Source organism: Streptomyces sp. NPDC051822 (assembly GCF_044452745.1).
Classification (GTDB): Bacteria; Actinomycetota; Actinomycetes; order Streptomycetales; family Streptomycetaceae; genus Streptomyces.
In genome coordinates this window covers 227,915-284,632 of the sequence record NZ_JBITBZ010000011.1, presented here as the reverse complement: position 1 = coordinate 284,632, position 56,718 = coordinate 227,915, and the positions used below count along the sequence as shown (strand labels likewise).

The following is a 56,718-nucleotide window of genomic DNA, read 5'->3' as shown; positions in this document are numbered from 1 at the left end:
CCGCCGACGGGACCGTGCACCCGGCGGAGGATCCGCTGGGTCTGGCCGAGCTGTTCACCGGCGGCGGAGAGCCGTGGCTGCCGTTGCTGCGTCCGGTGATCGAGGCGCGGCCGGGCGCCGCCGACTTCATCGGCCCGAAGCGCAGCCCCGAGGTGGTGCCGGTCCGGGAGCTGACGTTCCAGGCACTGAAGCCGCATCCGCCGCAGAAGTGGAAGGTGGTCGTCTTCGGACAGAACCCGTATCCGCGGGCGGAGAGCGCGACCGGCATCGCGATGTTCGACAACACCTTCAACGACTGGAAGGACAGCCAGTTCGGCCGGGTGGTCAGCATGCGCTGCATCATCAAGGCGGCCGCGATGTGGAAGTACGGCATCGTCAAGAAGACGCCGATCGCGGACGTCCGGAGCCTGCTGAAGAAGGAGGACACGGTCCAGCCGCCGGAGTGGTTCCAGGCGATGCTCACCCAGGGCGTACTGCTGCTGAACGCGTCCCTCACGGCCAGTACGGACGGGGCGATGCCGACCGACCTGCACACGTCGTTCTGGCGGCCCGTCGCGGAGCAGATCGTCGAGGAGATCCTCCGGGCCAAGCAGGACGGGGAGGAGGAGGACCGGGGTGTGGTCTTCGCCTGGTGGGGTGCGCACGCGCGCAGCCTGAAGAGGGTCGTCCAGCGGCTGGAGAAGAAGTACCCGGGTGTCGAGGTCCGGCACCTGGACCGCCCGAACCCGGCGGCGCAGGGCGACATCTTCTGCGAGGGCGACCACTTCGCCCAGGTGAACGACGCCCTGGCGTCGGTGGGCGCCGAGCCGATCGACTGGTTGCCCCGGAAGGGCTGGGACCAGGCGACGACGGGCGGCGGCGGTCCGGAGGGCGGTGGCGTCGCGGAGCGGATGGGGGCGTTCATCGCGTCGACGATGGAGCTGCACCAGCTGTATCTGGAGCGGCTCACGAGCGTCAAGGACGAGGGTCTCGTCCTGCCGCCGATCACCGGCGTGTTCGACACGCCGCTGATGGAGTTCCGGAAGGCCGTCGAGCCGGTGTCGCGGGTACTCGTCAACCTGGACCGGCACATCGACAGGTCGAGCCTGTTCGGGGAGACCAAGGCCGCGGCGCAGGCCGAGGCCACGGACGGGCTGTCCGCCGACGCGATCTCGGCGCTGTACCTGTACACGTGCGAGTCGGCGTTCTACCGCGAGATCAACGCCGTGCTGCGTTCCTCGGACCGGGAGCGGCTGGTGCCGTACCTGCCGTACCTCCGGCTGCTGTTCTCGGCGGTGGCGGCGCTGCCGGCGCGGACCCAGCCCCTGTGGCGGGGTGTGGCGCTGGACCTGCGGTCCCAGTACCCGACGGGCCGCACGGTGACGTGGTGGGGCGTGTCGTCGTGCACGTCAGAACTGGGCGTGGCCCGGGGGTTCCTCGGAAGCCGTGGCAAGCGGACCCTGTTCGAGGTGACACCGGCGCGGGCCGTGGGGATCCGGCGGTTCTCCGCCTTCACGGGCGAGGAGGAGTACATCCTCGCGCCGGGCACCCAGCTGAAGGTGACGGACGTGAAGGCCGAGCGCGGCGGACTGTGCACCGTGAAGCTGACGGAGCTGGAGGGCCAGGGACTGGTGTCCTAACCGACGCGACCAGTCCCGTCCCGAGCTGACCTGACCTGACCTGACCTGACCCGACCTGACCTGACCCGACCCGCCCCGACTTGACTTGACCTGACCCGTCCACGGCCGTTCGGCCTACAGAGGCGGATGCGCGGGTGCGGGGCCCAGGGTGGTGGTGCCGGCCGTGCGGTGGCCGAGGCCCGTGCGGTACGCGTCGAGCGCGGCCTCCGTCCGGCCGGTGCGGCGCAGCAGGTCGCCGAGGAGCCGGCACAGGTCCGCGAGGTCCCCTGCGGCGCCCGCGCGTTCCAGGAGGCTCAGCGCGCGGACGTAGTGCTCCTCGGCCGCCTCTGCGTCGCGGGCGTCCTCGGCGATGATGCCGAGCAGCCGGTGCGCGGCGGCCGCGTGGACCGCGCCGCGTTCCGGCGACAGCCCCCCGAGCACGCCGCGCAGCAGCTCCGAGGCCTCCTCGGAGCTGCCGCGCCTGTGCAGCACGTCGGCGAGTTCGACGGCGACCTGGCTGCTGTAGAGGGCGGCGTGATGGGAGGCGAGCATGGCCTGCGCGGCCCGCAGCTCCTCCTCTGCCCGCGCGAGGTCGCCGTTCTGGGCGTACACATAGCCGCGCATCCAGCGGCAGTTGGCGAGCTCGGTCCGGATCTTCAGCTGGCGGTACATCTCGGCGGCCTTGGCCAGCGAGGCGTCGGCCTCGGCGATCCGGCCCTCGGCCAGGAGGGTGCGGGCGACCGAGCGGTGCATCCGGGCGATCAGCGCGGGATCCCCGACCTGCGGGGCGAGGGCGAGTGCCAGCTCGGCCGCCTGGGCGGCGCGGGCCTGCGCGCCCAGGTCCATGTAGGGGCCGATCGAGGCGGTGTAGAGCAGGAGCAGTGCGTCGGGGTCGTGCAGCCCGCCGAGGTTGAGCTCGTCGAGCGTGGACTCCAGGAGGTAGACGGCGTAGCGGAGTTCACCGGCCAGGTAGTGGGCGACGGCGCGGCCCCGCCGGGCCGGCACGCGGGCGGGCAGCGAGGCGTCCGAGAGGGTCTGCTCGGCGCGCTCGAAGTGTTCGCGGGCGGCCGTGAGGTCGCCGGTCTCGAGGTGGCATTCGCCGAGTCCCAGCTGCGCGGTGGCCTGTTCGTCGACGAGTTCGTGCGCCGCGGCCTCCCCGAGCAGACCGGTGTACTGGACGGCCGCCTGTTCGGCCTCGCCGAGGGCGAGGATGCGCTGGGCCTCGGTGAGCCGGAGGCGCAGGTCCGTGGCGAGGTGGGCGGGCCGTCCGGTGGCGAGCTCCTCGAAGGCGACGCCGAGCCGGCCGGCGAGATGGTGCAGCGCCTCGTCGGAGGGGCGTACGCGACCGGCCTCCAGGGTGGAGACGTACGCGGACGTGTAGGCGGGCTCGGCCAGTTGCCGCTGTGTCAGCCCCCGCTCGCGCCGCAGTCGCTGGACCCTGCGGCCGATGGTCCCGGGGTCGTCCCGCTTCGCCATGCGTTCCATCATGCCAGTGCCTCCCCTGTCGCCCGCCCCGCACGCGACAACCGTGATCGCCGTCCCGCGTCCCGTCGTACCCGCTCCCGCCGAAGCCTTGTGTCCCCGGCGGTCGAGCCCCTAGCTTAAGCGGCTACTTAAGCCCAATTACCCAACCGCTTTAGAGAGGTTGTCGTGCCCGGACACGGACGCACCCGTACACGCTGGATCACCTCCGTCGCCGCCGCCGTCACCGCCGCGGCCCTGCTCGCCGGCGCGCACACGGCCGGAGCCGCCCCGGACCCCGCCACCGGCTCCGACCCGGTGGCCACCCACGAGGTCGAGTACTTCGAAGGCCCCGCGGCCACGCCCCGGCACAAGAAGGTCCCGGCGCAGCCGCCCGCGAGGATCGCCCGCCACCAGTCCTCCACCCCGGCCGCCGCGACGGCGGTCACGGCCGTCCAGGAGACCGGACCCGTCTCCGGACGGCTCGACCTGGTGGTCATGGGCGACGGGTACACCGCGGCCCAGCAGGCCGACTTCCGCGCGGACGCGCAGGCCACCCTCGACGCGGTCTTCGCCATCGAGCCGTACGCCAGCTACCGGGGCCTGTTCAACATCTGGCTGGTGGACACCGCCTCCGCCGAGTCCGGTGTCTCCGGCGACCCGACCGCGGACGTCGTGCGGGACACGGCCCTCAGCTCCTACTTCTTCTGCGACGACACCGAGCGGCTGCTCTGCGTCGACACCTCGAAGGTCACCGCGTACGCCAACCAGGCGCCCGCCTCGGACATCGTCTTCGTGATCTCCAACTCCGCCAAGTACGGCGGCGCCGGCTACTCCTTCGCCAACCCGCCGGCCGGGGCGTCCTACCACGGCGTCGCGACCATGTCCTCGGACAACCCGAAGTCGTACCTCATAGGCGCCCACGAACTCGGACACTCCATAGGCGACCTGGCCGACGAGTACCAGTACGCCGGCTACGGCGCCTACCCCTACCCCTCGTCCGTCAGCGCCAACATCTCCGTCACCGCAGAACTCGACACCCGCAAGTGGTACCGCTGGCTCGGCGAACAGGACCCGACCGGCTCGGTCGTCGGCACCTACGAGGGCGGCGACTACTACGAGACCGGCGTCTACCGCCCGACCAGCACCTCCCTCATGCGGACCCTGACCTCCACGGAGTTCAACCACGTCGGCCGCGAGACGATGATCAAGGGCTTCTACACCTACGCGGACGCCCTGACCTCGACCGTGCCGACCGGCACGCGGGTCGGCTCCACCCAGCCCCTGAGCGTGCGGCTCGCCCCGCTGACCGGCCTCGCGGGCCTCAGCCTGACCTGGTACGTCGACGGCCGGCTGGTCACCTCCGCCACCGGCGACCTGTCGGTGACGCCCGCCGAACTCGGCGCCACCCGCGGCGGCCAGCGCGTGACGGCCACCGTCACCGACACCACGGCGTCCGTACGCGACCCGGCGGTCCGCGCGGCGACGGCCAACTCTCTGAGCTGGCGAGTGCGCTGACGCGCGACGGACGGGGCCGTGCCGCCCGCGGCCGGCGGTCCGCCCGGTCCCGTTCCGTTCGCGTGCGCCGACGATCCGGGTGAAGCTCGTAGGGCCGGGCTGCAGGGCTCGCGCCCAGGGCCCGTCCGGCCCTGATCCGCCGGACAGGCCCTCGCCGCCCGCGGCCGGTCCGGTCCGAGGACCGCGTTCCCCGACGTGCGGGAGGCACGAGTGAGCTCCGACCCCGAGGAGTCCCGGAAGCCCCACCCCACGGACCCCTGGGACGAGGCCGTCCTGGAGGCGGTGTTCGCCCAGTCGGACATCGGCCTCCACGTCCTCGACACGGACCTGCGCGTGGTGCGGGTGAACGACGTCGCCGGCGGCATCCGCGGCATCTCGGCCGACCGGATCATCGGGCGGCCGGCGAGGGTGGCGTACGCCCCGGCCGGAGTGAGCGTCGACGAGGACCTGCTGAGAAAGGTGCTCGCCACCGGCCACCCGGCGCTCGACCGCCTCATCACGGGCCGACCGCCCACCGATCCGCACACCCAGCATGTGTTCTCGGTCTCCGCCCACCGGCTCCAGGACACCCGGGGAACCGTCCTGGGAGTGGTCCTCACCAGCACGGACGTCACCGAACGCGAACGCGCCCACGCGCGGCTCCGGCTCCTGCACGACGTCCACGAACGCATCGGCACCAGCCTGGACGTCGAGCGCACCGCGCGGGAACTCGTCGACGTGACGGTGCCGGACTTCGCCGACTGGGTGGTCGTCGCCCTCACCGACGCCGTACTCAGAGGACGGGCACCCGGTCTCCTGTCCCGGGACCCGGCCCCCCTGCTGAGGTGCGCGGCGACAGGACGGACCGGGGCGGCGCCCCCGGTGCCGGAGGCCGGCGCCGTACTCCTGCCCGGGATCTTCGGCGCCACCCTGCCCTCCTCGGCGACTCTGCTGCCGCCGGACGGGCACGGCGGCCCCCACGACGCCCGGCTCGTCACTCCTCTGGCGGTACGGGGCCAGATCTTCGGCGCCGTCGCCTTCCGGCGCGGATGCGGAGGCGAGTCGTACGGGGAGGAGGACCTCGCACTGGCCGAGGGCATCGCGAGTCGCACGGCGACCTGTCTGGAGAACGCCCTGCGGTTCACGCGCGAGCACATCGTCATGACGGCGCTGCAGAGCTGGCCGCTGCGCCAGGAGCAGGCCACCCAGAGCGCCGTCGACGTGGCCCTGCGGCACCGGCCCGGCGGCAGCGCCGCGGGCTCGTGGTTCGACGTCATCCCGCTCCCCGGGGCCCGCGTGGCACTCGTCGTCGGCCAGGTCGAGCACGCCGGCCTGAGCGCCGTCGCCACCATGAGCCGGCTGCGGACCGCCGTACACAGCCTCAGCACGCTCGACCTCGACCCCCACGAACTCCTCGCCCGCCTCCACGCCACCACGCTGCGGCTCAGCGCCGAACAGGACTCCTCCCCGAGCACCGGCAGCGCGCCGGACGGCCAGGGTCCGGCCGAGGGCGGCGACCATCCCACGGCGAGCTGCACGATCGCCGTGCACGACCCGGTCGACGGGCGACTGGACATCGCCCGGGCCGGCTCCTCGCTGTTCGCCGTCGTCCGCCCCGACGGATCGGTCGACACGAAGCCCGTCGACGACGGACCCCTGCTGGGCGCCGAGGGCCCGCCGTTCGCGTGCTCCACGTTCCACCTGCCCGAAGGCAGCACCCTCTGCCTGGCCTCCACGGCCGGGTCCGACGACGGGGGCCCGCGCATGGCGGAGGTCGTCAACGCCCTCGCGCACCCGGACCACACCCCGGAGGCGATGGCGGACGCCGTGGAACGGCTCCTGGCCCCCGACCGCGTCCTGCTGATCGCCCGCACGCGGCACCTGCCCCCGAGCGAGCTGGGACGATGGGCCGTCCCCTTCGACTTCTCGGCCGTCGGCGCGGCACGGGCGCATGTCGAGGAGCGGCTCGGGCAGTGGAAGCACCCCGTCGACCCGTTCACAGCCACGCTCGTCGCCAGCGAACTCGTCACCAACGCCGTCCGTTACGGCGCCGCGCCGATCGTCCTGCGACTGATCACGGACGGCGACACGCTGACGTGCGAGGTCAGCGACGCGGGCCAGGCCGCACCGCACCTGCGCCATGCCAAAGCCGTGGACGAGGGCGGCCGCGGTCTGCTGATCTGCGCCACCCTCGCGGAGAACTGGGGCGTACGCCACACCGACGAGGGCAAGACCGTGTGGGCCGAACTCCGACCGGAGGGCGAGGGGACGCCTCCGTAGGCCCTCTCGGGCGATACTGGGCCTGTGGTCCGTTCACCGTCGTGCGTCGGCGCCCTGCGGGAGCGAGCCGGTGAGTCCCTGCTCCACCGGGTCGCGGGCCCCGAGGCGCACCGGAAGCGTGCCCGCATCCACGGCACACCCGGCCCGCGCTGGTTCGGCCCCGACCGTCCCGTACGGACCGTGCACGGGGACGCGTCGATGTACATCGGCGGCCTCGCCGCCCTCCTGCTCCAGTCCCTGCACCCGACGGCGATGGCCGCGGTCGCCGCTCACTCCGGTTTCCAGGGGGACCCCTGGGGGCGGCTCCAGCGGACCAGTACGTTCCTGGCGGTGACCACCTTCGGCACCAGTCAGGACGCGGAGGACGCGGTGGCCCGGGTACGGGGGGTGCACGGCCGGATCAGCGGGACGACCTCCGAGGGCGTGCCGTACCGCGCCTCGGATCCGCATCTCCTCTGCTGGGTGCACATCGCGGAGACGGAGTGCTTCCTCAGGGCGCACCAGCGCTACGGGCGGGCTCCGCTGGACCCGGCCGGAGAGGACGGGTACGTGGCCGACATGGCCGAGGTGGCGCGACGCCTCGGCGCGGAGCGTCCGCCCGGCACCCGCGCCGGGCTCACGGCCCGCCTGGCCGAGTACCGCTCCGAGCTGCGCGCCACACCGGAGTCACGGGCGGCCGCCCGCTATCTGCTGTCCGAGCCGCCGCTGCCGGCGCTCGCCAGGCTGCCCTACGCGTTCCTCGCCGCGGCGGCGGTCGATCTCCTGCCGGCGTGGGCCAGGACCGCCCTCGACCTGCCGGCCGCCACACGGCTCCTGCGGCCGCTGGCCCGTCCCGGAGGACACGCGATCACCGCCGCCCTCCGCTGGGTGATCACCGCCACTCCGCCCCCCGAGGCATGACGCGGCGGGCCTCACCGCATGGGGCGGGCGGTCCGTGACCTCCGGCAGGTCACGTAAAGTTGTTGAAGGTGAGAGGACGGCGTGGCGCCGGCTCCCCGTCGCCGTGCCGGGGCCGATGGCGCCCCTGGCGAAGATCCGGTTCCCCGCGGATGCCGTACGGCCGCTCCGCGCCCCCGCCGCACGCTCGACCCGCCGCGTACGGGCGTGCCCGAGCACGACAGGTCTCCCTTCCCTTGTCCTCTTCCGCTCCCTCCGTGTCCCCGGCCTCGTATCTGCGTGGCCTGAAGCCCGACTGGCTGCGTGACCCGAAGGTCTGGCGTACGGAGGTCCTGGCCGGTCTGGTCGTCGCTCTGGCGCTGATCCCCGAGGCGATCTCGTTCTCGATCATCGCCGGCGTCGATCCGGCCGTCGGCCTGTTCGCCTCCTTCACGATGGCCGTCGTCATCTCCGTCGTCGGCGGACGGCGCGCGATGATCTCCGCCGCCACCGGCGCGGTCGCGCTGGTGATCGCCCCGCTGAACCGCGAGCACGGCTTCGGCTACCTGGTGGCCGCCGTGATCCTGGCGGGCGTCTTCCAGGTGGTCCTCGGGGCGCTCGGAGTGGCGAAACTGCTGAGGTTCATCCCGCGCAGCGTGATGGTCGGCTTCGTGAACTCCCTCGCGATCCTCGTCTTCATGGCGCAGGTTCCCGAGATGCGCGACGTGCCGTGGGCCGTGTACCCGCTCGTGGTCGGCGGTCTCGCGCTCATGGTGTTCTTCCCGAAGGTCACGACCGTGGTCCCGGCCCCGCTGGTGTCCATCGTCATCCTCACGGTGATCACGGTCGGCGCCGCCATCGCCGTTCCCACAGTCGGCGACAAGGGCGACCTGCCGTCCGCGCTGCCGGTGCCGGGCCTGCCCGACGTGCCCTTCACGCTCGACACGCTCACGACGATCGCCCCGTACGCCTTCGCGATGGCGCTTGTCGGTCTGATGGAGTCGCTGATGACGGCCAAACTGGTCGACGACATCACGGACACCCGCTCGGACAAGACCCGCGAGTCCGTCGGCCAGGGCGTCGCGAACATCGTCACCGGCTTCTTCGGCGGCATGGGCGGCTGCGCGATGATCGGCCAGACGATGATCAACGTGAAGGTCTCCGGCGCCCGCACCCGGCTCTCCACGTTCCTCGCGGGCGCGTTCCTGATGGTGCTGTGCATCGTCTTCGGCCCGGTCGTCTCCGACATCCCGATGGCCGCCCTCGTCGCCGTCATGATCATGGTGTGTTTCGCGACGTTCGACTGGCATTCGATCGCACCGAAGACCCTGCGGCGGTTGCCGGCCGGCGAGATCGCGGTCATGGTGATCACCGTCGTGGCCGTGGTGGCCAGCCACAACCTCGCCGTCGGCGTCGTCATCGGCTCGGTCACCGCCATGGTCATCTTCGCCAAGCGCGTCGCCCACCTCGCCGAGGTCACCGCAGTCACCGATCCCGGCGGCACGAGCGTCGTCTACCGGGTCACCGGCGAGCTGTTCTTCGCCTCCTCCAACGACCTCGTCGGACAGTTCGACTACGCGGGCGACCCCGGCCGGGTCGTGATCGACCTCTCCGCCGCCCACATCTGGGACGCCTCCACCGTCGCCGCCCTCGACGCCATCGAGACCAAGTACGCCCAGCGCGGCAAGACCGTCGAGATCACCGGCCTCAACACCCCAAGCGCCGACCTCCACGCCCGGCTCACCGGCGAACTCAGCGGCCACTGACGGTCCGCCCCCCCAGCGGGCGCCGAGTGGTCGTGCCGACGGTGAAGGGGGACGCTGGAGGAAGGACGTCCGGGTGTCGAGGGCGTGCCGAACGGAGCGCCTGCCCGGTCGGAAAGGCCGTGCCATGCGCATGCTGATGAAGGTTCAGATGGACACCCCGGCCTCCAACGAGGCCATCAGGCAGGGCACCCTCCAGAAGCTGCTGGAGGACGCGATGAGCCGGCTCCGTCCCGAAGCCGCCTACTTCGGCGCCGAGGACGGCTGTCGGACGGCGTACCTGTTCGTCGACCTGGAGGACCCGTCGCAGTTGCCGAGGTTCTCGGAGCCCTTCTTCCTGCAACTCGGCGCCAAGATCTCCTACACGCCCGTCATGGACGCCGAGGACCTGCGCAAGGGCCTCGGCGCCCTGTCGGCCGGCGCCTGACCGGCCGCCTCGCCGTCCGGGTGGTCATCCTGGGGGACGGCCGGCGCAGTGATGGCGCCGGCCGGGGCGCGTGAACACGGTGAGTACGCATGGGTCACTTCCGTACCCGTTTCCCCGCCGCCGCCCACCCCTGACCACGGGAAACACAGGTGAACTCCAGGTCGGAGCCCTGATATATTCATCTTGTCGCCGCGAGTGATCATCACTCGGAGCGACGCACACCTTGTCCGGGTGGCGGAATGGCAGACGCGCTAGCTTGAGGTGCTAGTGCCCTTTATCGGGCGTGGGGGTTCAAGTCCCCCCTCGGACACGACAGCTTGTCGTCGACGTGGTGGTCGGGATCGCTCCCGGCCACCACGTCGTCGTTTCCGGGCGCGCCGTCCCGGCGCGGCGTCACATGAGCAGCGCGCCCGGGTCCCGTACCAGGGGCGCCGTGCCCACCGAGTTGCTCACGTTGAAGGTGACGCTGCCCGCCCGGTAGCGGTCCTCCGTCCACTCGATGGGCCGTCCGTCCGGGTTGCTCGTGAGGTGGCGCTGGCGCAGGAGCGGGCTTCCCCTGCGGACGCGCAGGAGCCGGGCGTCGTCGCTTCCGGCGGGGACGGCGTCGATGAGGTGCTCGCCGTAGTGGGCGACGATTCCGGCGTCCTCCGCCATGCTGTCCATGATCGAGGCGCAGTCGACGGGAAGCGCCTCGACGGTGGGGGCGACCCAGTCCGCGTACGCGGTGCGCTCCACCATCACCGGTTCCCCGTCCAGGAGCCGCAGCCGCAGGACGTCCAGGACGTCGGCCCGTTCCGGCAGGGCGAGCCGGCGCGCCTCCTCGGGGGTGGCGCCGCGGCGTTCGCGGCGGAGGAAACGGCTCGTCGCCTGGTAGCCCATGGCGCGAGCCCACTGGGCGAAACTGTGGAGTTCGGCGAAGCTGTGCCTGCGCTCCCTGCGGAGCACGATGCGGCGGGCGCCCTGGCGCGAACCGATGAGGCCTTCCGAGGTGAGCAGGGCGACGGCCTGGCGGACCGTGCCGCGCGAGGCGGACCAGTGGTCGGCGAGGTCGCTCTCGGAGGGCAGCCGGGCGCCGACGGCGTACTCGCCGCTGAGGATCGATCGGCGGAGTCCCTCCGCGATCTCCACGTAGAGCGCCGTCACGGCATCCCCCTTCTCGCGCGTGGCTGTGCGCACCCGGTCACGGCGTGTGCTGTTCCGCTGCCCACCCTAACCCGTGACCCGGCGGGGGAGGGGGTCCCGGGCTCCTGCTCAAGTCGCCGTGGCGGGCGGGGTGTTCCGTGCCCCCGGCTCTTCCGGGAGCCGTGTGGAATCAGCCATGTCCCGTTCATTTTCCGGACAGGATGTAAGGGCGAACTAAGGGCGGCTTGTTCAGACAAGTTCCGTCACTCGCCCCTGGGAGAACCCGTGCGCAGAACCCCCGTCCGCGGTGCCGCCGTACTGCTCGGCGCCGCCGTCCTGACCACCGTCACCGCCTGCGGCGCCGCGCCCGAGGGCGCGGCCGGCGCCACGGGCGACGGCGCGAAGGCGGCCACCGCCGTCTCGGCGAAGGACCTCGGCGGCCTGGACGCCCTCGTGAAGGCGGCCAAGCAGGAGGGCGCGCTCCACGTCATCGCGCTGCCGCCGGACTGGGCCAACTACGGCGAACTGATCAAGACGTTCGAGACGAAGTACGGGATCAAGGTCGAGAGCGAGAACCCGGACGCCGCGAGCGCCGACGAGATCGCCGCCGTCAAGTCCCGCAAGGGCCAGAAGCGCGCCCCCGACGTCCTCGACCTCGGCATCGCCTTCGCCCGCAGCGGTGCGGAGGAGGGCCTCTTCGCCCCGTACAAGGTCGAGGCCTGGGACAAGATCCCGGCCGCGCAGAAGGACGAGGCCGGCCGCTGGTACAACGACTACGGCGGCTACGTCTCCATCGGCTGCGACGCCAAGCGGATCCCGAACTGCCCGAAGACCTTCGCCGACCTCCTCAAGCCCGAGTACAAGGGCAAGGTCGCCCTCAACGGCAACCCCACCAAGTCCGGTTCCGCCTTCGGCGGCGTGTACGCGGCGGCCCTCGCCAACAAGGGCTCCTTCGCCGACATCCAGCCCGGCATCGACTTCTTCGGCAAGCTGAAGAAGAGCGGCAACCTCATCCCCGTCGAGTCCACCCCGGCCACGGTCGAGAAGGGCGAGACGCCCATCAGCATCGACTGGGACTACCTCAACGCCGGCTATGCCGACCAGTTCAAGGACAAGGGCGTCGACTGGCAGGTCGCCGTGCCCACCGACGGCGTCTACGCCCAGTTCTACTCCCAGGCCATCAACAAGGACGCCCCGCACCCCGCGGCCGCCCGCCTCTGGATGGAGTACCTCTACAGCGCCGAGGGCCAGAACCTCTGGCTCAAGGGGTACGCCCGCCCCGTCCTGCTGCCCGCCATGACCGCCGACGGCACCGCCGACAAGACGTTCGTGGCCAAGCTGCCCGCCGTCGCCGGCACCCCCGCCTTCCCGGCCTCCGCCGAGCTCGACAAGGCCAAGGCCACCCTCGCCGAGAAGTGGGACAAGGCCGTCTCCTGATGTCCTCCGCCTCCTCCACCCCCACCGAGGGAACCGCCGTCGGCGCGGGAAGCACCACGGCACCCGCCGGCGGCACCCGCCGCCGGCGGCGCGGCCCGCGCACCTGGCTCGCCGCGCTCCCCCTGATCGCCTTCACCGGACTGTGCTTCGGACTTCCGCTCGGCGCCCTGCTGTACGGCGCCGTGACCCGCACCGACCCGGCCACCGGCGCCACCGCCCTCACCGGAGAGCACCTGAGCCGCTCGCTCCAGGGCCCCTACCTGGGATCCCTCGCCGGCAGCGTGCAGCTCTCCGCCCTCACCGCGCTCATCGGCTCCGTCCTCGGCGTCCTCATCGCCCAGGCCGTGGTGACCTCCCGCTCCCGGGCCCTGCGCGACGCCGTCCTGACCGCCTCCGGGGTCCTCGCCAACTTCGGCGGCGTCCCGCTCGCGTTCGCGTTCATCGCGACCGTCGGCATCTCCGGCGTCGTCACCCAGCTCGCCGACCTGGGCGCCCTCGGCTGGAACCTGTACTCGTTCACCGGCCTCGCCGTCGTCTACCTGTACTTCCTGATCCCGCTCATGGTCCTGGTGATACTCCCCGCCCTCGACGGCCTGCGGCCCCAGTGGCGGGAGGCCGCGCAGAACGCGGGCGCAGGCGGCCTGCGGTACTGGCGCCACGTCGGCATCCCCGTCCTCGCGCCCGCCCTGCTCGGCGGGTTCGTGCTGCTCTTCGGCAGCGCGTTCGCCGCACACGCCACCGCGGCGGCGCTCGTCGGCGGCTCCGTCCCCCTGGTCACCCTCAAGATCGCGGACGCGCTCTCCGGGAACGTCCTCGTCGGCCAGGAGAACGTGGCCCTCGCCCTCGGCCTCGACATGATCCTGATCGCCGGTCTCGTCATGGCCGTCTACCTCCCCCTCCAGCGCAGGAGCGCACGATGGCTGCGATGACCCCCACCGCCCGGGAGGCCGCCCCGGAGGCCGACGCGGCCTCACGGGCCCGCCCCGTACGGAAGCGGCGCAGGCCCCGCCTGTGGCGCGGCGCCGTCCTCGGCCTCGGCGGCGCCTACTTCCTGGTCCCGCTGATCGCCTCGTTCGTGTTCACCGTGCACACCCCGGGCCAGGGCGTCTCCTTCGAGGCGTACACCGCGCTCCTGGCCGCCGACGGATTCACCGAGAGCCTGCTGCTCTCCCTCGGACTCGCCGCCGCGACCATCCTCCTCGCCCTGCTGCTCGCCGTGCCCGCCCTGGTGGCCGTACGGATCGGCTCGCCCCGGCTGCGGCCGGTCATCGAGGTCATGTGCATGCTGCCGCTCGTGGTGCCGCCGATCGCGCTCGTCACCGGCATCACCACCGTGCTGCGCTGGGGACCCGAGCACCTCTCGCGCACCCCTCTCTACCGGACCTTCCTGGCGGTCCAGAACGAGGACTTCCCCGTGGTCCTGGTCCTCGCGTACACGGTCATGGCCCTGCCGTTCGTGTACCGCTCCCTCGACGCGGGACTGCGCGCCGTCGACGTCCCGACCCTCGTCGAGGCCGCCCGCAACTGCGGGGCGAGCCGCCCGTACGTCATGTTCCGCGTCATCCTGCCCAATCTGCGGGCCTCGCTCGCGGGCGCCGCCTTCCTCACCCTCGCCCTCGTCCTCGGCGAGTTCACCATCGCCTCGCTGCTCGGCTTCCGGCCGTTCGCGGTGTGGATCGTCTCCATCTCCGGGGCCCATGCCCGCATGTCGGTGGCCGTCTCCCTCCTCAGCCTCGTCATCACCTGGCTCCTGCTGCTGCTCCTCTCCCGGGCGGGAACGGCGCAGACAACCCCTTCCCGCGCCTCCCGCGCCTCCCGCAAGGAGTCCTGACCATGTCCTCAGCAACAGCGGAACGGACCGCGCCCGCCGCGGTCGGCGGGGCGCGCGTCGAATTCCGGGGCCTGCGCCGCGCGTTCGGCGCCACCACCGCCCTCGACGGACTCGACCTGACCGTCGAACCCGGCGAACTGCTCGCCCTCCTCGGCCCGTCGGGCTGCGGCAAGACCACCGCGCTCCGGGTCCTCGCCGGGTTCGAACAGCCCGACGCCGGAGAGGTCCTCGTCGACGGCACCGACGTCACCCACGTGCCGGCCAACCGGCGCGACGCCGGCATGGTCTTCCAGTCGTACAGCCTCTTCCCCCACCTGACCGCCGCCGACAACGTCGCCTTCGGCCTGCGCGTACGCAAGGTCAGGGCGGCCGAGCGGCGCGAGCGGGCCGCCGAGCTCCTCGACCTCGTCGGCCTGCCCCAGCACGCCGACCGTTACCCGCACCAGATGTCGGGCGGCCAGCAGCAGCGGGTGGCGCTCGCCCGCGCGCTCGCCCTGCGGCCCCGCGTCCTGCTCCTCGACGAACCGCTGTCGGCCCTCGACGCCAAGGTCCGCCTCAGCCTGCGGGAGGAGATCCGGCGGCTCCAGCTCTCCCTCGGCATCACCACGGTCTTCGTCACCCACGACCAGGAGGAGGCGCTGTCCATGGCGGACCGCGTCGCCGTCCTCAACGCCGGGAGGCTGGAGCAGTGCGCCGCTCCCGCCGAGCTCTACCGGCGGCCCGCGACCCCCTTCGTCGCCGAGTTCGTCGGCACCATGAACCGGCTCCCCGGGCTCCTGACCGACTCCGGCCTCGTCGAGGTGGCCGGCGTCAGGCTGCCCGTCGACGGCGAGGCGCCGCAGAACCGAGAGGTGGACGTCCTGGTCCGCCCCGAGAACGTCACGGTGAGCGCCGCCCCCGACGGCGACGCGACGGTCGTCTCCACCTCCTTCCTCGGCTCGGTCACCCGCGTCCACGTCGACCACGCCGGTACGCGGGTCAAGGCCGACCTGTCCTCACGCGAGGCGACGGCGCTCGCCCCGGGTGCCCGGGTCGCCCTGGGCCTCGCCCCGCATCCCGTACTCGTGGCGCCGAGGACGCAGCGGTGACCGAACTCGCCGCCGTCCTCTTCGACATGGACGGCACGCTCGTCGACACCGAGGTCCTGTGGTGGGACGCCACGGAGGAGGTCGCAGCACGGCTCGGCCACCGGCTGACCCAGGCCGACGCGCCCGAGGTCGTCGGCCGCGCCGTCGAGGACACCGCCGCCCATCTCGTACGCGTCACGGGCACGCGGGACACCGGCGAGGCGGGCGTCGCGAGCGCGCTGACCGCCGCCTTCGAGGAACGCGTCGACAAGGGCGCCCCCCTGCGGCCCGGCGCGGGGCGCCTGCTCGCCGAACTGGAGGCCGAGGGCGTGCCGTTCGCCCTGGTGAGTGCCTCGCCGCGGTCGGTGGTCGACTCGGTGACCGGGGGAGCGCTCGCCGGGGTCCCCTTCGCCTTCACCCTCTCCGCCGACGACACCGTACGGACGAAGCCGCACCCCGACCCGTACCGGGAGGCCGCCCGGCGTCTCGGTGTGCCGTACGCGGCCTGCGTCGCCGTCGAGGACTCGCCCGACGGAGCCGCCTCGGCCGACGCCGCGGGCTGCGTCGTCCTGGTCGTGCCCTCGATGCTGCCCGTGCCGGCGGGCCCGGGGCGGGTCTTCGCGGAGAGCCTGGAGGGGGTGTCCCTCGCGAGCCTGCGGCGGAGCGTCCTCGCCGAGGCACCCTCGCGTGTTACTCGTTGGTAGTGCATTCTTGCGGGCAACGATCCACACGGCCGGGGGTTGACGCAGCGATGACGACATTCGAGGAACGCGCCACGGTGCACGCCTTCCGGGACGACTCCCTGGGCGAGCACGACGCCGTCGGGCTCGCCCGGGCGATCCGGCGGGGCGAGGTCGGCGCCGCCGAGGCGGCGCGGGATGCGGCCGAGCGGGTACGGGCGGTCGAGGCACGGCTCCACGCCGTCCAGGTGCACGTCGACGACGCCCCGGGGTACGCCACCGGAGCGGGCGGCGGCGCGTTCGCGGGGGTGCCGACCTTCGTCAAGGACAACACCGACCACCAGGGTCTGCCCACGGGTCACGGCAGCGCGGCCTTCACCCCCGCAGTCGCGCGGCGGGACGCTCCGTTCACGCGGCAGTTCCTGAGCAGCGGTGTCACCGTCCTGGGCAAGACCCGGCTGCCCGAGTTCGGATTCAGCCCCACCACGGAGTACGAGACCGCCGAGCCGGTCCGCAACCCCTGGAACACGGAGCATTCGGCGGGCGGTTCGTCGGGTGGCAGCGCCGCGCTCGTCGCCGCCGGGGCGGTGCCTATCGCCCACGCCAACGACGGCGGCGGCTCGATCCGCATCCCGGCCGCCTGCTGCGGGCTCGTCGGGCTCAAGCCGACCCGCGGCCGGGTCGTGCCCAACGACCAGAGCCGCCGACTGCCCCTCGACCTCGTCTCCGACGGCATCGTGAGCCGTTCCGTACGGGACACCGCCGCGTTCCTCGCCGCCGCCGAGACGCACTGGCGCAACCCGAAGCTGCCGCCCCTGGGCCTCGTCGAAGGCCCCTCCGGGCGCCGGCTGCGCATCGGGTTCCTCCTCGACTCGCCGAACGGGGTCCCCGCCGACACCACCACCCGCACGGCCGTCACGGAGACGGCGGCCACCCTGGAACGGCTCGGCCACACCGTGGAACCGGTGGCACCGGCCCTCGACCCCCACTTCACCCAGGACTTCCTCACCTACTGGGGGATGCTGTCGTTCCTCCTCGGCACCACCGGCCGGACCCTCGGCCCGGACTTCGACCGGCGCGGCATGGACGGCCTCAGCAGGGGACTGCGGGAGGAGTACCTGAAGAACTGGCGGCGCACCCCGGGCGTACTACGGCGGCTCAAGCGCACGAAAGTGGCGTACGCGGCGGCCTTCCGCGGCTTCGACCTGATCCTGACGCCCGTACTGGCCCAGACCGCGCCACGGATCGGGCACCTCGCACCCACCGTCCCCTATCCGGTCCTGATCGAACGGATCCTCGCGTACGTGGCCTTCACGCCGGTCGACAACGTCGTCGGCACGCCCTCGATCTCGGTGCCGGCCGCGCGCACCACGGAGGACGGGCTGCCCGTCGGGGTGATGTTCTCGGGCCGCCCCGGCAGCGAACGGACCCTCCTCGACATCGCGTACGCACTGGAGGCGGACCGCCCGTTCCGGCGTATCCAGGACGCCTGACCGGGCGGCCCGCGGGGCTTCATCCGCCGCCCAGGGCGCGCTCGAGCTGTGCCTTGTTCATCTTCGAGCGGCCGTCGATGTCGCGGCGCTTGGCCTCTTCGTAGAGCTGGTCGTACGTGCGCCCCTCGGAGCCGCTCCCGGAGCGCCGGCCCCCGCGCTCGCCGGACGACATGTCCTGCGTGGACTGCCTGCTCGACGTCTTGGACTCGCCCTGCCGGGCCCGTTCCTTGTTCACGGTGCGGGCGGCGATCTCCTTGGCCCGCTTCGTGCTCTCGCCGCGGTCCTCCGCGCTCTCCTTGATGTGCTCGTACTGACGCTCCCGCTTCTGGCTGGATCCGCGAGGCATGATGTGTCTCCTTCCCGCACGCTTCCGAGAGTTCGCCGTGCGGCTACCCGTGGCGCCGCCCGTCACTCGTCAGTCGTCACTGTTCGAGGTGTAACGGCTCCGGGCCCACAGGGGGAGGGCGAACCAGCACAGGACGTACCAGGCGAGGACGGGCGCGACGAGCCAGGGCACGAGCTCGTTGTCGGTGGCCACCCGCAGGATGAGGAAGAGTGCGGTGGAGAGGGTCGCGACGAGCAGCACGATGCCGGTCACGATCAGCCGGGAGGCCCAGACGACCGCCTGGGGTTTGATCCGGCGCCCCGACACCAGACGGTGGAAGGACACCGGGCCGATCAGCGCGCCGGTGGCCAGCGACCCCAGGATCACCGTCAGGATGTACGTCGTCTTCTCCACCGAACCGAGACTCACGTAGCGCGGGGTGAAGACCACCGTCAGCAGGAACCCGAGCAGGATCTGCACACCCGTCTGGGCCACCCGGATCTCCTGGAGGAGGTCCTGCCACTGCCGGTCGGCCCGCTCGTCCGCGGTCTCCTCACGGCCCCGCGCGTTCTCCCGATCGATCATGCCCCGCACCTTCCGGTCCCACGGCCCGCGCACGTGACGGCGGCGGCCGTACGCCGCGTCTGCCCGGTTCGACCCGCCGCATCCGCCGCAGGAGGCCTCTTCGTGCCATCACATGAGAACGCGGATGAGAACGACACACGGGAACGGCCGGTCGCGCGGGTGAAAGGGGGAATGCGGTGCGATCGTCGGGGAAGGCGCCCGGTGGAACGCCGGGGAAGAGGCCGGTGACGACGAGTGAGACAGGTGGCCGGGCCAGTGACCACAGGGCATCGCACGCCGGACGGAAACCGGCCGTGGCTTCCGCGCGACGGTGGCGAAGCGCGCGTCATGCGGGAGGGGCAGCGCCCCTGGCTGCCCCGTGACGCGGCCGAGGCGCGCGCCAGGGTGGCGGAGGCCCTGGACGTGGCCGAGGCCACGACGGGGGACAGGCCCTCGGCCCAGGCCCGAGGCGACGCCCTGCTCGTCGCCTCCGAGCTGGTGACCAACGCGATGCGGCACGGCGGCGGCCTCACCGGCTTCGGCGTGGAGATCCACCGGGGCGTGGTGACGATCATCGTCGCGGATCCGAGCGGTGAACTGCCGCACCTCACCGACGCGCAGGGGCGCAAGCGCGCCTTCGGGCCGGCGGAGGGAGGATTCGGCTGGCCATTGATCAGACTCCTCGCGCGGGAGATCAGGCTGTGCCTGCTGCCGCAGGGCGGCAAGACCATCGAGGTACGGCTGCCCCTTCACTGATCGGCCGTGTGGGCTGTGTGGTCTGTGTGACCAGGGTCACGTGCGTGATGCGTGATGTCTCGAGTGCGGATTCCGCTTCATCAGCTGGCGACCGACGCCGCTTCTAAGGAGAACGGGGATCACGCATGGACCGCGAAAGCCCGAACCTGTCCGCAGCCGACATGCCCTGTCACGCAGCCGCGTTCGTGGAGCGCGCCACCCTGCGGGCCCGGCTCCCGCTCGACTACACCGCGCCCAGCCTCAGCATCGTCGACCGACTCATCGACGGGCTGCGTCAGGGCGGCGCGGGGCGGGAGGACGTGGCGGGCCCGCTGCTCGGCCTCGGCGCCTATGTCGGCGAGGTCCTGGTGCGCGAGGCCGGGGCGGTCTGGGTGGACATTCCTCCGGACCACCTGCTCCGGACCGTGTTCGCCCGCTCCGTCGGACTGCGGATGCCGGACGGCCGGGTCTGGAACCCGCTCGGCCGGACCGTGAACCGCTTCGAGATCGGACCGCAGGAGTCCCTGCGGACGTACTTCCTCACCCTCCACGGGCGACGGCCGCCCCGCACCCGCAGACGGTGGGTCCACGCCCCCGACGGCCTGTCGGCAAGCAGATGTTGACCATCTGACAGGATGATCGCGATCCGGTGCGCGCGGCGACCGGAGGTTTCGCGAACAAACCGGCTGTGAAGAGGATCGTGTGGACGAGGGGACGGGGCACGCGCCCTCCACGACACACGACGCGGACCTGGGCTCGGCCGTCGAACGGGCGCGGGCGGGCGACGAGGAGGCGTTCGGGCGGGTCTACCGGATGGTGGCCCCCCGGCTGCTCGGATATCTCCGGGGCATCGTCGGCGAGGACGCCGAGGACGTCGCCTCCGAGGCATGGCTGGAGATCGCCCGGGACCTCGGCCGGTTCCGCGGCGACGGGGCCGGCTTCCGCGGCTGGACCGCGACCATAGCCCGGCACCGGGCCCTCGACCACCTGCGCAGGGCGCGGGTCCGGCCCCGCCCCACCCGGCTCGAACAGGACGTGATCGACCTGCCCGCCGCCGTGGACACGGCGGGGGAGGCACTGGAGACCTTCTCGACGCAGCAGGCGCTCGCGCTGGTCATGGGCCTGCCACGGGAGCAGGCGGAGGCCGTCCTGCTCCGGGTCGTCGTCGGCCTGGACGGCCCGACGGCAGCCCGGGTTCTGGGCAAACGCCCCGGTGCGGTACGGTCCGCGGCGCACCGTGGCCTACGGCGACTGGCGCGGGAACTCAAGGGAAGAGGGAGGTGACGGGATGCCCACGGACGAACGGGACGGCGAACGGGCCGAACGGGGCGAACGGGACGACGACCCGGGGGCGGCTCCGCGAGCCGTGCCGCGCGCCGACGGAGACGCCGTGAGCACGGCCGCCGGGGACGCGGCGCGCCAGGAGGCCCCGGCAACCACCGGCCGGGACGCCGAGGCAAGCGCTCTCGCCGCCTTCCGGGCCGCGCGCGACGCGGGCCTGCACGCGTCCCGCCGAACGCGCCGCCGCGACGACTGGACGCCGGCAGCACCGCCGCGCCGCGGACGGCGCTCGCTGCGGACCGTCGCCGCCGCGATGCTCGCGAGCGTGACGCTGGGCGGCGTGGCCATCGCCGCCGCGGAACTCCCCGGCCGGTTCCTGGACGACCCGGCACCGGCGAACCCCGTCCCGGAGCCGCTCCGTGACACCCCGCCCGCCACGGTGAAGCCGACTCCGGAAGAGCACGCGACCCTGCCCGCTCCGCCGTCCACATCCGCGCCGGAACCGCCGACGGAGGGCCCTGAGTCGCGCCCCGCCGAGAACGGGAAGGCGCACTGCCACGGGCACGAGGCGGGCAGGAAGGCGAAGCAGAACCAGGGCTGTGGCCGGAGCACCGGCCCGGGCAACGGCGACGGCAACGGCCCGGGCACGGGCCCGGGCACGGCGCACGACCCGAGGAGCGACCCGAAGAGCGGCCCGAAAGGTGCCCCCAGGACCGACCCGAGAAGCGAACCCGGGCCCGGCCCGTGGAACACCCAGTGGAACACGCCCTTGAACGGCCCGCAGAGCCGGCTGAAGGGCGGCGCCGACCACCTCAAGGTCGTCCTGCCGTCCCTCGGCATCGGCCCCGCGCACCCCGAGCCGGGCAGCCCCTGAGACCCACCTCCCGGCAGGACGCGGCCCTCAGCCGAAGTCCGGGATCGGCTGGTCAGGGGCGAGGGCGGCGGCGATGCGCTGGGCGATCACATGGGCGCTGTGACCGTCGGGAGCGGAAGGTCCCTCGGTGGTGGAGACCGCGATGGCGAGGCGCTTGGACGGGAGGTAGTCCTGGGAGGCGCTGTAGCCGAAGAACAGCGGGTGCTGCGACACCCAGCCACCCAGGACCAGCAGGCCCATCCCGTAGTGGGTGGCCCGGGTGTTCGGGAGGCAGACCGTCGCCGGGCAGGTCTTGGTCGCCCGGCCAAGGCCCACCGTGCCCGGATTCAGCAGCTCCTTGTACGCGGCGGGGGAGAGGAGCCGGCCCGAGCCGATCCCGGAGGCCGAGCGCGCCAGGTCGCAGATGTTCGTGGTCTGCACAGCGCCGGGCGCGGTGGTCCACGACGGGTTCCAGAAGGTGGACTCCTCGTACGTCCCGCGTTCGGCGGTGAAGGCGTGCAGAACCGGAGCCGGGATGTCGGGCGTGAAGCTGTTGCGGGTCTCGCGCAGGCCCAGCGGGCCCATGACCTTCTCCTGGAGCAGGACGTCGAGGCGGGTCCCTGTGATCTTCTCCAGGGCGGCCCCGAGCAGCACGAAGTTGGCGTGCGAGTAGTTCCAGTTGGTCCCCGGCTCGTACCACCGATTCCGGCTCGTCGAGATCCCCACCAGTTCCTCGGCCGTCCACTGCCGGAAGGGGTCCTTGGAGACGCTCTCGGCGAAACCGGGGGCCTTGACGTAGTCGACGAGACCGGTGGTGGAGGCGGCGAGCATCCGCAAGGTGATCCGGTTGCCGTCCCGGAGGTCGGGCAGCCAGCGCCCGACGGGGTCGTCGAGGCCGACCCTGCCCTCGTCGACCAGCCGGAGCAGCGCCGTGCCCATGTAGCTGATCGCCACGTTGCCGTTGCGGAAGTGCATGGCGGGGTCCGCCGGGACACCGGTCATCGACTCGCCGAGCGCGGCCGTGACGACCTCGCGCCCCTCGACGGTGACCCGCAGGATCACGGACTCGAGGTCCATCTCCGCCTTGGCCCGCTCGGCGATCCGCAGGACGTCACGTGCCGGACCGCTGTCAGGCGGCGGGGAGGTGACACAGGGGCGGCGGTGGCCGCCGTCCCCGGTCGCAGCGACCGCGGCCGAGGCCGGGACGTCGAGGGAGAGCAGGGCGATGAGCGGCGGTGACGGCGGCGAGGCGCGGCCGTGACGCCGGGCGGGCGGGTCTCATGCGCGCAGTATCGGCAGGGGCGCGCCCGGCCGCCCGCCCGGGGCCCGTCGACGCGCGCGAACATCACCCGTCAGGCCCGCGCCCGCCCCGGACCGATCCGCGACCTCTCAGCCGCCCCGGACCGATCCGCGACCTCTCAGCCGCCGCGGCGGATCCGGGCGGCCTGGCGGGCCTCGGCCGTCTTGCGGGCCTCTGCGGCCCGCCTGGACTCGTTCTTGGCGCGGCCCGGGCGACCCGGGACGGTGCCGATGCCACGGAAGGCCGCTCCGCCGCGCTTGACGCCCTCCTGGCTCGGCGCGCTGCCGTCGACGGGTACGCCGGAGGGCTTGCGGGCGCCGGTGATGCGGCTCAGTTCGGCTTCGCCCGAGCGGACCCGGGTGACCTGGGCGTGGAGGCCCGCGTCCGCCATCAGACGGGCCACGTCACGGCGTTCGTCCTGGGTGACCAGGGTGACCACGAGGCCCTCCTCGCCGGCCCGCGCGGTCCGGCCGCCGCGGTGCAGGTAGTCCTTGTGGTCGGCGGGCGGGTCGACGTTGACGACGAGGTCGATCGCGTCGACGTGGATGCCGCGGGCCGCCACGTTGGTGGCGACCAGGACGGGGACCTCGCCACTCCTGAAGCGCTCCAGGGTGCGGGTCCGCAGCGGCTGGGACTTGCCGCTGTGCAGTGCCGCGGCCAGTACGCCGCTGCCGAGCAGGTGCTGGGTGAAGCGGTCCACTGCGGCCTTGGTGCGCAGGAACATGATCACCCGCCCGTCACGGGCGGCGATCTCCGTTGCGGTGGCGAACTTGTCGGCGACGTGCACGTGCAGCACGTGGTGCTCCATCGTGGAGACGGTGGCGGCCGACGGGTCCACGGAGTGGACGACCGGGTCCTTGAGGTAGCGCTCCACGACGAGGTCGACGTTGCGGTCGAGGGTGGCGGAGAACAGCATCCGCTGGCCGTCGGCGTTCACCCGGTCGAGTAGATCGGTGACCTGGGGGATGAACCCCATGTCGGCCATCTGGTCGGCCTCGTCCAGGACGACGACGGTCACCCGCTCCAGCCGGCAGTCCTTGCGCTCGACGAGGTCCATGAGCCGGCCGGGCGTGGCGATCAGGACCTCGACCCCGTCGCGCAGCGCGGTGGCCTGGCGGCCGATCGACATGCCGCCGACGACGGTGGCGAGGCGCAGTTTCAGGGCGCGGGCGAAGGGATCGAGCGCCTCCGAGACCTGCTGGGCCAGCTCGCGCGTGGGGACCAGGATCAGGGCGAGCGGCTTGCGTGCCTCGGCGCGCCGCCCGGCGGTGCGGACGAGGAGCGGCAGCCCGAAGGCGAGGGTCTTGCCGGAGCCGGTGCGTCCGCGTCCCAGCACGTCGCGCCCGGCGAGGGCGTCCGGGAGGGTCGCGGCCTGGATCGGGAAGGGCGTCTCGACCCGTTCGCGGGCCAGTACGTCGAGGATCTCGGCCGGCAGGTCGAGCTCGGCGAAGGTGGCGGCGGGGGGCAGGGCCGGGGTGCCGGCGGCCGGCGCCGTGAACTCTTCCTTCGCCGCGGCGGCGCGTCGTGCCTTTTCGGCACGGGGTGTGCTGTGTGTGTTGTCCATGGGGAGCCTTCCTCGAAACCGGTGCACTTCGAGGAATTCGCGACGGGCCGCGGCCCGAAGAATTACAGGAACGCCTGGGAAATGCCTGAAAGTGCCTGGAAAATGCAACGAGCCGGGGCCCTCACCACACGGGTGAGGACCCCAGCTGCGTCGGACGAGTCAACGTCAGGCGGGGAGAATGTTCTCCGCCTGGGGGCCCTTCTGGCCCTGCGTGACGTCGAAGGTCACCTTCTGGCCTTCCTGGAGCTCACGGAAGCCAGAGGTGGCGATGTTGGAGTAGTGGGCGAAGACGTCCGGGCCGCCACCCTCCTGCTCGATGAAGCCGAAGCCCTTTTCAGCGTTGAACCACTTCACGGTGCCGTTAGCCATGTCAAATCTCCTTCGGGGCGTAGCCCAGGGGTCCGCACTGTGCGAAACCCGGAGTCGCCGTGATGATTGCCCCGTCCGGAAAACTGCACCGAAAACACAGAAAGTGCCTGACGATGTCGAATCGTCAAAGGCACTTGTAAGTTTCTTTGGGAACCACGACTGCAACTACTGTCGACTGTAGCACGCCAGCCGCATGCACGCACGGAATCACCCACCGTCACGCCTGGCTGGTCGGGGACGTGTCGCGGCCCCGCGGGACGGTGGCGGTTCTCGCCCCGTGCGCCGTGAGGACGAAGGTCACCGTGATGAGCAGAGCCCACGCCCCGAACTTGGCGAGGGACACCGGCTGCCAGCCGTCCAGCTGGTCCGGGTAGCTCCAGGCGCCGACGTACGTGGCCACGTTCTCCGCGATCCACAGGAAGAAGCCGATCAGGGCGAACGACAGGGCCAGCGGCATCCGGTGGTCCCGTTCGCCCACCCGGAACCGCACCCAGGTGCCGGCCGTGGCGGCGACGAGCAGGGCGGCCAGCGCCCAGCGGGCGTCGGGCAGCCAGTGGTGGGTGAAGAAGTTCACGTACACGGCGCCGGCGAGGAGCGCCGTCACGCGCGGCCGGTAGCCGGTGACCCGCAGGTCGAGCAGGCGCCAGGCCCGGCAGACGTAACTGCCCAGGGCCGCGTAGAGGAAGCCGCCGTACAGCGGGACCCCGCCGAACTTCGTCAGCGCCTCCTCCGGGTAGCTCCACGACCCCATCCGTACCTTGACCAACTCGAAGAGGAGCCCGATGACATGGCAGCCGGCGATGACGGCGACGTCCCGCCCGGTGTCCCAGCCCACCTTCCACGCGAGGACGGTGAGCCCGATCCCGTAGAGGAGCAGGAGGTCGTAGCGGGCGATCGGGAGTTCGGGCAGCAGGGTGGAGACCGCGATGCCGCCGATGAGCGCGAAGGCGAAGGCGCAGCAGCGCGCCTCGAGGACGGCGAAGCGCAGGAGCTGGCGTACGCCGTGCGTGAACGTCTTCGTGAACGTCTTCGTGAACGTCTTCATGGGGGGAGGGACGCCGGGGCCGCGGTGATCGGTTCGCGCCGTACACGCCCCGCGACGGCGAAGCGCCGCACCTCCCGGAGGAAGTGCGGCGCTTCGCCGTGCCGTTGTGCGGGGTGGGGATCAGACCGCCGGGGCCGGGAAGGTCGGGTACTCCACGCCGGAGACGTGCTGGACGACTCGGATGACCTGGCACGAGTAGCCGAACTCGTTGTCGTACCAGAGGTAGAGGATCGCGTTGTCGCCGTCGACCTTGGTCGCGCCGGCGTCGACGATCGACGCGTGCCGCGAGCCGACGAAGTCCATGGAGACGGCGTCGGGGGCGGTGGTGAAGTCGATCTGACGCTTCAGCGGCGAGTGCAGCGAGACGTCACGCAGGTACTCGAGGACCTCGTCGCGGGTGGTCTCGCGGCCCAGGCGCAGGCTGAGGATCGCGATCGAGACGTCCGGGACGGGGACGCGGATCGAGCTGCCGGTGATCGGGGCCTTGAGGTCCGGAAGGGCCTTGGCGACGGCCGAGGCGGCACCGGTCTCGGTGATCACCATGTTGAGCGGCGCGGAACGGCCGCGGCGGTCGGCCTTGTGGTAGTTGTCCAGGAGGTTCTGGTCGTTCGTGAACGAGTGGACCGTCTCCACGTGACCGCGCAGCACGCCGTACTCGTCGTCCATCGCCTTCAGCGGCGGGACGATCGCGTTGGTGGTGCAGGAGGCGCAGGACAGCACCTTCTCGTCCGGCTTGATCGTGTCGTGGTTGACGCCGTGCACGATGTTCGGCACGTCACCCTTGCCGGGCGCGGTCAGGACGACCTTGTCGATGCCGGGGCGCAGGTGCTTCGACAGGCCCTCGCGGTCGCGCCACTTGCCGGTGTTGTCGATGAGGATGGCGTTCTCGATGCCGTACGCCGTGTAGTCGACCTCGGAGGGGTCGTTGGCGTAGATCACCTTGATCGTGTTGCCGTTGGCGACGATCGTGCTGTTCGCCTCGTCGACCGTGATCGTGCCCTGGAACTGGCCGTGGATCGAGTCGCGGCGCAGCAGCGAGGCGCGCTTCACCAGATCCTGCTCGCCACCGCCGCGGACGACGATCGCGCGCAGGCGCAGACCGTTGCCGGAACCGGCCTTCTCGATGAGGAGGCGGGCGACCAGGCGACCGATGCGGCCGAAGCCGTAGAGGACGACGTCGCGTCCGTCGCGGCGCTCGATCTTGTTCTCGCCCGTGGCGCCGGCGACGGCCTCGGCGGTGAACGCCTCCACCGTGAGACCGCGGTTGTCGGTCTTGTACTCGGCGGCCAGCATGCCGATGTCGATCTGGGACGGGCCGAGATCGAGGGTGGTGAGCGTCCGGAGGAACGGAAGCGTCTCGGTGACCGACAGCTCCTCGCCGGCGATCTGCCGTGCGAAGCGGTGGGTCTTGAGGATGCTGACCACCGACTTGTTCACCAGGGAGCGGCTGTGGACCAGGACGGTGACGTCCTGCTCCCGGTGCAGCTTCCCGATGATCGGGATCATCGACTCCGCGATCTCCTCGCGGTTCTTCCAGCTGGTGAACGAGTCGTCATTGACAGTCACAAGTTTATCTTTCGAGCTAGGCGGCGCTCATATGGTAACCCCCGGCCTCTCCGCTCCATCAAGGGGTGTCGAACGGATGTGTGTCACACCTCTGACCGGCGGAAGGTCACGGGAAGGCGAGGCGCCGGAAGACGTCCCTGACCCGGGCCAGCGGACCCGGGTCGCGGGTGAGCCGGAGCCGGTTGGTGAGGAGGACCGCCCAGCGGTCCCGGCCCGGCGACACCCATAAGCCGGTGCCCGTGAACCCGAAGTGCGACCAGACGCCGTCCGCCGGTTCCGTGCCGGGCGCCGGATGCCAGAACAGGCCGCGCGGCGGGGTCAGCCCTCCGGTGTGCACGCGGAGCGACGCGGCCGTCCACTCGGCGGAGAAGGTGCCGGGGACCGGGACGAGGAGGTGGCGCAGGAAGCGGCCGATGTCGGCGGCGGTCGTGAAGACGCCCGCGATCCCGCAGGCGCCGCCGAGCAGCCGGGCCGAGAAGTCGTGGACGGTCCCCTTGAGGTACGTGCCGGTCACGTCGTCGTACTCCGTGGGCGCGCACCGCCTCCCGGCCGCGGCGGGCAGCGGACCGTACCGGGTCTCGGACATGGCCAGCGGGGCCCAGACCCGGTCCTCGGCGAGCCGGGCGAGCGGGGTCCTGGTGAGGTGCTCGGCCAGATATCCGAGGATCAGCGCCGCCCGGTCCGTGTACGCGACGGCCGCCCCGGGCCGGTGCCGGAGCGGCTCCGCGAGGACCCCGTCCCGGACGTCCTGCGGGTCGGAGCCGTACAGGTGCCGCAGGTTGGCGCGGAGCGGCAGCCCCGCGGTGTGCGTGAGGAGGTGGTGCGCCGTGGCCCCGGCGAGGGGCCGCCCCGCCGTCTCGGGCCAGAAGGAGCCGAGCGGCACCGTCAGATCGAGCTTCCCCGCGTCGACGAGGGTGCCGGTCACGGCCCACACGGAGAGGATCTTGGTGAGGCTGGCGACGTCGAAGAGCGTGTCGGGTCGCATGGGGTCACCGGGCCGCGCCGGGTCGAGGAGCCCGACGGCCCCCGCCGACACGGTCGTTCGGGCGTCACCCACGGCCCAGACGGCGCCGGGGAAGACGCCCTCGTCCGCCGCGTCGCCGAGGAGCCGCTCGAAGGGGTCGCTGCGCTGCGCCAAGGCGTGCCTCCGACGAGGTGAGGGGCGGCCCTGGCCCAAGAGGCGTCCGGCGGATCAGAGCCGGATACCCCCTGGTGGGCCGTGCTCCGGAGTCATGCCCCCGCCATAGGGGAAGACACCCTTCCGTCAGTGCGGGTGCGCGCCGGTCCCGCCGGATCGAGCGCGGGTCACTCGCAGGTCACCTCGTCGCGCGGGGTGTAGTGGGTCTTGAAGGTCTCGCGCTTGACCTCGGCGCCGCCGTCCTTGAACACCCGGTCCACCGAGATGTCGAAGCCCTCCAGGGGCGGCTGCGGCACACAGGCCTCGCCGGTGCCCTCGCGCTTCGCGGGTTCCTTGAGGTTCGTGCGCGGACCGGCGACCGCCTCGACGGAGTCGTACTTCTTCGTCCCGAGGAAGCTCACCGTGACCGAGGAGTCCGTGGCGCTCGCCTTGATGTAGATCGGCTTGCCGGAGTCGTTGCGGAACTTCAGGTCGAGCGAACCCCACGCCACGGTCGCCTCGCGGCCGGCCGGGTAGCGCTCGATGTAGAAGGAGTGGGCGCCGTACTCGACTGGCTTCACCCCGGCGAAGAACATGGCGTTGAAGACGGTGGTGGCCATGGCCGAGACGCCGCCGCCGGGCGCCGACCGGTACTGGCCGTCGAGGATCATCGTGCCGTCGACGAAGCCGTTGTCCGGGGTGCGCTCGCCGACCGTCCTGTTGAAGCTCCACACCTCGCCGGGCTGCACGATCGAGCCGTTGATGAGCTCGGCGGCCCGGCCGATGTTCGTCGTCCGGTACGGCGCCGACGGGAAGTCCACCGTGAACGTCGACATCTCCTCGGTGATGCCGAGGCGGGCGAGGGAGTCGGCGGTCAGCTCGGGCTGGATGACCGTCGTGGCCACCGGAGCCGTACGGGCCGCCTCACCGGTCCTGGTGAGCAGCGGGCGCACGGCGTCGCCGAGGGCCTTCGCGGTCACCTCGTGCCCCGGCCGGCCCTCCGACTCCACCACGACCCTGCCGTCCCGGACCCCGAGGCCCGCCTCCACGGGCGCGCCCGTCAGCGAGGCGAGCGGCCGGGCCACGTCCGGGTCGCGCAGCAGCGCCTCGGCGTCGAGGGCGGCGTCGAGCCGGCCGTTCTCGGCCTTCACGGTGAGGTGGTCGCCGAGCGTGGCGGGGGCGATCCGCAGCCGCTCGGAGCCCGCCGTGAGCGTCACGGGGCCGGAGAGGGCGGGTTCGGCGTACGAGTCGAGGAAGCGGTCCACCTCCGCGGCGGGCAGCTTCGGTTCGGTCATGCCGACGGGCAGGACCACGGGCGCGGAGCCCGTGGCCGGGTAGGCCGCGCGCAGGGTCTCGGCGGCCCGCCCGGTGTCCAGCTTCTGGCCCGTCACCGGCCGGGTGGCGACGGCCTTGCCCTCGCGGAAGGCGACGGAACCCTCGCGCACCGCGCGGTCGTTCTTCTTGGCGAGACCGGCGACGGCCGCCCGCGTCTTCTCCGCGTCGTACGCGAATACCGGCCTGATCTCCCGCTCGCCGGACGAGAAGAGCCGGCCTATGACGGTGAAGGGGTCGCGGGAGGGGTCGGCCGCCAGGTCGGCGGTCTTCGCCAGGTCCACCGTCAGACCGGCGGCGGCCGGATCCACGGTCGTGGCGCGGTCGCCGACCTTCACCGGTATCGGGGCGCTCCACGCGGCCGGTGCCTGCGCCGCCAGCCTGGCCTCGGCCTGGGCACGGCTCATCCCGCCTATGTCCACGCCTGCCACCCGGGTGCCGGCGGATATGTCCTCGCCGGCCGTGAGCAGGCCCGCCACGTACAGGCCGCCCGCGGCGACGGCGACCACACCCGCCGCGATGGCCGCCGTCCGCAGACGCGGACGGCGCCCCTCGCGGGGCGTCGGGGCATGGTCGGTCCTGGAGCGAGGCACACGCTCTCCCGTGGCGTCGAGGGTCGGGGATCCACTCGACGGTACGCCGAAAGAGTGTCTTATGCACATAAAGACCCTTTGACCTGCGGGGATACGGAGGGCTGCGGAGCGCGTACGGAGCGTCCGCGGACGCCTGGGGCCATGCCCCGGTCACACCGGCCCTAAGCTGGAACGATGCCTGCCCACCCGAGCCCCGGGCCCCAGTCCGTCGACCGCGCCCTCGCCGTCCTCGACGCCGTCGCCGACTCCGACCGGCCCCTCAATGCCAAGGCCCTGGCCCGGCGGCTCGGCTGCGCCCTCTCGACCGTCTACCACGTCACCGGCCCGCTGCTCGCGCGCGGCTACCTCGTCCGCACCACCGACGGGTACGCCCCCGGGCCCCGCGTCCCCGCCCTGCACCGCTCCCACCAGCGGCACCACGGCCTCGGCGCGGGAACGGGTGAACTCCTCGGCCGGCTGCGAAGGGTCACCGGCGCGGAGGCGTACCACACCGCCTACCGCGACGGCCTGATCACCGTCGTCGACACCACCGCACCCGTCACCGACACCGCCCACCCCTTCACCCCGGGCCCCGAGGGCCGCGCCCACGCGACCGCCCACGGGAAGGCGCTGCTCGCCGCGCTGCCGCGCCCGCTGCGCCGCCGCTACCTGACCGAGCACGGCATGGCCCGCTTCACCGAGCGGACGATCACCGGCGCCGAACGCTTCGAGGCCGAGGTCGACCGGGTCCGCGGCCAGGGCTACGCCGTGTCGGTGGGCGAGGCCGACCTCGCGTACACCTGTCTCGCCGTGGCGCTGCCCGAGCGCGGCGACGGCATCGTGCACGCCCTGTCCGTGTCCCTGCCCACCGCCGGCTTCGCACGGCGCCAGGGTGAGATCCGGGCCGCGCTCACCCGCGCCGTGCCCGACTTTCCGGCCCTGCCGGAATCCTGACCCGGCCGACTGGCCACGCCGCCGCGGCGCCCCGCACGCTGACCGCATGATCTTCATCGCCGTCCGCTTCACCGCCCGCCCCGACCTCGCCGACCGCTGGCTCGATCTGGTCGCCGACTTCACCCGCGCCACCCGCGAGGAGCCCGGCAACCTGTTCTTCGACTGGTCCCGCAGTGTCGACGACCCGAACGTCTTCGTCCTCCTGGAGGCCTTCGCCGACGCCGAGGCCGGCGCCACCCACGTCGCCTCCCCGCACTTCGCCGCCGGGCTCGCGGCCATGGCCGGCGCCATCGCCACCACCCCCGAGATCATCAACGTCGAGGTGCCGCAGCAGGGCTGGGGCGCCATGGCCGAGCTCGCCCCGACCGGCGCCTGAGTCGATCCCCCGGGGGCGCGCCACCCGCCTGATAGGTTCGCGTCCACACGCAGGCGGGGCGGCGGGCCCGAGGGGAGAAGCGGCATGGCGGTGAGCGGGCGGCAGACCGGCAGGCCCACCCTGGAGGAGGTCGCGGCGCGAGCCGGAGTCGGCCGCGGCACGGTCTCCCGGGTCATCAACGGCTCCCCCCGGGTGAGCGAACAGGCCAAGGCCGCCGTCGAACAGGCCGTCGCCGAACTCGGCTACGTCCCCAACAGGGCCGCCCGCGCCCTGGCGGGCAGCCGCACCGACGCCGTCGCCCTCGTCATCCCCGAGACCGAGGCACGACTCTTCGCGGAGCCGTACTTCCTCGACATCATCCGCGGCGTCAGCAGCGAACTCGCCGACGCGGACAAGCAGTTGCTGCTCACCCTGATCCGCAGCGAACAGGAACGGCAGCGCTTCGAGCAGTACCTCGCCGCCCAGCGCGTCGACGGAGTCCTCCTCGTCTCCGTGCACGGCGCCGACCCGCTGCCCGACCAGGTCCGCGCCCTCGGCCTGCCCGCCGTCCTCAACGGCCGCCGCACCGAGGACGAACGCGTCGCCTTCGTCGACTCCGACAACACCGGCGCCGGCCGGACCGCCGTCGCCCACCTCGCCGCGCGCGGCCGGCAGGGCATCGCCACCATCACGGGCCCCCTCGACATGTACGTCGCCCGCTGCCGCCTCGACGGCTACCGCCAGGGCCTGGCCGAGTCCGGCCTCGCGGCCGACGAGGCGCTCGTCGCCACCGGCGACTTCACCGAGGAGGGCGGCCGCCGCGCCATGCGGGAACTCCTGGACCGCAGGCCCGGCCTGGACGCCGTCTTCGCCGCCTCCGACGTCATGGCCGCCGGCGCGCGGGGCGTCCTGCGCGAGGCGGGCCGCCGCGTCCCCGAGGACGTCGCCCTCGTCGGCGTCGACGACTCGGCCGTGGCCCGGCACATGGACCCCCCGCTGACCAGCGTCCGCCAGCCCATCGAGGAGATGGGCCGCACCATGGCCCGGCTGCTCCTCCAGGAGATCGCGGCCCCCAGCGACCCGGACGAGCAGCCCCGCCGGATGCTCCCGACGGAACTCGTGGTCCGCGCCTCCTCCTGACCCGCGGCTCCGGCCGCGCCCCAGGCGCTCCGTCATAGGGCGCTGACGTCCACGGCGTTCACGCTGTACGGATCGCGCCGGCACGACCGTACGCCGTCCCGTCATCTCGCTGTGGCATGATCGCGCCGCGTTCCGGCAGAAAGCCGGGAGGACAGGGGGCTCACCGTGGACTGGTACGTCGTCATACCCGGCACACTTGCCCTGCTCTTCGCGCTCTCCGGTGTGGCGGCGCTGCGCACCGGCTGGATCGTGGCGTGGCAGCGGCGGCGCGTGTACCGGACGGCGCCGCACGGCTGGGGCCAGCTGGCGCTCGCGACGGCTTTCGCGTTCCAGGCGGCCGGACAACTCGCCGACGGCCGGGCCGTGAGCGCCGGCCTGGGTGTCGTCATCGTCCTGGCGCTCGTCTGCGGCCTCGTCCTCCTGGTCCTCGCCCAGCGCCCACGCCAGGACCGCTGACTCCCGGCGTGTCGTTCGGGTGCGTCCAGCGGGCGGGTCCGCCCCGTGTGGGTTCGAATCGGGGCATGGCTTCCTACGACAGGTACCGTGCGGGCGGCTCGCCGAGGCCGCTGGAGACCGGTGACACCTGGTGGTACGCCGCCGTGGCGGGTGAGGCGGCCGGCTCGTTCCGCACCCGCGTCCGCACCCGCACCCGGCGTGCCTGCCTCGGGGCCGTCCTCGTCCTCACGGTCGTCTACGCGGGCCTCGTGCTCACCGCCACCGGCCGCCGCTGGGGCGACGCCGCCGCGACCGGCCGGCGCGCCGACACGGCCGCCACCACCCTGCTCCGCGAGTACCCCTCCCTCGCCGGACTCACCACCGTCTCCCTGGTCGCCGGCTGCGTCCTGCTGCTCGCCGTCGGCCTCATACGCAGGCGGTACGCGCTCACCGGGGCTGCCGCGGGAGCCGTCGTCACCGCGCTCGCCGTCACCGGACTGCTCCAGCGGTACGCACCCCGCCCCCGGCTCCTCGACACCGGCGGGGCGCTCCTCCCGAGCGGCTTCCCCAGCGCCCAGACCACGCTCGCCCTGGGCATCGCCTTCGGCCTCACCCTCGTCGTCCCCTACCGGCTGCGCGGCGTCGCCGTCGGCGCGGGCACGCTCTGGGCCGTCGCCGTCGGCGCCTACACGATCGCGGCCGGCCGGCACCGGCCCGGTGACGTCATCGCCGCCGCCCTGGTCGTCCTCGCCGTCCACTGCGGCCTCCTCGCCGTCCTCGCCCGCAAGGGCAAGATCCGCCCCGGCGCCCGGCGCGGAGCCGCCCTGCGCGGCCTCCCCGCGACGGTGCCGCTCGGCATCCTCGCCGTCGCCGGACTCGGCGCCGGGTTCTGGCTGCTCGGCGACACCCTGTCCCTGCCCGCCACCGCCCCCTACGATCCGGCCGAGCTGCGCCTCGCCCACCGCTGCGGCCAGGCCCTCGCCGCGGGCGTGACCGCCGCGACGGGACTCGTCGTGCTGGCGCTGCTCCGCCGCGTCGAGCTGGACGGCGCCCTCGCTCCGTACCGCCTCGGAGGCCCCTTCGTGGAGGCCACCGGAGCACCCGGGGACGGCGAGCTCGTGGGCCCCTTTACCGAGGACCACGATCACGAGATATCTTGATGTCGAGCAATCTCGCATAGGCAGACGTGGAGCGGAGCACCCTGGTGACTGAGTCGACCATCATCTACACCCACACTGACGAGGCGCCCGCCCTGGCGACGTACTCGTTCCTGCCCGTGATCCAGGCGTATGCCTCGCAGGCCGGCGTTTCGGTCGAGACGCGGGACATCTCCCTCGCGGGCCGCATCATCGCCGTCTTCCCCGAGTACCTGGAAGAGGGCCAGCGCATCGCCGACGCCCTCGCCGAGCTCGGCGCGCTGGCCAAGACGCCCGGCGCCAACATCATCAAGCTGCCGAACGTCTCGGCGTCCATCCCGCAGCTCAAGGCGGCCGTCGCCGAGCTCCAGGCGCAGGGCTACGCCCTCCCGGACTACCCGGACGACCCGAAGACGGACCAGGACAAGGACGTCCGCGCCCGCTACGACAAGATCAAGGGCTCGGCCGTCAACCCGGTCCTGCGCGAGGGCAACTCCGACCGCCGCGCGCCCGCCTCGGTCAAGAACTACGCCAAGGCCCACCCGCACCGCATGGGCGCCTGGACCGCCGAGTCGAAGACGAACGTCGCCACCATGAGCGACAACGACTTCGCCGCCACGGAGAAGTCCGCCGTCATCGCCGCGGACGACACCCTCCGCTTCGAGTTCACCGCCGCCGACGGCACCACCAGCGAGCTCCGCGAGCCGCTGAAGGTCATCGCCGGCGAGGTCGTCGACGCCGCCGTCATGCGCGCCGCCGCCCTGCGCACCTTCCTCAGCGAGCAGGTCGCCCGCGCCAAGGCCGAGGACGTCCTCTTCTCCGTGCACCTCAAGGCCACGATGATGAAGGTCTCCGACCCGATCGTCTTCGGCCACGTCGTGCGCGCCTTCTTCCCGAACACCTTCGCCAAGTACGGCGAGGTGCTCGCCGCCGCCGGTCTGTCCCCGAACGACGGCCTCGGCACCGTCCTGAACGGCCTCGACGCCGTCCCGCACGGCCTGGGCGCCGAGATCAAGGCCTCCTTCGAGGCCGAGCTCGCCGAGGGCCCCGCCCTGGCGATGGTCGACTCCGACAAGGGCATCACCAACCTGCACGTGCCGTCCGACGTCATCGTCGACGCCTCGATGCCGGCCATGATCCGCACCTCCGGCCACATGTGGGGCCCGGACGGCCAGGAGGCCGACACCCTCGCCGTCCTCCCGGACCACAGCTACTCCGGCGTGTACCAGGTCGTCATCGACGACTGCCGCGCCAACGGCGCCTTCGACCCGTCGACCATGGGCTCCGTCCCGAACGTCGGCCTCATGGCGCAGAAGGCCGAGGAGTACGGCTCCCACGACAAGACCTTCGAGATCGCCCAGGCCGGCACCGTCCGCCTCGTCGACTCCGCGGGCGACGTCGTCCTGGAGCAGGAGGTCGCCGAGGGCGACATCTTCCGCGCCTGCCAGACCAAGGACCTGCCCATCCAGGACTGGGTCAAGCTCGCCGTCACCCGCGCCCGCGCCACCGGCTCCCCGGCCGTCTTCTGGCTCGACGAGAACCGCGCCCACGACGCCCAGCTGATCGCCAAGGTCAACACGTACCTCGCCGAGCACGACACCGAGGGCCTGGACATCCGGATCCTGTCCCCGGTCGAGGCCACCAAGTTCTCCCTGGAGCGCATCCGCCGCGGCGAGGACACCATCTCGGTCACCGGCAACGTCCTGCGCGACTACCTGACCGACCTCTTCCCGATCCTGGAGCTGGGCACCAGCGCCAAGATGCTGTCGGTCGTCCCGCTGATGGCGGGCGGCGGCCTCTTCGAGACCGGCGCCGGCGGCTCCGCCCCGAAGCACGTCCAGCAGCTCGTCAAGGAGAACTACCTCCGCTGGGACAGCCTCGGCGAGTTCTTCGCCCTGGCCGCCAGCTTCGAGCACCTCGCGACCAGCACGGGCAACGCCCGCGCCCAGGTCCTCGCCGACACCCTCGACCGCGCCACCGGCACCTTCCTCAACGAGGACAAGTCGCCGACCCGTCGCCTCGGTGGCATCGACAACCGTGGCAGCCACTTCTACCTCGCCCTGTACTGGGCCCAGGAGCTGGCCGCCCAGACCGACGACGCGGAGCTGGCCAAGGCCTTCGCCCCGCTGGCGGAGACCCTCTCCACCAACGAGGCCAAGATCGTCGAAGAGCTCGTCGCCGTCCAGGGCTCCCCGGCCGAGATCGGCGGCTACTACCAGCCCGACCCGGCCAAGGCCGCGGCCGTGATGCGCCCGTCCGCCACCTTCAACCAGGCCGTCGCGTCCCTCGCCTGACCGGCGCACGACCCGAACCGCCCCGGCCGGAACTCCTCCGGCCGGGGCGGTCCTGTCGGTGGCGCATCCGCCGAACGGGTGTGAACCTGGATGGATGAGCTGGGCATCTTGGACGACCGCCGGTGTCTACACCGGGCGAGGTGGGGTGCTGACCGTCGAGGCCGGCGTGCTCACGGGCGATGTCACCGTGCACACGACCTGGGCCGGCGGCGAAGCACGCGTGGCCGTGCAGTACAGCGGCGCGTCCGACTGGTTCACCATGTCGGGCAGTCCCGTTCCGTGCGCGACGGAGGAGGAGAGCCGAGATTTCCACGACGCCGTCGTGGAAGCCGTCCGGCAGGGCAACGGGGCCACGGTCCCGTCCGTGCCCGTACCACCGGTGTGAAAGTGTTATCGCTCTCCCGCCCACGGGTCTCCTGACGACGGGACCCGGAGCAGGGACGAGGGAGCAGATCGATGCACAGCGACGAGCGCCGCACCACCGCACTGGTGGAGGCGGCAAGGGCCGGGGACGCGCGCGCCAGGGACGCACTGGTACGCGCGTACCTGCCCCTCGTCCACAACATCGTCGGCCGGGCCCTCGACGGCCACGCCGACACCGACGACATCGTCCAGGAGACGATGGTCCGCGCCCTGGACGGCCTGCCCGGTCTCCGGGACCCGGCACGCTTCCGGTCCTGGCTCGTCGCCATCGCGATGAACGGGATACGGCGCCGCTGGCGCGAACGCCAGCAGGCACCCGTGCCCGGCCTCGACCACGCCGCGGACCTCGCCGACCCGGACGGCGACTTCACCGAGGTCACCATCCTCCGGCTCGGTCTCTCGGGACAGCGCCGTGACGTGGCCCGCGCCACCCGCTGGCTCGACGAGGACGACCGCGAACTCCTCGCCCTGTGGTGGCTGGAGGCGGCGGGGGAGCTGACCCGCGCCGAACTCGCCGAGGGCCTCGGCGGGATATCCGCGCAGCACGCCGCCGTCCGCGTCCAGCGGATGAAGGAACGCCTCGAAACCGGCCGGGCAGTCGTCCGCGCCCTCGACGCCCTGCCGATGTGCCCCGCCCTCGCCGAGACCGTCACGGCCTGGGACGGCCACCCCTCCCCGCTCTGGCGCAAGCGCGTCGCCCGCCATCTGCGGACCTGCGCCGCCTGCACCGCCCGCGTGACCGGCCGCCGAGGCCTCGCCCCCGTCGAGGGCCTCCTCGTCGGCATCGGCCTGGTCCCCCCGCTCGCCGTCGCCTTCGGCACCGGCGACACCCTCGAACCCGTCGCCCACGCGGCCGGGCACGGCGACGCGTTCGCCACCGGGGGCGGCGACGCCTTCGCGGCCGGGGGCGGCGAAGGGCCCGGACCGGTCGCCGTGGAGAGCCCCTCCCGCGCGACACCGCTCCGCCGCGCCGGGATCGCCGGAGCGGCGGTCCTCGCCGTCCTCGGCGCGGTCGCCCTCCTCGTACCGGAGGAACCGCACACCCGCCTGACGCCCGCCGCCCCCGCCGCCCCGCCCGCGCCCCGCACCCCGGCGCCCACGACCCCCGCGCCGGCCGCCACCGTCGCCGCGCCCGCCCCCACGACCACCCGACCGGCGCCCCGCCGCACCGCCCGCCCCACGCCGCCGCCGACCGCCGAGGAACGCCTGACCGGACTGGTCAACCGGCTGCGCGCACAGGCCGGTTGCGGGCCGCTGCGGATCGACCCGCGCCTCACCGAGGCGGCCCGCGGATACGCCCGCGACATGGCGGCGCGCGGTTACTACGGCCACGCCAGCCCCGAGGGCGACTTCGCGGACGCCCGGATCACCGCCGTGGGCTACGACTGGAGCGCCTGGGCCGAGAACCTGGACCGCGGCAGGTCCGACCCGGCGTCCGTCGTCGAGGACTGGAGGGACGGCTCGCAGCACGAGGAGAACATGCTCGACTGCCGCTACCGCGACACCGGCGTGGCCTCCGCGCCCGGCCCCGACGGCACGGTCTGGGTGCAGAAGCTGGCAGCTCCCGCCTCCTGACCACCGGCCGGGCGCTCAGCGCCTGGCGCCGAAGTCCTGCACCCACCAAGGGCCGTCGGCCGTGAGGGCCACCCCGACGCCGGTGTCCTTGAAGGAGCAGTTGAGGATGTTCGCCCGGTGGCCGGGACTGTCCATCCAGTCCTCCACGGTCCTGGAAGGTGTCGTCGTCCCGCGGTGGATGTTCTCCCCCCAGGTCGACCACGCGTACCCGGCGTCGCTCATCCGGTCGCCCGCGTCACGGCCCTCCGGGCTGGCGTGCTCGTAGTAGTCGCGGGCGGACATGTCGTCGGCATGCCCCTGGGCGGCGGTCCGCAGATGCTTCTCGGCGCGGAGCGGGCCGCAGCCGGCCCGCTCCCGCTCGGCGTTGACGAGGGCGAGGACGTCCTTGACGTAGCGGGCGGCCTTTCCGGCGGGGGCCTCCGCGCGCAGCTGCTCGCGCCGCTGTTCCTGCGGCCGCACGGCCTGGCGCGCCGTCGGGCGCCCGGGCCCCGCCTCCGGTTCCGCGACGGTGGGCGTGACGGTGGGCGTGACGGCGGGTGGGACGGCGCCGGGTCCGGTCGCGCCCGTGGTGCCGGTGACGGCCGGGGAGGCCGCGTACAGGCCGGTCGCGACCGTCAGGGCGGCGGCCGTCGTCCCGGCGGCGAGGACGGCGGCGCGGAAGGAGAGCCGGCGGCGGAGCCGGAGGCACCGCGCCACGCGGCCTCTGCGGTGCCGGCCGTTCGCACGTGCCGCCGGTTCGGAGCGGCCGGCGCGCTCGGCGGGTCCCTCCCGCGGCGCGTCGGGGTCCGGGACGTCGGGGTGACCGTTACGGTCGTGGTGCCGCATGGAGCTCCGCTCTCTCGCCGTGGCCGCCGGACGGGCCGGCGCTGGGAGAGCCACCGGGGCGACGGCGGTAACTCTTTCCGGCCCCGGCCGCCCCGACACTCCTCGTCAACGTGACGCGTCAACGTGACGCGTCAACCGCGCGTGTCGACCGACGAGACCGTTCGGGTCTCCACGAACCCTTTCAGCCCTGTGGCACGACCGCCACCGGACAGGGCGCGAGGTGCAGCGCCGCGTGCGCCACCGAGCCGATCCTCGGCCCCACGGCGCCTCGCCTGGCCCGTCGGCCGACCACCAGGAGCTGGGCGGCCCCCGAGGCGGAGAGGAGTACCTGGCCGGCGCTGCCCAGCTCGACGTGCTCGGTGACCGGCACGTCCGGGTAGCGCTCGCGCCAGGGCGCGAGGGCGTCGCTCAGGGCCTTCTCCTCGTACGGGACGAGCCCGCCGGCGTCGTCGGCGAGCCGCATCGAGAGCGGGCTGTACGCGAACAGCGGCGGCAGGCTCCAGGCGCGTACGGCCCGCACGGAGGCCCCGCGCGCGGCGGCCGTCCCGAAGGCGAAGCCCAGCGCGGCGGCGCTGTCCTCCGGGCTCCCGAGCTGCCCGACGAGCACGTGTCCTGTGGGGGGTTCGGCCGGCTCGCCGTCGCGGGACCTGACGGCCACCACCGGGCGGGTGGCCCCGGCGATGATCTGCTGCCCGTACGAGCCGAGCAGGAACCCGGTGACGGCGCCGTGCCCGCGCGAGCCGATGACGAGCATCTCGGCGTGTTCCTCGCTGCCGAGGAGCGCGGCGACCGGGGTGTCGCCGATCACCTCGGCCGTGAGCGCGAGTCCCGGGTAGCGGCCGGCGAGGGTGGCCTCGGCCTCCCGCACGATCGCGTCAGCGCCGTCCTCCTGGGCGGTGCGGTCCTGGACCAGGGGAAGGTCCAGCGGTTCCCAGCGCCAGGCGTGCGCGAGCCGTAGCGGGAGACCCCGGTTCAGGGCCTCGCGGGCGGCCCAGTCGGCCGCCGCCAGGCTCTCGGGGGAGCCGTCCACTCCTGCGACGATCTCACGACTCATCAGACTGCCTCCGTGGGTGAGGTGTCGGGTCCGCCGGATGGCGGGGCCCGCTGCCCCCAGCTTGGGCCATTCGGCGGGCTGATGAGAGGGCCGGAGGTCCCGACATGCCGGTCTGCCCTGTTCAGACCGGCAGCGTGAGCCGCGCGTGGGTGCCGTTCAGGTAGTGGTCCCCGATGTCACGGAGCCGGTGGGCCGCCCGGGTGGGGGCGGTGAGCGCGCGGGCGTTGCGCCAGAAGCGGTCGAATCCCGGGCCGCCGGCGTGCGCGTCGGCGCCCGCGGTACCGTCGACGAGTTCGAGGACGCGGGTGGTGATGTGGACGGCCGCCCGGCCGGTGACCGTCTCGGCCGCCGCCACCAGGACGGCGATGTCCGCCCGTTCCTCCACGCCGAGCGACGCTCCGGCGAGCAGACCGTGGGCGAGGGCGTCCGTCGCGCGCTCCACCACCGCGGCGGCCGCGTGCGCGGCCGTCGCCAGCTCCCCGTAGGCGAGGAGGAGGTACGGGTCGTCCCCCGCCCCGGCGGGCAGGGGGCCGTCCGTCTCCGGCAGGCCTCCGCGACGGCCGGCCGGGTGGCCTCCCGGTGCCGGTGCCGCCTGGCCGGCCCGGCTGATGTCCCGGGCCTCCGCGAGCGCCCCCTCGGCGACGCCGAGCCCGACCTGGACGAGGAGCAGCCGCAGGGCGAGCGGGGCGAGGGTGGCGAAGGGGGCGACGTCGTGCTCGTCGTGGGGGAGGGCGCCGAGGACGTCCCCGGGCGGTACGGCGACCCGGTCGAAGGTGACGGTGCCCGCGCCCGCGAGGCGCTGCCCGACCCGCTCAGGCGCGGCGGACGTGAACACCCCGGGCCCCGCCGGGTCCACCAGGACGACGAGCAGCTCGCCCGTGCCGCCGGGGCGGGCGCCGACGACGAGCCGGTCCGCGACGGTCACCGCCGAGGAGAAGGTACGGCTTCCTTCGAGGATCCACCCGTCGCCGGAGTCGGCGGGGGTCAGGGTCAGGCCGGGTCCCGCCTCGTTGCGCGGCGGTTCGACGCTCCCGGCGAGCAGCCAGTGCTCCTCGGCCGTACGGACGTCGAGCGGGGGTCCTGCCGCGGGCGCGGGGGATGCCGCGCCCGTCCCTCCGGTCCCGCGGCGCCCGGCGGCCGGCTCCGGCGCGGGGGCGAAGAAGCGGCTGCTCCAGGACAGCGCGTAGTGGTGCGCGAGGAGTTCGCCCACCGAGCTGTCGGCCGCGGAGATCTCCCGTACGACCGCACACGCGGCCCCCCAGTCGGCGCCCCGCCGGTTCGGGCCGGGCGCTGTGAGGAGGGCGGGCAGGCCGGCCTCCTGGAGCCTGGCGACCTCGTCGAACGGGTCCTTGCCGGCCCGGTCCCTTGCGAGGGCGTCGACGGCGAGGTCGTCGGCGAGTTCACGGGTGACGCGGGGCCAGATCGCGTCGTCGGCGTGGCGTGCGGGGTGGTCGGAGGGCGGGGCGCCCCGCCCTCCGGGCGGTGCGGACGTGGTGCGTGTCGCGGGTCTCTTCGGCGATTTCCTCGGCGTGCTCACGTCACCTCACATGATCCCTAGTATCCCCACTGGAATAGTAGGGATACTGGCAGAGGTGGTCGCCGGGGCCCAAGGGGCGTCCAATGGATGGACGTGCTCGTCTTGCTCTCTGAGATCACGTCAGGGTTCCCGCGGCCTCGCGGGGTTGACCGCGGGGCTGGTGACTCAGGGGTTGGTCCAGGCCTCCGGGTCGTCCGCGAGCGCGACGATCCCGGCCGGCAGCCGGGCCGCCGCCACCTCCGCGAGCGAGACCCCGAGCACCTCGCGGACACCGGCCCTCAGCGCGATCCACAGCGTGAGCAGCGACTCCGCGGGTCCGGTGTACGACAGGTCCGGCGGCCGCTCCCCGCGGACCGAGACCAGGGGGCCGTCCACGCAGCGTATGACGTCCGCGACCGAGATCGACTCCGCCGGCCTGGCCAGCCAGTAGCCGCCGTTGCCGCCCCGCTGGCTCCGCACCAGACCGCCCTTGCGCATGTCCCCGAGGATGCCCTCCAGGAACTTGTGCGAGATGCCCTGGCCCTCGGCGATGGCCTCGGCCTTCAGCGGCCCCGCGTCCTGGGCGGCGGCGAGCTGGAGGGCGGCACGCACCGCGTAGTCGGCCCTGGCTGAAATGCGCATGGGCCGCATTATCCCGTACGGCCCGCCAGGAGATCGCCCGTACCGCACCCTTGACGCCGCCGGAGACCGGCCGGACACTCGGGACGGGAATCCGAGCGAACAGGTAGGGAACCATGGTGCGCAGCGGCCGGCGGGACACCTCACCCGCCGCACCCCTCCCGCGCTCCCTGCCCCTCACCTCCCGCCGCCACATCGATCTGCTGCGGGTCTGCAGCGCCGCCAGTCGCCGCACGCGCCAGGGCGTCCGTCCCCCTCGCTGAGACGCCTGTCCGTCTCTCCTCGCCGTACCCCTGCTGCCTCCGGGCCCCGCGTCCCGTCCCGCCGCCGCACCGTCGCGACCGGCCCGCCGCGCGCCGCCCTGCCCAGCACCGAGCGCCATCAAGGGAGAAGCATGTCCGTCGTCCCGTCCTCGCTCCTGCCCGCCTCCGCCGTGCCCGCCTTCCGCGGCCGGATCGGCCGCGACCAGCACAGCGGCCACTACGCCGTGCCGCACCGCTACCGCCTCCATGTCGCACCGTCCGACCCAGGCTGTCTGAGCATCGCGCTCACCCACGGCCTCCTCGGACTCGACGACACGCTCCCGCTCACCGTCCTGCCCGGCATCCCCGACACGCCCGACGGCGGGTACGCCGCGCTCCGCCCGCTGTACGAGGCGAGCGCCCACCTCTACGACGGCCCGGCCGCCGCGCCCGTCCTCAGCGACGGGTGGACCGGAAGGATCGTCAGCACCCACGTCCCCGACATCCTCGGGGACCTCGCCCTCCGCTTCCGCGGCGCAGGACCCGAGCTGCTGCCCGAGGAGCACCGGGCCGACATCGAGGCGATCGCCGACCTGTGCGAGCGGAGCGTCAACAGGGCCGCCCAGCGGGCCGGCGAACTCGGGCTCGACGGCGACGCGGCCCACCGCGACCCGCTCGACGTCCTCTTCGCGGCCCTCGGCTCCCTGGAACGCCGCCTCGCCCGTCACCCGTACGTGCTCGGCGAGACGCCCACCGCCGCCGACGTGCACGTCTGGGTCACCCTGGTGCAGCTCGACACCGTGCACCGCCGGCACCTGGACGCCACGGCCATGGAGCGGGTCGCCGGGTACGGCTCCCTGTGGGCGTACGCCCGGCGGATGGCCGCCCGCCCGGAGTTCGCCCGCCGGCTCGACATCGAAGCGGTCCTACGGCGCCACCTTGCCCACTGCCGCGGCCGCGAGGCCGCGGGCGCGGCGATCCGGCTCGTCGACTGGCCCGCCGTCACCACCCCCTGACGGGCCGTCCCGCCGGCGCGGGCCACTCCACCCGGCTCCAGGGGGCGCCCGCCTCCGGCCGCGTCAGCCGACGCGGTGGCCCGCCAGGGGAGCCGTGTCGTCGCCCCCGCCCGCGCGGACTCCGCGCAGGAACGCTCCCAGGGCGTCCAGGGAACTGTGCGACGGCTCCCACTCCAGCTCGCGCCGCGCCCGCTCCGTCGCCAGGAGCGGAATGTGCCGCACCGCGTCGAAGAGTCCGGGCGAGGCGGGGGCGATCCGCAGGTGCCAGGCCGCCGACAGGGCGCCCCGCACCGCGCCCGCGGGGACCCGTACCGGCCGGGCCCCGAAGAGCTCGCCCAGGGTCGCCGAGTCGAGCACCGGCTCGGCGGCCAGGTTGAACGGGCCCCGGACGTCCCGCAGCAGCGCCCGCCGATAGGCGTCGGCGGCGTCCTCCGTGTGCATGACCTGGAAGCGCAGGCCGTCGAACTCCGGCATCAGCGGCAGGAGATCGGGCCGCATCAGCATCCCGGGGAAGAAGCGCCCCGCGAAGATCCGCCGCTGCTCGCTCGCCGACTCCTCCTTGAAGAGGAAGGCCGGGCGCATCCGGACCACCCGGGTCGTCGGATGGTCCCGCTCGAAGGTGTCGAGGACCCGCTCCAGATAGGACTTCTCCCGGGTGTACGCGGCGCCCGGCCAGCCGTGCGTCGGCCACGCCTCGGACACCGGCGCGCCGCCCGGCGGGCCGGGGGAGTACGCCCCCACCGAGGAGGCGTGCACCAGGACCGGCACGCGCGCCGCCGCGACCGCGTCGAAGACGCGCACCGAGCCCAGCACGTTCGACCGCCAGGTCTCCACGGGGTCGTGGGTCGGCTGGAACCGCCAGGCCAGGTGCACGACGGCGTCCGCGTCGGCGACGTGCCGTGCGAGCAGCGCCTCGTCGTCCTCCCGTGAGAGGTCCACCTCGGCCCACTCGACCCCGGGGAGGTCGAGCTCCGGCCGACGGCGGGCGAGTCCCAGGACCGAGCCGACGCGCGGCTCGTCCGCCAGGATCCGGACCAGACTCGTGCCCACGTTGCCGGTGGCGCCGGTGACGACCACCCGCGAAATCGCCTTCGCATTCATGTCTTCGACACTCCGCCATGGGCGGCCGTAGCGCACCCCGGGCGGTGCGCGGGACCACCGTGCCGAAGCCCGCCCCACGGGGCCGTCACGCTTCGTGTCCGTGCGGGTCGCGAGTGTGGTCGACGGCCGGGATTATGAAGCGACCCACCAGCCAGGAGGACACCATGCTGTTGCCCGACAGGAACACGGTCGACCGGCTGCTCCGGCACTACCGCGCCCAGGAGCGGACCGTACTCGCCAGGCCGTGCGACCTGTCGGCGCGCCGGCGCTTCGAGGACACGGCGTACACCCTGTGCGTGCTGATGGGAGAACGCTCCGCCCGTGAGGCCGTCCAGGCCGCCGAGCGCTACGTGGCGGGCGGACGATCGGGATCGACGATCAGGATTTGAGAAGCGTCGCCGACCTGCCGCCGCTAGCGTGACTGCCATGGACACCGCGAGGCGGTCGGCAGTGGACCCGACACCTCGCGCACGTCCGTGATTCAGCCCGTGAGCGACCGCTGGAGAGAAGACGATGAGCAAGGCCCCCAAGGACGAGCAGCCGCCGCATCCGGCCGACCGGCACGACCTGATCCGCGTGCACGGCGCGCGCGAGAACAACCTCAAGGACATCAGCATCGAGATACCCAAGCGCCGGCTCACGGTGTTCACGGGCGTCTCAGGCTCGGGCAAGAGCTCCCTCGTCTTCGACACGATCGCCGCGGAGTCACAGCGGCTGATCAACGAGACGTACAGCGCCTTCGTGCAGGGCTTCATGCCGACCCTGTCCCGGCCCGAGGTCGACGTACTCGACGGCCTGACCACGGCGATCATCGTCGACCAGCAGCGGATGGGCGCCGACCCCCGCTCCACCGTGGGCACCGCCACCGATGCCAACGCCATGCTGCGCATCCTCTTCAGCCGCCTCGGCGAGCCCCACATCGGCCCGCCCAGCGCGTACGCCTTCAACGTCCCCTCGGTCAAGGCGAGCGGCGCGATCACCGTCGAGGTCGGGAACAAGAAGGCCGTCAAGGCCACCTTCAACCGCACCGGCGGCATGTGCCCGAACTGCGAGGGTCGGGGCAGCGTCTCCGACATCGACCTCACGCAGCTCTACGACGACTCCAAGTCGCTCGCCGAGGGCGCGCTCACCATCCCCGGCTACACGACGGGCGGCTGGAACTACCGCCTCTACACCGAGTCGGGCCTCGTCGACGCCGACAAGCCGATCCGCAAGTACACCAAGAAGGAACTCCACGCCTTCCTCCACCACGAGCCCACCCGCATGAAGATCGCGGGCATCAACATGACGTACGAAGGGCTGATCCCGAGGATCCAGAAGTCGTTCCTGGCCAAGGACAAGGAGGGGATGCAGCCGCACATCCGGGCCTTCGTCGAACGGGCGGTCACCTTCACCACCTGTCCCGAATGCGACGGCACCCGCCTCGCCGAAGGCGCCAGGGCGTCGAAGATCAAGCGGATCAGCATCGCCGACGCCTGCGCGATGCAGATCAGCGACCTCGCCGCCTGGGTCCGCGGGATCAAGGAGCCGTCGGTGGCGCCGCTGCTCACGGCGCTCCAGCTGACCCTCGACTCCTTCGTGGAGATCGGCCTCGGCTATCTCTCCCTCGACCGGCCGGCGGGCACGCTGTCCGGCGGCGAGGCCCAGCGCGTCAAGATGATCCGGCACCTCGGCTCCTCGCTCACCGACGTCACCTACGTCTTCGACGAGCCCACCGTCGGACTGCACCCGCACGACATCCAGCGGATGAACGAGCTGCTGCTCCAACTGCGCGACAAGGGCAACACGGTGCTCGTCGTCGAGCACAAGCCGGAGACGATCGCGATCGCCGACCACGTCGTCGACCTCGGACCCGGAGCCGGTACGGCGGGCGGCACCGTCTGCTACGAGGGCACACTCGACGGGCTGCGTGCCGCGGACACCGTCACCGGCCGCCACCTCGACGACCGGGCCGCCGTCAAGGACGAGGTCCGCAAGCCGACCGGCGTCCTGGAGATCCGCGGCGCGTCCACGCACAACCTGCGCGACGTCGACGTCGACATCCCGCTCGGCGTCCTCGCCGTCGTCACCGGAGTCGCCGGCTCCGGCAAGAGCTCCCTCGTGCACCGTTCCCTCCCCAAGAACGAGGAGGTCGTGTCCGTCGACCAGAGCCCGATCCGCGGCTCGCGCCGCAGCAACCCGGCCACGTACACCGGACTGCTCGACCCGATCCGGAAGGCGTTCGCGAAGGTCAACGGCGTGAAGCCCGCGCTGTTCAGCGCCAACTCCGAGGGCGCCTGCCCCACCTGCAACGGCGCGGGCGTCATCTACAGCGACCTCGGGATCATGGCCGGCGTCTCCTCCACGTGCGAGGACTGCGAGGGCAAGCGGTTCCAGCCGGCCGTGCTCGCCTACCTCCTCGGCGGCCGCGACATCAGCGAGGTGCTCGCGATGTCCGTGACCGAGGCGGAGGAGTTCTTCGCCTCGGGCGAGGCGGCCACCCCGGCCGCACAGCGCATCCTCGCCCGGCTCGCCGACGTCGGCCTCGGCTACCTCAGCCTCGGCCAGCCGCTGACCACCCTGTCCGGCGGCGAGCGCCAGCGGCTCAAGCTGGCCACGCACATGGGCGACAAGGGCGGCGTCTACATCCTCGACGAGCCCACGACCGGCCTCCACCTCGCCGACGTGGAGCAGCTGCTCGGACTGCTCGACCGGCTCGTCGACGCGGGGAAGTCGGTCATCGTCGTCGAGCACCACCAGGCGGTCATGGCCCACGCCGACTGGATCATCGACCTCGGCCCCGGCGCAGGTCACGACGGCGGCCGGATCGTCTTCGAGGGGACCCCCGCCGACCTCGTCGCGGCCCGTTCGACCCTCACCGGCGAACACCTCGCGGAGTACGTCGGCGCCTGACCGGCCCCCGCCTCCCACGGCGGCCCCTCAGCGAGGTGTACGGGACGGGGCGGCGGCCGGCGGGAAGAGCGCCCGGGGCGCGTCCACTCAGGTGTCCCGCGAGACGGGCCCGCCGAACAGTCGTCGGCACGACCCGGCGGAAGCCACCCCGGTGCGGGATCAGGCCCGCCGGGCCGTTCTGCGCCGCCACCCCCACAGGGCGAGCGCGGCGGCGCACGCCGAGCCCACCAGGGTCAGCGGCAGCCCGGCCGACGGGCCCGCGGGCTCCTCCTCCGGGGACCTCCTGCCGGGAGCGGACGCCGCCTCCGCACCGGCCAGGGGCGTCTGGCCGCCGGCCTCCGAGGCAGCGCCGTCACGGGGAGCCGTCACGGCCCGCGCGTCACGGGGAGGCTTCGCCTTCTCCCGTACCGGCAGCAGCGAGCCGACCGGCTGGACCCGCCCCGCCGCCTCGAAGCCCCAGTCGAGGAGCTCCCTGGCCTCCTCGTACACGGCGAGCCCGCCGCCGCCCTGCGGGTTCATCACCGAGACGACCAGGGTCCGGTCGCCGCGCCGGGCCGCCGAGATGAGCGTGTTGCCCGCGTTGCTCGTGTAGCCGTTCTTGATCCCGATGAGCCCCGGATAGCGGGCCACGCCGTCCGCCCCGGTCAGGAGCCGGTTGGTGTTGGCGATGCCGTACGACCAGGAGCCCGCGGGGAAGTCGGCGTACGCCGTCGAGCAGTAACGGGTGAACTCCGGGTCCTGGAGCCCCGTCCTGCCGAACACCGCCAGGTCGTACGCGGACGACACCTGCCCCGGGGCGTCGTAACCGTCGGGGGACACCACATGGGTGTCGAGGGCGCCCAGGGACCTGGCCTTCTCCTGCATCTGTCGGGCCATCGACTTCCAGCCGCCGTTCATCGCGGCGAGCACGTGCACCGCGTCGTTCCCGGAACTGAGGAACACGCCGTTCCACAGGTCCGAGACCTTGTACGTGTACCCCTCCTTCACCCCCACCAGGCTGCTGCCGTCCCCGATCCCGGTCAGCTCGGAATCGGCCACGGTGTGCTGCGTGGACGGGTCGTGGCGGGGCAGCGCGGTGAGGGCGAACAGCGCCTTGAGGGTGCTGGCCGGCGGCAGCTTCCGGTGCGCGTTCCGCGCGGCGAGCACCGCGCCCGAGGACGCGTCCGCCACCACCCACGACAGCGCGGACACCGAGGGCACCGCGGGCGCGCCCGGCATCGGCAGCACCTGGGTGCCCTTCCGGGCGAGCCGGGCCCGGTCGACGTACTCCCGCACGGGCGGCGTGGGCTCGGCGACGGAGGAGGACCGCACTGCGGCGAGGGACCGGGCCGGGGTGACGGAGGACGCCGTGGCCACCGGAGCGGGCAGCACGAACAGCACCGCCGCGGTACCCGCGGCGGCATGACGGACAGCTGACGTGACGATCATTCAGCCACCGTAGGAAGGAGGCGCGGGACACGCAGATCGGAGTGCGCCGACCGGCGTAGCGGCCGTGGCGTACGGCGGCGCGTCGTGAGCCCGCCCGGGTGGTACGGCCTCCGACGGCGGGGGCGACGGCCCACGTGCACCGGCAGCGCCGGGGGCCTCTGGGGACGGGGCACCGGCGCCGTCACCCGCGCCACCGTCCCGAGCGCGTCCCGGGGATCGGTCGGTGGGTGCCGGCGCCACGCCAACTGAGTGCCAGCGGACCGTGGTTGACCGTAGGATCTGACCGCCCGCGTACACCACGCATCCCACGGACCCACGCACCCGAAGGCCCCGCGCGCCCCAAGGCCCCACGCACCCCATGGCCCCTCCGAGCCGGACCCCGCCCCCGTCGCCTGCCCGCAGTCAGGAGTTCCCGCCGTGAGCACACCGCCGCACAGCGCCCCCACCGGCCGGCCGCCGCACCGGATGGACCCGGCGGGCGGCTGCCCGCACGCGCAGAACGCCCGGCTGCTCGCCGAGGGCGCCGTCGCGCCCGTGATCCTGCCCGGCGAGATCGAGGGCATGGCGGTGCTCGGCCACGACGCCCTGCGCGACTTCCTCTCCCACCCCGACGTCGCCAAGGGCGCCCAGCACTTCACCGCCCTCACCGAGGGCCGCATACCCGACGGCTGGCCGCTGCGGACCTTCGCCACCGTCCCCGGCATGACCACCGCCGACGGCGCCGACCACCGGCGGCTGCGCGCCCTCGTCAGCAGCGCCTTCACCGCCCGCCGCGTCGAGGCCCTCCGCCCGCGCGTCGAGGTGGTCACGGCCGCCCTCCTCGACGGACTCGCCGAGGCCGCCGGGAGCGGGGACGGCGTCGCCGATCTGCGCCGGCACTACGCGCTTCCGCTGCCCCTCGGCGTCATCTGCGAACTCCTCGGCGTCGACACCGCGCACCAGGACCGGCTGCACCGCCTCTCCAGCCTGGTCGTCGCCACCGACACCGAGCCCGCGCGGGCCGTCGCCGCCAACCGCGAACTCCTCGGCCTCCTCGCCGCCATCGCCGGCGACAAGGCCGCCGCCCCCGGCGACGACCTCACCAGCGCCCTCATCGCCGCGCGGGACGAGGACGGCGACCGGCTCAGCGAGCCCGAGCTGATCGGCACCCTGCTCCTGCTGATCATCGCGGGCCACGAGACCACCCTGAACCTCGTCACCAACGCGGTCCGGGCGCTCTGCGCCCACCGCGACCAGCTCGCGCTGGTCACCGAGGGCCGCGCCGACTGGGCGGACGTGGTGGAGGAGACCCTCCGCTGGGACAGCCCGGTCAGCTACTTCCCGTTCCGCTACCCCACCCGCGACCTCACCGTCGACGGCACCCTCATCCCCCGGGGCACCCCCGTCCTGGCCGGCTACTCGGCGGCGGGCCGGGACACGAAGGCCCACGGCCCGGACGCCGACCGCTTCGACCTCACCCGCGCCGGAGCGGTGAAGCACCTGTCGCTCGGCCACGGCCCCCACTACTGCCTGGGCGCCCCGCTCGCCCGGATGGAGGCCGCCGTCGCCCTGGAAGCGCTCTTCACCCGCTTCCCGGACCTGGACCTGGCGGTCCCGGAGTCCGAGTTGCCCCGCCACTCCGGCTTCGTCGGCAACAGCGTCCGTACGCTCCCGGTCCGGCCGGGCGGCTGACGGCCCCCGGCCCGCAGGGGCATCCCGGCGTCAGCCGGCGTGCCCCCAGGCGGTCGCGGGCGAGGTCCGCAGGGCCGAGACGAGCCGCAGCAGCCGGTCCTCGTTCCCCGCGAGACCGGCCGCGCGCAGGGCCTCGTCCGCCTCGGCCATCGGATTCGTGAGCATCACCCCCGCGTACGGGGCGAGCTGTGGATCGGTCAGCACGGCCTGGGTGGATTCGAGCAGCCGCAGGTACGCCTGGGCGGCCGCGCGCTCGCTGGCGGTGATCGTGGTCATGTCGGGCTCCCTCTCGACAGTTCGGCGCTGACCACCCTCTCGTACGGGTCTGACAATCGCGCTCAGCCCTGGCCGTCGAGGTGCCCCACCAGCCGTTCGAGGAAGACCCGCTGCCCCGCGACGAGCAGGGGAGCGGCCACCTCGGGGGAGAACCAGCCCACCCGGTCGATCTCGGGGAACTCGGCCTGGACGCCCGACCGGGGCGGCCACTCCATGGTGAAGGTGCCGGGCACGACCGCCGCCGGGTCGAGAGTGCCCTCGACGGCCCAGATGGTCACCAGCTTTCCGTTGCGCTGCCGGGACTCGCCGAGGTCGAACCACGCACCGTCCGGGGCCGGAAGGCCCAGTTCCTCCAGGAACTCGCGCCGCGCCGCCGCCTCCGGTTCCTCGTCAGGCTCGTACTCCCCCTTGGGGATCGACCAGGCGGCCTCCTCGCGGGAGGCCCAGAAGGGCCCGCCCATATGGCCGATGAGGACCTCGACGCCGCCGCCCGGCGTACGACGGAACACCAGGAGACCTGCGCTGCGTTTGTCCGGCATGCCGCCCAGTGTGGCCGAAGGACCTCCCGGCCGCAGCCGCGCACACCCGGCTCCGCGCGCCCCCGGTTCACGCCTCCGCCTCATTCCGCCGCGCTGACCACCACCGGCCCGCCCGCCGGATCCACGCCGGTCGTCCAGCGGGGTGGCAGCCGCAGCGAACGCCGGGGCTCCAGTGACCCGCCCAGCCGTTCCCGGCGCAGCGGGACGCCGTCCTGAGCGACGGTCAGGACGGGACGTACGAGCCGGCGCTCCGGACGGACGAGGAGCGGGGCGGCCTCCGGGCCGAGGAGCGCGGGCGACACCCACCGCAGCGGCCCGTACGTCTCCACCGGCACCCGGCCCACGGGCCAGGGCCGTCCCGCCAGCCGTTCGAGCACGGCCACCGCCGCCGCCCGCCCCTCCGCGGCGGCCGCCTGTGCCGGTTCCACCCCCCGCAGGAGGTTGCCGACCGCGAAGACACCCGGTTCGGCGGTGCGGAAGGCGCCGTCCGTCGCGGGCCCCCGCGTGCCCGGGGCGAGCGGCAGCCCGCGGGCGCGGGCGAGTTCGTGGTCGGGGATCCAGTCGCCGGTGAAGACCACGGTGTCGCACCGCAGCGTGGCCGTGCGGCCGTCCTCGCCCCGGATCGCGACCCCCGAGGTACGGCCGCGCCCGACGACCTCCGTCACCACCGTGCCGCCGATCACCGGCACGGACGAGAAGGCGCCACGCCGTAACCGGCGTTCGCTGACGACCGCGGCCACCTCCGCCCCCGCCGCGCGCAGCGAACGCACAGCGCCACGGGTCACGGGCTCGTCGCCGCCGACGACCACCGCCCGCCGCCCGACGTACTCCGCTCGCGGACCGAACCGCAGCACCGTCCGCTGCAGTTCCCCCGCGGTCAGCACCCCGGCGGGCCGTGCACCCGGCACGAGCCGCGCGCTGCGGGGCCGTTCGCGCGCCCCGGTGGCGAGGACCACCGCGCGGGCCCGGACGCGTTCGAGCCCGGTCGGGGCAGTGACGTCGAGGGTGAGCGGCCCTGCCCAGCCCGTGACCGACACGCCGGTACGGACGGTGGCCCCCGCCCGCAGCGCCGCCCGCACCGCGCGCCGCGCGTAGGCCGGGCCGTCCAGCGGCCGGCCCAGGGCGTCCGCCCCGAACCCGGGCCTCGCGCAGTGCCGCGGCGCCCCGCCCGCGGCCCGCTCCCGTTCCAGGACCTCGACACGGCCCGCGCCCGCGGCCGCGAGCCGGGCCGCCGCGGCGAGCCCGGCGGGTCCGGCGCCGACCACCAGCACGTCGACCGTACGGTTCACCGGGCACCCTCCCCGTACTCCTCGACCATGGCCCGCACCTCGGCGCCGCAGTCCTGGCCCTGGCACCGGCCGCCACGCGCGCGCGTGCGCCGCCGCAGCCCGTCGAGGCCACCCGGTGGGATCGACGAGGTGAGCGCGGACCGGATCTCGCCCCGGGTGACCCGCTCGCAGTGGCAGACGATCGAGCCGAAGTCCGGCTCGCGGGCGATCAGCCGGGCGTCGCGGTACGGGCGCTCGGAGGCCTCGCCGAGGTTCGGCATCCGGATCCGGGCGAGCGGCCGTTCGGGTCCCGGGTCGAGTCCGCAGTCGGCGAGCAGCCCGCGTACGTGCTCGGCGACGGCCAGGGAGGCGGTGAGCCCGGTGGAGCGGATCCCGCCCACCGTCACGTACCGGAGCGTCGGATGGGCGGCGATCCGGTAGTCCTCCTGCCCGGTGGCGGCCCGCAGGCCCGCGTACACGGCCGTGACCTCCTCGTCGAGGAGGGCGGGCAGGATCCTGCCGCCCTGCTCCCGGAGCCCGGCCAGCCCCTCCGCCGTGGTGCCCGTGGCGGTCTTGTCCTCCAGATCCTCGGCGGTGGGCCCGAGCAGGACGTTCCCGTACACCGTAGGCGTGATGAGCACCCCCTTGCCGAGGGGGCCCGGCACGGGCAGCAGGATGTGCCGGACCAGGTCGCGGGCGAACTTGTCGAAGACGAGCAGCTGGCCACGGCGCGGGGTGACGGTGAAGTCCTCGCGGCCGAGCAGCGCGTCGAAGGCGTCGGCGTGGAGCCCGCAGGCGTTGACGAGGTGGCGGGTCCGCAGCTCCCCGCGCCCGGTGGCGAGCCGGTGGTACGGATCGCCCGGACGCACTTTCTCCACGCGGCAGTTCAGGTGCAGGTCCACCCCGGAGCGGACGGCCTGGGTCGCGTACGCGAGGGTGGTCGTCCACGGGCAGATCACCGCCTCGCCCGGCACTTCGAGCGCGGCCGGCGCGCCGCGGCCCAGATGGGGTTCGCGCCTGCGGAGTTCGGCGGCGGACAGCAGCCGCGTCGTGCGGTGTCCGTTGCGCTCGGCCTTCTCGGCGAGCCGGGGGAGGGCCGCCTGCTGCTCCTCGTCCCAGGCGACGAGGAGGGCGCCGAGCGGCTCAAGGGGGATGCCGACCTCACCGGCGTACGCGGAGAGCAGGCGGTGCCCTTCGCGGACGAGCCGCGCCTCCAGGGTGCCGGGCGTGGCGTCGAAACCGGTGTGCAGGATCGCCGTGTTGGCTTTGGACGTGCCGTCGCCCACGTCGTTCGCGGCCTCCACGAGCGCGACCCGCAGCGGGTGCCGGGCCAGCGTACGGGCGATGGCGCAGCCGACGACGCCCGCCCCGACGACCACCACGTCGTACGTCGACGCGTCGGCGTACGTGGGGAGGGGGCCCGTGCGGGTGACGGTCATGCGGAGCCGGAGCCGGAGCCGGAGCCGGAGCCGGAGCCGGAGGCAGGGACGGAACCGGAATCGGAGCCGGAGGCGCCGCCGTCGTCCAGGGCTTGGGAAGCCGGCCCCGCGCGGTCGACGAGCGCCGACACCACGCCACGGAACCGGGCGAGGCGCGCGGCGGCCTCGTCGGCCGGGATACGCGGCTCGTACACGGCCGCGGGCTTCCACTCCGGTACGGCCTCGCGGAGCGTGAGCCCCGGCTCGTGTCCGAGCCGGGCCACCGCACCCACGCCGAGCGCCGTCGCGTCCGGCAACGAGGAGACCTCGACGGGTAGTTGGAGAAGATCCGCCTGGGTCTGCATGAGCAGCGCGGACCGGGTGAGGCCGCCGTCGGCACGCAGTGAGGTGAGCGGCGCCCCCCGGTCCGCCGCGACGGCCCCGGCCAGTTCGACGACCTGGGCGGCGATGCCCTCGCAGAGGGCGCGGACCAGATGGCCGGGGGTGGTGTCCAGACCGAGACCGGTGAGCGAGCCGCGGACGTCGCCCCGCCACCAGGGCGCGGCGAGCCCCGCGAGCGCGGGGACGAAGGTGACCCCGCCGCTGTCCGGGACCGCGCCGCCGACCGGGTCGATCGCCTCCGCCCCCGCGATGACGCCGAGGTCGGTGAGCCAGCGCACGGCGGACGCGACCGTGTACACCTGGCCGTCCAGGCAGTGGGAGACCCGCCCGCCGAGCCGCCAGGCGACACAGCTGACCAGGCCGGAGGCGGCGCGCCGCGGCTCGGGACCGGTCTGCGCGAGGAGGAAGGCTCCGGTGCCGTACGTGCACTTGGCGGCGGCCGGGTCGTCCGCGCTCTGGGCGAGCAGCGCCGCCTGCTGGTCGACCAGGAGGCCGGTGAGCGGCAGGGGCGGGCCGAAGGCGCTCGTGGTGCCGACCGGCGTGTCGCAGTCCACCACCCGGGGGAGCCGTTCGCCGCCGAGGCCGTACAGGTCGAGGGCGGTCTCCGACCAGGCGACCGTGTCGAGGTCGAGGAGTCCGGTCCGTCCCGCGGTCGCCGCGTCGGTGACGAAGGCGCCGGTGAGCCGGTGGACGAGCCAGGCGTCGCTGGTGGTGACGACACCGGCGCCGGTGGCATGGCGGCGGATCCAGGCCATCTTCGGCGCGGCGAAGTAGGGATCGAGCGGGAGGCCCGTCAGGTGCCTCAACCGCTCGGCGTGGGCGCCGAGTCCGGCGCAGACGGAGGCCGCCCTGCGGTCCTGCCACACCAGTGCGTCGGTGAGCGGCGCACCGGTGGCCGGGTCCCAGGCGAGGACGGTCTCGCCCTGGTTCGCGAGACCCACCGCCACCACCGGCGTGCCCGCCTCGGCGAGCGCGGCCCGTCCCGCGGCGACCACGGAGTCGTACAGTTCACGCGGGTCGACCTCGACCAGGCCGCCCGGCAGGTGGCGGGGCCGTACCGGGGCCGTTCCGCTGCCGACGACTCCGCGCTCCGGACACAGGACGAGGGCCTTGGTGCCCGAGGTGCCCTGGTCGACGGCGAGAACCGGGCCGCCCGTCATCGCACCGCTCCTGTTCCTGTTCCTGGACCGACGGTGACCGGCCGGTCACCGAAAAGGGTCAGGGTGCCGCCGCCGGGGCTCTTCGTCAACCCTCGGCCGATGACCCCGTCAGGTCGGGCCGACGCGACTGACACCAAGTCAAATTCGGTCGCTGGCCTGATAGTTACGGTCGCGAAGGAAAGTGGACCGGTCACATCCAGAGCCCTCTATAGTGATCGCCGATCAACGGCAGGGACGCCCGCCGGGGGACTGACCACCCCCTCCACCGACCGAGGACCCATGACATCCACACCACGTACCACCCCCTGATGGCCGGGCACGGCTTCCGCCCCGTCTACCACCCCGCGGGGCACGACCACGCCCTGCGCAACGCCGTCCAGGACTTACGCACCGGCCGCTGGGTGGCCATGGAACGGCTCCTCGGTGAGACGGCGGACTGGGACAACTGGACCCGGCGCACCCAGGTCCTCGCCACCGTCGCCGCCGGCACCGACGTCGTCCACACCTGGCGCGCCGAGCAGCCCGGGAGCCCCGCCGCCGCCGTCATGCACAGCCGCGTCGCCGTCGAACGGGCCGTACGCGCCCACCGGTCCGGCCACGCCCGGACCCGCGAACTCTGGCAGGAGGCCTGGACCGCCTGCCGGGAGGCCGCCGACCTGGCCCCCGACGACCCGGTGCCCTGGGTGGGCCTGATCGCCCTCGCCGCCCTCGACGGACGTCAGCGCATGGCCGAGCACCGGCTCTCCCCGCCCGCCCCCATGCTGCCGCCCGGCCCCTGGGGCCTGCTGGCCGAGGCGGAGAAGC

Annotated in this window: 51 protein-coding genes and 1 tRNA gene (2 of these 52 only partly in view); 30 read left to right on the top strand and 22 right to left on the bottom strand. The window is 73.4% G+C overall.

Going from position 1 to position 56,718, the window contains the following annotated elements:
- Positions 1-1,619: the 3' portion of an ADP-ribosyltransferase domain-containing protein gene (locus ACIA8N_RS29535; RefSeq protein WP_365785195.1), read on the top strand. 22 nt of this gene lie to the left of the window's left edge; only the last 1,619 of its 1,641 coding nucleotides appear in the window; the start codon falls outside the window, past its left edge; its stop codon occupies positions 1,617-1,619.
- A gap of 114 nt (positions 1,620-1,733) precedes the next feature.
- Here the strand turns inward: ACIA8N_RS29535 and ACIA8N_RS29530 are convergent, their stop codons facing one another.
- Entirely contained in the window at positions 1,734-3,074 is a 1,341-nt protein-coding gene (locus ACIA8N_RS29530) for a helix-turn-helix domain-containing protein (RefSeq protein WP_365785193.1), read from the bottom strand.
- 174 nt (positions 3,075-3,248) lie between these two features.
- Between ACIA8N_RS29530 and ACIA8N_RS29525 the strand changes: the two genes are divergently transcribed.
- From ACIA8N_RS29525 to ACIA8N_RS29500, 6 genes are all read left to right on the top strand, one after another.
- Positions 3,249-4,577 (top strand): M64 family metallopeptidase, encoded by a 1,329-nt coding sequence (locus tag ACIA8N_RS29525; RefSeq protein ID WP_365785191.1) that lies wholly within the window; start codon positions 3,249-3,251, stop codon positions 4,575-4,577.
- 210 nt (positions 4,578-4,787) lie between these two features.
- Positions 4,788-6,836 (top strand): SpoIIE family protein phosphatase, encoded by a 2,049-nt coding sequence (locus tag ACIA8N_RS29520; protein ID WP_365785189.1) that lies wholly within the window; start codon positions 4,788-4,790, stop codon positions 6,834-6,836.
- A 24-nt stretch (positions 6,837-6,860) separates the two neighbouring features.
- A complete protein-coding gene (locus tag ACIA8N_RS29515) occupies positions 6,861-7,736 on the top strand; it encodes an oxygenase MpaB family protein (RefSeq protein WP_365785187.1) in 876 nt (291 codons plus the stop codon).
- A gap of 233 nt (positions 7,737-7,969) precedes the next feature.
- Positions 7,970-9,478: a SulP family inorganic anion transporter gene (locus ACIA8N_RS29510; RefSeq protein WP_365785185.1), complete on the top strand. Its 1,509-nt coding sequence runs from the start codon at positions 7,970-7,972 to the stop codon at positions 9,476-9,478.
- A 130-nt stretch (positions 9,479-9,608) separates the two neighbouring features.
- Positions 9,609-9,902, top strand: coding sequence for a hypothetical protein (locus tag ACIA8N_RS29505; RefSeq protein WP_399416823.1), 294 nt, complete (start codon positions 9,609-9,611; stop codon positions 9,900-9,902).
- 225 nt (positions 9,903-10,127) lie between these two features.
- A tRNA-Leu gene (locus ACIA8N_RS29500) sits at positions 10,128-10,212 on the top strand.
- An 83-nt stretch (positions 10,213-10,295) separates the two neighbouring features.
- Here ACIA8N_RS29500 and ACIA8N_RS29495 read toward each other — a convergent pair.
- On the bottom strand, positions 10,296-11,045 hold the full coding sequence (locus tag ACIA8N_RS29495; protein WP_365785181.1) for a GntR family transcriptional regulator: 750 nt from the start codon (positions 11,043-11,045) through the stop codon (positions 10,296-10,298).
- A gap of 297 nt (positions 11,046-11,342) precedes the next feature.
- Here ACIA8N_RS29495 and ACIA8N_RS29490 point away from each other — a divergent pair, with 297 nt between their 5' ends.
- The 6 genes from ACIA8N_RS29490 to ACIA8N_RS29465 are packed head-to-tail and all read left to right on the top strand — an operon-like array spanning position 11,343 to position 17,532.
- Positions 11,343-12,461, top strand: coding sequence for an extracellular solute-binding protein (locus ACIA8N_RS29490; RefSeq protein WP_365785235.1), 1,119 nt, complete (start codon positions 11,343-11,345; stop codon positions 12,459-12,461).
- Positions 12,461-13,390: an ABC transporter permease gene (locus tag ACIA8N_RS29485; RefSeq protein ID WP_365785179.1), complete on the top strand. Its 930-nt coding sequence runs from the start codon at positions 12,461-12,463 to the stop codon at positions 13,388-13,390. Before ACIA8N_RS29490 ends, ACIA8N_RS29485 begins: the two co-directional genes overlap by 1 nt.
- Entirely contained in the window at positions 13,378-14,292 is a 915-nt protein-coding gene (locus ACIA8N_RS29480; protein WP_365785177.1) for an ABC transporter permease subunit, read from the top strand. Before ACIA8N_RS29485 ends, ACIA8N_RS29480 begins: the two co-directional genes overlap by 13 nt.
- A gap of 2 nt (positions 14,293-14,294) precedes the next feature.
- Positions 14,295-15,380: an ABC transporter ATP-binding protein gene (locus ACIA8N_RS29475; RefSeq protein ID WP_365785175.1), complete on the top strand. Its 1,086-nt coding sequence runs from the start codon at positions 14,295-14,297 to the stop codon at positions 15,378-15,380.
- Complete coding sequence (locus ACIA8N_RS29470; protein ID WP_399416822.1) at positions 15,377-16,063, top strand: HAD family hydrolase; 687 nt, start codon at positions 15,377-15,379, stop codon at positions 16,061-16,063. The genes ACIA8N_RS29475 and ACIA8N_RS29470 overlap by 4 nt, the downstream gene beginning before the upstream one ends.
- A gap of 47 nt (positions 16,064-16,110) precedes the next feature.
- Positions 16,111-17,532: an amidase gene (locus tag ACIA8N_RS29465; RefSeq protein ID WP_365785173.1), complete on the top strand. Its 1,422-nt coding sequence runs from the start codon at positions 16,111-16,113 to the stop codon at positions 17,530-17,532.
- 19 nt (positions 17,533-17,551) lie between these two features.
- On the opposite strand, the gene ACIA8N_RS29460 is transcribed toward ACIA8N_RS29465, so the two are convergent.
- Both ACIA8N_RS29460 and ACIA8N_RS29455 read right to left on the bottom strand, forming a co-directional pair.
- Positions 17,552-17,878 (bottom strand): plasmid stabilization protein, encoded by a 327-nt coding sequence (locus tag ACIA8N_RS29460; RefSeq protein ID WP_365785171.1) that lies wholly within the window; start codon positions 17,876-17,878, stop codon positions 17,552-17,554.
- Between the two features lie 69 nt (positions 17,879-17,947).
- Positions 17,948-18,442 (bottom strand): DUF6328 family protein, encoded by a 495-nt coding sequence (locus ACIA8N_RS29455; protein WP_365785169.1) that lies wholly within the window; start codon positions 18,440-18,442, stop codon positions 17,948-17,950.
- Between the two features lie 327 nt (positions 18,443-18,769).
- On the opposite strand from ACIA8N_RS29455, the gene ACIA8N_RS29450 reads away from it, so the two are divergent.
- From ACIA8N_RS29450 to ACIA8N_RS29435, 4 genes are all read left to right on the top strand, one after another.
- Positions 18,770-19,177, top strand: a complete 408-nt coding sequence (locus tag ACIA8N_RS29450; protein WP_365785167.1) for an ATP-binding protein — start codon at positions 18,770-18,772, stop codon at positions 19,175-19,177.
- Positions 19,178-19,302: 125 nt separating this feature from the next.
- Positions 19,303-19,779: a hypothetical protein gene (locus tag ACIA8N_RS29445; RefSeq protein WP_399416821.1), complete on the top strand. Its 477-nt coding sequence runs from the start codon at positions 19,303-19,305 to the stop codon at positions 19,777-19,779.
- Positions 19,780-19,858: 79 nt separating this feature from the next.
- A complete protein-coding gene (locus ACIA8N_RS29440; RefSeq protein WP_365785163.1) occupies positions 19,859-20,440 on the top strand; it encodes an RNA polymerase sigma factor in 582 nt (193 codons plus the stop codon).
- Between the two features lie 4 nt (positions 20,441-20,444).
- Positions 20,445-21,311: a hypothetical protein gene (locus tag ACIA8N_RS29435; RefSeq protein WP_365785161.1), complete on the top strand. Its 867-nt coding sequence runs from the start codon at positions 20,445-20,447 to the stop codon at positions 21,309-21,311.
- Positions 21,312-21,338: 27 nt separating this feature from the next.
- Here ACIA8N_RS29435 and ACIA8N_RS29430 read toward each other — a convergent pair whose 3' ends face one another.
- From ACIA8N_RS29430 to ACIA8N_RS29400, 7 genes are all read right to left on the bottom strand, one after another.
- A complete protein-coding gene (locus tag ACIA8N_RS29430) occupies positions 21,339-22,367 on the bottom strand; it encodes a serine hydrolase domain-containing protein (RefSeq protein ID WP_365785160.1) in 1,029 nt (342 codons plus the stop codon).
- 341 nt (positions 22,368-22,708) lie between these two features.
- A complete protein-coding gene (locus ACIA8N_RS29425; RefSeq protein WP_365785158.1) occupies positions 22,709-24,154 on the bottom strand; it encodes a DEAD/DEAH box helicase in 1,446 nt (481 codons plus the stop codon).
- Between the two features lie 165 nt (positions 24,155-24,319).
- Positions 24,320-24,523 carry a cold-shock protein gene (locus ACIA8N_RS29420; protein WP_030218719.1) on the bottom strand — a complete coding sequence of 68 codons (204 nt, stop codon included), beginning with the start codon at positions 24,521-24,523 and terminating at the stop codon, positions 24,320-24,322.
- A 217-nt stretch (positions 24,524-24,740) separates the two neighbouring features.
- Positions 24,741-25,568, bottom strand: coding sequence for a DUF817 domain-containing protein (locus ACIA8N_RS29415; protein WP_365785156.1), 828 nt, complete (start codon positions 25,566-25,568; stop codon positions 24,741-24,743).
- Between the two features lie 120 nt (positions 25,569-25,688).
- Complete coding sequence (locus tag ACIA8N_RS29410) at positions 25,689-27,134, bottom strand: glyceraldehyde-3-phosphate dehydrogenase (protein ID WP_365785154.1); 1,446 nt, start codon at positions 27,132-27,134, stop codon at positions 25,689-25,691.
- Between the two features lie 106 nt (positions 27,135-27,240).
- Complete coding sequence (locus ACIA8N_RS29405) at positions 27,241-28,272, bottom strand: serine hydrolase domain-containing protein (RefSeq protein ID WP_365785152.1); 1,032 nt, start codon at positions 28,270-28,272, stop codon at positions 27,241-27,243.
- A gap of 167 nt (positions 28,273-28,439) precedes the next feature.
- Positions 28,440-30,176 carry a VanW family protein gene (locus ACIA8N_RS29400; RefSeq protein ID WP_365785150.1) on the bottom strand — a complete coding sequence of 579 codons (1,737 nt, stop codon included), beginning with the start codon at positions 30,174-30,176 and terminating at the stop codon, positions 28,440-28,442.
- Between the two features lie 174 nt (positions 30,177-30,350).
- Between ACIA8N_RS29400 and ACIA8N_RS29395 the strand changes: the two genes are divergently transcribed.
- The 8 genes from ACIA8N_RS29395 to ACIA8N_RS29360 all read left to right on the top strand — a co-directional run bounded on the left by ACIA8N_RS29395 (position 30,351) and on the right by ACIA8N_RS29360 (position 38,467).
- Positions 30,351-31,109 carry an IclR family transcriptional regulator C-terminal domain-containing protein gene (locus ACIA8N_RS29395; RefSeq protein WP_365785148.1) on the top strand — a complete coding sequence of 253 codons (759 nt, stop codon included), beginning with the start codon at positions 30,351-30,353 and terminating at the stop codon, positions 31,107-31,109.
- 46 nt (positions 31,110-31,155) lie between these two features.
- Positions 31,156-31,485: a putative quinol monooxygenase gene (locus tag ACIA8N_RS29390; protein WP_365785146.1), complete on the top strand. Its 330-nt coding sequence runs from the start codon at positions 31,156-31,158 to the stop codon at positions 31,483-31,485.
- Positions 31,486-31,569: 84 nt separating this feature from the next.
- Positions 31,570-32,604 (top strand): LacI family DNA-binding transcriptional regulator, encoded by a 1,035-nt coding sequence (locus tag ACIA8N_RS29385; RefSeq protein WP_365785144.1) that lies wholly within the window; start codon positions 31,570-31,572, stop codon positions 32,602-32,604.
- A 165-nt stretch (positions 32,605-32,769) separates the two neighbouring features.
- Positions 32,770-33,060: a hypothetical protein gene (locus ACIA8N_RS29380; protein ID WP_365785142.1), complete on the top strand. Its 291-nt coding sequence runs from the start codon at positions 32,770-32,772 to the stop codon at positions 33,058-33,060.
- 65 nt (positions 33,061-33,125) lie between these two features.
- A complete protein-coding gene (locus tag ACIA8N_RS29375) occupies positions 33,126-34,199 on the top strand; it encodes a phosphatase PAP2 family protein (protein ID WP_365785140.1) in 1,074 nt (357 codons plus the stop codon).
- A 44-nt stretch (positions 34,200-34,243) separates the two neighbouring features.
- Positions 34,244-36,469 (top strand): NADP-dependent isocitrate dehydrogenase, encoded by a 2,226-nt coding sequence (locus ACIA8N_RS29370; RefSeq protein ID WP_365785138.1) that lies wholly within the window; start codon positions 34,244-34,246, stop codon positions 36,467-36,469.
- Between the two features lie 94 nt (positions 36,470-36,563).
- A complete protein-coding gene (locus ACIA8N_RS29365; RefSeq protein ID WP_365785136.1) occupies positions 36,564-36,854 on the top strand; it encodes a hypothetical protein in 291 nt (96 codons plus the stop codon).
- 71 nt (positions 36,855-36,925) lie between these two features.
- Positions 36,926-38,467 carry a sigma-70 family RNA polymerase sigma factor gene (locus ACIA8N_RS29360; RefSeq protein WP_365785134.1) on the top strand — a complete coding sequence of 514 codons (1,542 nt, stop codon included), beginning with the start codon at positions 36,926-36,928 and terminating at the stop codon, positions 38,465-38,467.
- Between the two features lie 15 nt (positions 38,468-38,482).
- On the opposite strand, the gene ACIA8N_RS29355 is transcribed toward ACIA8N_RS29360, so the two are convergent.
- From ACIA8N_RS29355 to ACIA8N_RS29340, 4 genes are all read right to left on the bottom strand, one after another.
- Positions 38,483-39,292 carry a CAP domain-containing protein gene (locus ACIA8N_RS29355; protein ID WP_365785132.1) on the bottom strand — a complete coding sequence of 270 codons (810 nt, stop codon included), beginning with the start codon at positions 39,290-39,292 and terminating at the stop codon, positions 38,483-38,485.
- 181 nt (positions 39,293-39,473) lie between these two features.
- Positions 39,474-40,346: a universal stress protein gene (locus ACIA8N_RS29350; protein WP_365785130.1), complete on the bottom strand. Its 873-nt coding sequence runs from the start codon at positions 40,344-40,346 to the stop codon at positions 39,474-39,476.
- Between the two features lie 121 nt (positions 40,347-40,467).
- On the bottom strand, positions 40,468-41,883 hold the full coding sequence (locus ACIA8N_RS29345; RefSeq protein ID WP_365785128.1) for an acyl-CoA dehydrogenase: 1,416 nt from the start codon (positions 41,881-41,883) through the stop codon (positions 40,468-40,470).
- 165 nt (positions 41,884-42,048) lie between these two features.
- On the bottom strand, positions 42,049-42,504 hold the full coding sequence (locus tag ACIA8N_RS29340) for an Rrf2 family transcriptional regulator (RefSeq protein WP_365785126.1): 456 nt from the start codon (positions 42,502-42,504) through the stop codon (positions 42,049-42,051).
- Between the two features lie 391 nt (positions 42,505-42,895).
- Between ACIA8N_RS29340 and ACIA8N_RS29335 the strand changes: the two genes are divergently transcribed.
- Positions 42,896-43,759, top strand: coding sequence for a glutathione S-transferase C-terminal domain-containing protein (locus tag ACIA8N_RS29335; RefSeq protein ID WP_365785124.1), 864 nt, complete (start codon positions 42,896-42,898; stop codon positions 43,757-43,759).
- A gap of 63 nt (positions 43,760-43,822) precedes the next feature.
- On the opposite strand, the gene ACIA8N_RS29330 is transcribed toward ACIA8N_RS29335, so the two are convergent.
- Complete coding sequence (locus tag ACIA8N_RS29330; RefSeq protein ID WP_365785122.1) at positions 43,823-44,860, bottom strand: NAD-dependent epimerase/dehydratase family protein; 1,038 nt, start codon at positions 44,858-44,860, stop codon at positions 43,823-43,825.
- Between the two features lie 164 nt (positions 44,861-45,024).
- On the opposite strand from ACIA8N_RS29330, the gene ACIA8N_RS29325 reads away from it, so the two are divergent.
- Positions 45,025-45,249, top strand: coding sequence for a DUF5133 domain-containing protein (locus ACIA8N_RS29325; protein WP_365785120.1), 225 nt, complete (start codon positions 45,025-45,027; stop codon positions 45,247-45,249).
- A gap of 124 nt (positions 45,250-45,373) precedes the next feature.
- Positions 45,374-47,752, top strand: coding sequence for an excinuclease ABC subunit UvrA (locus ACIA8N_RS29320; RefSeq protein WP_365785118.1), 2,379 nt, complete (start codon positions 45,374-45,376; stop codon positions 47,750-47,752).
- Between the two features lie 159 nt (positions 47,753-47,911).
- Here the strand turns inward: ACIA8N_RS29320 and ACIA8N_RS29315 are convergent, their stop codons facing one another.
- A complete protein-coding gene (locus ACIA8N_RS29315; protein ID WP_365785116.1) occupies positions 47,912-49,180 on the bottom strand; it encodes a D-alanyl-D-alanine carboxypeptidase in 1,269 nt (422 codons plus the stop codon).
- Between the two features lie 465 nt (positions 49,181-49,645).
- On the opposite strand from ACIA8N_RS29315, the gene ACIA8N_RS29310 reads away from it, so the two are divergent.
- A complete protein-coding gene (locus ACIA8N_RS29310; RefSeq protein WP_365785231.1) occupies positions 49,646-50,851 on the top strand; it encodes a cytochrome P450 in 1,206 nt (401 codons plus the stop codon).
- Positions 50,852-50,881: 30 nt separating this feature from the next.
- On the opposite strand, the gene ACIA8N_RS29305 is transcribed toward ACIA8N_RS29310, so the two are convergent.
- From ACIA8N_RS29305 to ACIA8N_RS29285, 5 genes are all read right to left on the bottom strand, one after another.
- On the bottom strand, positions 50,882-51,127 hold the full coding sequence (locus ACIA8N_RS29305) for a hypothetical protein (protein ID WP_030550828.1): 246 nt from the start codon (positions 51,125-51,127) through the stop codon (positions 50,882-50,884).
- Positions 51,128-51,189: 62 nt separating this feature from the next.
- Complete coding sequence (locus tag ACIA8N_RS29300) at positions 51,190-51,666, bottom strand: NUDIX domain-containing protein (protein WP_365785114.1); 477 nt, start codon at positions 51,664-51,666, stop codon at positions 51,190-51,192.
- Between the two features lie 80 nt (positions 51,667-51,746).
- Positions 51,747-52,955 (bottom strand): FAD-dependent oxidoreductase, encoded by a 1,209-nt coding sequence (locus tag ACIA8N_RS29295; RefSeq protein ID WP_399416820.1) that lies wholly within the window; start codon positions 52,953-52,955, stop codon positions 51,747-51,749.
- Positions 52,952-54,373 (bottom strand): FAD-dependent oxidoreductase, encoded by a 1,422-nt coding sequence (locus tag ACIA8N_RS29290; RefSeq protein WP_365781220.1) that lies wholly within the window; start codon positions 54,371-54,373, stop codon positions 52,952-52,954. The genes ACIA8N_RS29295 and ACIA8N_RS29290 overlap by 4 nt, the downstream gene beginning before the upstream one ends.
- The gene (locus ACIA8N_RS29285) at positions 54,370-55,914 is read right to left on the bottom strand and encodes an FGGY family carbohydrate kinase (protein WP_365781221.1); all 1,545 of its coding nucleotides are present in this window, start codon (positions 55,912-55,914) and stop codon (positions 54,370-54,372) included. The genes ACIA8N_RS29290 and ACIA8N_RS29285 overlap by 4 nt, the downstream gene beginning before the upstream one ends.
- A 308-nt stretch (positions 55,915-56,222) precedes the next feature.
- On the opposite strand from ACIA8N_RS29285, the gene ACIA8N_RS29280 reads away from it, so the two are divergent.
- Positions 56,223-56,718, top strand: partial view of a hypothetical protein gene (locus ACIA8N_RS29280; RefSeq protein ID WP_365781222.1) — the 5' portion only. The gene runs 479 nt beyond the window's last position; 496 of the gene's 975 nt are visible here — the first part of the coding sequence; it begins with the start codon at positions 56,223-56,225; its stop codon lies off the right edge, out of view.

Bases quoted from the DNA above. Each gene is read 5' to 3' on its own strand.
- ACIA8N_RS29530 (WP_365785193.1), bottom strand. From the start codon at position 3,074: ATGGCGAAGCGGGACGACCCCGGGACCATCGGCCGCAGGGTCCAGCGA.
- ACIA8N_RS29505 (WP_399416823.1), top strand. From the start codon at position 9,609: ATGCTGATGAAGGTTCAGATGGACACCCCGGCCTCCAACGAGGCCATC.
- ACIA8N_RS29485 (WP_365785179.1), top strand. From the start codon at position 12,461: ATGTCCTCCGCCTCCTCCACCCCCACCGAGGGAACCGCCGTCGGCGCG.
- ACIA8N_RS29480 (WP_365785177.1), top strand. From the start codon at position 13,378: ATGGCTGCGATGACCCCCACCGCCCGGGAGGCCGCCCCGGAGGCCGAC.
- ACIA8N_RS29475 (WP_365785175.1), top strand. From the start codon at position 14,295: ATGTCCTCAGCAACAGCGGAACGGACCGCGCCCGCCGCGGTCGGCGGG.
- ACIA8N_RS29465 (WP_365785173.1), top strand. From the start codon at position 16,111: ATGACGACATTCGAGGAACGCGCCACGGTGCACGCCTTCCGGGACGAC.
- ACIA8N_RS29460 (WP_365785171.1), bottom strand. From the start codon at position 17,878: ATGCCTCGCGGATCCAGCCAGAAGCGGGAGCGTCAGTACGAGCACATC.
- ACIA8N_RS29455 (WP_365785169.1), bottom strand. From the start codon at position 18,442: ATGATCGATCGGGAGAACGCGCGGGGCCGTGAGGAGACCGCGGACGAG.
- ACIA8N_RS29450 (WP_365785167.1), top strand. From the start codon at position 18,770: ATGCGGGAGGGGCAGCGCCCCTGGCTGCCCCGTGACGCGGCCGAGGCG.
- ACIA8N_RS29445 (WP_399416821.1), top strand. From the start codon at position 19,303: ATGGACCGCGAAAGCCCGAACCTGTCCGCAGCCGACATGCCCTGTCAC.
- ACIA8N_RS29435 (WP_365785161.1), top strand. From the start codon at position 20,445: ATGCCCACGGACGAACGGGACGGCGAACGGGCCGAACGGGGCGAACGG.
- ACIA8N_RS29430 (WP_365785160.1), bottom strand. From the start codon at position 22,367: ATGGACCTCGAGTCCGTGATCCTGCGGGTCACCGTCGAGGGGCGCGAG.
- ACIA8N_RS29425 (WP_365785158.1), bottom strand. From the start codon at position 24,154: ATGGACAACACACACAGCACACCCCGTGCCGAAAAGGCACGACGCGCC.
- ACIA8N_RS29420 (WP_030218719.1), bottom strand. From the start codon at position 24,523: ATGGCTAACGGCACCGTGAAGTGGTTCAACGCTGAAAAGGGCTTCGGC.
- ACIA8N_RS29415 (WP_365785156.1), bottom strand. From the start codon at position 25,568: ATGAAGACGTTCACGAAGACGTTCACGAAGACGTTCACGCACGGCGTA.
- ACIA8N_RS29395 (WP_365785148.1), top strand. From the start codon at position 30,351: ATGCCTGCCCACCCGAGCCCCGGGCCCCAGTCCGTCGACCGCGCCCTC.
- ACIA8N_RS29390 (WP_365785146.1), top strand. From the start codon at position 31,156: ATGATCTTCATCGCCGTCCGCTTCACCGCCCGCCCCGACCTCGCCGAC.
- ACIA8N_RS29385 (WP_365785144.1), top strand. From the start codon at position 31,570: ATGGCGGTGAGCGGGCGGCAGACCGGCAGGCCCACCCTGGAGGAGGTC.
- ACIA8N_RS29375 (WP_365785140.1), top strand. From the start codon at position 33,126: ATGGCTTCCTACGACAGGTACCGTGCGGGCGGCTCGCCGAGGCCGCTG.
- ACIA8N_RS29365 (WP_365785136.1), top strand. From the start codon at position 36,564: ATGAGCTGGGCATCTTGGACGACCGCCGGTGTCTACACCGGGCGAGGT.
- ACIA8N_RS29360 (WP_365785134.1), top strand. From the start codon at position 36,926: ATGCACAGCGACGAGCGCCGCACCACCGCACTGGTGGAGGCGGCAAGG.
- ACIA8N_RS29355 (WP_365785132.1), bottom strand. From the start codon at position 39,292: ATGCGGCACCACGACCGTAACGGTCACCCCGACGTCCCGGACCCCGAC.
- ACIA8N_RS29350 (WP_365785130.1), bottom strand. From the start codon at position 40,346: ATGAGTCGTGAGATCGTCGCAGGAGTGGACGGCTCCCCCGAGAGCCTG.
- ACIA8N_RS29340 (WP_365785126.1), bottom strand. From the start codon at position 42,504: ATGCGCATTTCAGCCAGGGCCGACTACGCGGTGCGTGCCGCCCTCCAG.
- ACIA8N_RS29335 (WP_365785124.1), top strand. From the start codon at position 42,896: ATGTCCGTCGTCCCGTCCTCGCTCCTGCCCGCCTCCGCCGTGCCCGCC.
- ACIA8N_RS29330 (WP_365785122.1), bottom strand. From the start codon at position 44,860: ATGAATGCGAAGGCGATTTCGCGGGTGGTCGTCACCGGCGCCACCGGC.
- ACIA8N_RS29325 (WP_365785120.1), top strand. From the start codon at position 45,025: ATGCTGTTGCCCGACAGGAACACGGTCGACCGGCTGCTCCGGCACTAC.
- ACIA8N_RS29320 (WP_365785118.1), top strand. From the start codon at position 45,374: ATGAGCAAGGCCCCCAAGGACGAGCAGCCGCCGCATCCGGCCGACCGG.
- ACIA8N_RS29315 (WP_365785116.1), bottom strand. From the start codon at position 49,180: ATGATCGTCACGTCAGCTGTCCGTCATGCCGCCGCGGGTACCGCGGCG.
- ACIA8N_RS29310 (WP_365785231.1), top strand. From the start codon at position 49,646: ATGGACCCGGCGGGCGGCTGCCCGCACGCGCAGAACGCCCGGCTGCTC.
- ACIA8N_RS29305 (WP_030550828.1), bottom strand. From the start codon at position 51,127: ATGACCACGATCACCGCCAGCGAGCGCGCGGCCGCCCAGGCGTACCTG.
- ACIA8N_RS29300 (WP_365785114.1), bottom strand. From the start codon at position 51,666: ATGCCGGACAAACGCAGCGCAGGTCTCCTGGTGTTCCGTCGTACGCCG.
- ACIA8N_RS29290 (WP_365781220.1), bottom strand. From the start codon at position 54,373: ATGACCGTCACCCGCACGGGCCCCCTCCCCACGTACGCCGACGCGTCG.
- ACIA8N_RS29285 (WP_365781221.1), bottom strand. From the start codon at position 55,914: ATGACGGGCGGCCCGGTTCTCGCCGTCGACCAGGGCACCTCGGGCACC.